This is a genomic window from Caballeronia sp. J97 (assembly GCF_905220305.1).
Taxonomy (GTDB): Bacteria; Pseudomonadota; Gammaproteobacteria; order Burkholderiales; family Burkholderiaceae; genus Caballeronia.
Window position 1 is genome coordinate 223,407 of record NZ_CAJMZL010000004.1, and the last position, 56,884, is coordinate 280,290.

Consider the following 56,884-nt stretch of genomic DNA (forward strand, 5'->3'; position numbering starts at 1 on the left):
GATGCGCAATCGCCAATACTGCTGCGACGACAGATGCGCGGAAATGTCCTTCAGGCCGTTGTGCCCGCCGCTGCCGCCGCCGAGCTTCATCTTGACGGTGCCGGGCGGCAGATCGAGTTCGTCGTGCGCGACGAGAATCTCATCGGGAAGAATCTTGAAGAACTGCCCAAGCGCGACGACCGATTGTCCCGAGCGATTCATGAATGTCTGCGGTTCGAGCAGATGCACTTCGTGACCGTGCAGGCGTCCCTTGCCGTAGAAGCCGTGGAAACGGCGCTCGTCGCGCAGCGTCGCGCCGGCATCGCGCGCGAACTGGTCGACGAACCAGAAGCCCGCGTTATGTCGCGTCGCGGTGTATTCGGCGCCCGGATTGCCCAGGCCGACGATCAGCTTGATCATGTCGAGTCTTGTAGAACGAAAAAAACCCGCCGGGGCTTGCGCGCCGGCGGGTCACGTCGACCGTTCTTGCGAACGGATCGAGAGGATAGCGGTGTTCCGCGTGCTTACTCGGCTGCCGGCTTTTCGCCTTCAGCTTCGCCAGCCTCTTCCGACACGACGGCAGCCGGAATGGTCGCCGAAGCTACCACCGGATTTTCCGCCTCGACGGAAACCGTCAGGCTCACGCCCTTCGGCAGCGGGATGTCCTTCGCGTGCATCGTCTGACCGGCTTCGATCTTCGCCAGATCGATTTCGAGGAACTCAGGCAGGTCTGCCGGCAGGCATTCCACTTCCAGTTCCGTCACGACGTGCGAGATGACCGCGCCCGACAGCTTCACGGCCGGGTTGGTTTCCTGGTTCATGAAGTGCAGCGGCACCTTGGTGTGCAGCTTCTTCTTCGCGTCGACGCGCTGGAAGTCCACGTGCAGCACGAGCTGCTTGAACGGGTGGTATTGCACGTCGCGCAGCAGAACTTGTTGCGACTTGCCGGCCACTTCCAGGTCGAGAATCGACGAGTGGAAAACTTCTTTCTTCAGGGCGTGCCACAGGGCGTTGTGGTCGAGTTCGACCAGTTGAACGTCCGTTTCACCGCCGTACACGATACCCGGGGTCTTGCCCGAGTTGCGCAGGCGGCGGCTCGCACCCGTACCTTGCTTGCTACGCTCGAAAGCGACGACTTTCATCTTTGACTCCTATATTGCCCGCGACCAGGCAGGGAAACCGGGATCATCGAAAATGTGTGATCCCACAACACAATGACGCGAACCTTCGTCCGTTCGCGTCGTACTTCTGCCGCAACGATGCAAAAACGCGAAGCATGTGCTTCGCGTTTCTTGCTCGATTCTGTTTAGCCTTCGGCGAAGAGCGACATCACCGAGTCGCCGCGCCGGATTCGGGAGAAAGTCTCCGCGAGCAGACCCGCGCTCGACAGCGGGCGGATCTTCGCGCAAGCCAGCGACTCGGCCGACAGCGGAATCGTGTCCGTGACGACGAGTTCATCCAGCTCCGACGCCGTGATGCGCGCCGCCGCGCCACCCGACAAAACCGGGTGCGTCGCGTATGCGAAAACCTGCTTCGCGCCACGCTCCTTCAGTACTTGAGCGGCCTTGCACAGCGTGCCGGCGGTGTCGACCATGTCGTCCATGATCACGCAGGTACGGCCTTCCACTTCACCGATGATGTTCATCACCTCGGCGACATTCGCCTTCGGACGGCGCTTGTCGATGATCGCGAGGTCCGTGTTCAACTGCTTGGCGAGCGCACGCGCGCGCACCACGCCGCCGACGTCCGGCGACACGACCAGCAGGTGGTCATGATTCTGCTTGCGCAGATCGCCGAGAAGCACGGGCGTGGCGTAGATGTTGTCGACGGGGATGTCGAAGAAGCCTTGAATCTGGTCGGCGTGAAGGTCCATGGTGATCACGCGATCGACGCCGGCAATTTCCAGCATGTTCGCGACGACCTTCGCCGAGATGGCCACTCGCGCGGAACGCGGACGGCGATCCTGACGCGCATAACCGAAGTAGGGGATGGCTGCGGTGATCCGGCCTGCGGATGCGCGCTTGAGCGCATCGACCATGATCATCAGTTCCATCAGGTTATCGTTCGTGGGCGCGCAGGTGGACTGCAGAACGAACACGTCTTTACCCCGAACATTTTCCTGAATCTCGACCATGATCTCGCCGTCTGAGAAACGGCTGACCATCGCTTTACCGAGAGGAATTCCAAGGATTTTGACGACTTCCTGTGCAAGCGCGGGATTTGCGTTGCCAGTAAAAACCATCAGGCCGTCACTGCTCATCGTGCACCTGTCTGCGGCTGGAAACGAGAGGAAAAACGCGAGAAAAGGAATGGCAGGGGAGGAAGGACTCGAACCCTCGCATGCCGGAATCAAAATCCGGTGCCTTGACCAACTTGGCGACTCCCCTACACAACTCTGAGCCTTGCCGGAATGTGTAGGACATACCCGACAAAACAAAACCTATGACGCGAAAGCGAAGAGAGGATGAGAATCCAGACTTGCCGTTACCACGCTCTTCCAGCTTGCCGGAAGCTTGGCTTGCGCCATTTCTGCTTCGGCCCGGCTGGTGAAAGCGGCAAACACGCTTGCTCCAGATCCAGTCATTCGCGCCGGTGCGAGATTGGAAAACCACTCGAGCACCTTCGCAACTTCCGCGTACTTTCCCGCAACTACAGCTTGCATGTCGTTTCGACCGAAGCTGTCTGGCCAGTTTGTGTCTGACCTTTGCTGTGCAAGAAAGTCCATCATTGTGACGACTTTCGTATCCCGTGTCAAGCTTTTTTCGGAGAAAATCGCCGCGGTGGGGACGTGAGCATCGGGCGTTACCACCAGGATGAAACGTTTCGGCAGATCGACTGCCTGGAGCGCTTCTCCCACACCTTCTGCGAATGCATTTTGCCCGAAGACAAAAAACGGCACGTCCGCGCCGAGTTGCAGGCCGAGATTCTGCAGAATCTCACGCGAAAGATCAACACCCCAGAGGCGATTTAACGCTAAAAGAGTGGTCGCCGCGTCGGAACTGCCTCCGCCGAGACCTGCGCCCATCGGCAGACGCTTGTCGATCTCGATTTCCACGCCGAACTTCGTGCCCGTGTGCTGCTGAAGCAGGCGCGCGGCGCGCACGACGAGATCGCCGGCTTCGGGCACGCCTGGGATATCCGTCTTGCGCGCGATGACCCCGTCGTCGCGACGCCTGAAGTGCAGACGATCGCCCCAGTCGAGCAACTGGAAGACGGTCTGCAACGAGTGATACCCGTCCGGACGGCGGCCCGTGATGTGCAGAAAAAGGTTCAGCTTGGCGGGCGCGAGGCAGTCACGGAGCGAATCGTTCGATGAGGACATGCGTGAGGCGACTACGAAGTTATTGATCGAGCACGAGCTTGATGTCGAGCGGCGGTTCGTTGCGCGAGAGATTCACGCGTTTCACGCCGGTCGCTGGCGCGTCGGCATAGGCCAGATAGTCGATCGTCCAACCGTCCTGCCTGATTTCCTTCGGACGGCCGTTGTTCGCTTCCGGATCGAGCGTCGTCTGCGCGCGCGAGGCCGGCGCGGCCGATGGCTGCAGCCAGTAGCGCAGGCCTTCGACCGGCAATGCGAAGCCGAGCGTGTTCTGCATCAGCTGGGATACGTTGTCGGCGCTCAACGGTTGCTTGTTGGGGAGTTCGAGCGTGGCGAGCGACGGCGAAGAAGTCACGATCGCCATGGTCTGGCCGAGCGGATTGCGCAACTGCAGCGTGACGGTGTCACCCGTTTCCTGCCAGTCGAAATTGCCGTACGCATTGCGCTGGACGCCGTTCTGGTCGTTGTACTGCACGGCGAAGCGTCCGTGATACGCACGGCTCGTTTGCGTCGCGAGGGAAGTGGATGCGTTGGTCGTCGTGGGAACGCGCGGCTGGACCGCGCAACCCGACATCACCAGCGCGGCGGCTACCGCCATGCCGAGCGCGCCGCGTCGAAGCGATGCGCCGGCGAGAAAATCGAATGCGATCAAAGGTCGTTTACCTGGAGTCGTTTTAACGTTTTGACGAGCGTATCGTTGTCAGGTTCGAGCTTTTGCGCCTGCCGCCACGTCGCGCGCGCCTGGTCCTGCTGCCCGGACTTCCACTGGACTTCGCCCAGATGCGCGCCGATTTCGGCATTCGGCTGAAGGTTATAGGCGTTCTTGAGAATTTTCTCCGCCTCAGCCGCGTTGCCCTGACGGAAGCGCGCCCAGCCGAGGCTATCCATGATGAACGCATCGTTTGGCGCGAGCGAAACCGCCTTTTCGATCAGCTTCACCGCTTCGTCGAGCCGCTGGTTCCGGTCGACGAGGGAATAGCCGAGCGCGTTGTAGGCCTGCGGATTGGTGGGTTGCGTGCGCATCAGCGTGCGCAACTGCGCCTCCATGACGTCGTAGTGACCGTTCTTTTCGGCGGCCATCGCGTAGTCATAGACGAGATCGGGATCGTCCGGGAACGCGGCCACCGCCTTCGCGAGATTCGCTTCGGCTTCCTTGTAGCGATGCGCCTCGAAGAGAATGGCCGAGTCGGTGCGCGCGAGCAGCGCGAGATCGCGCGGATCGGAGCTTTGCAGGCTGCCGATGAGCGCACGCGCGTCGTCGACCTTGCCTTGCTTCGCCAGCAATTGCGCGCGCGTGATCTGCGCGGGCAAATACTGCTGGCTCGTGCGCGGAATCTTGTCGAGCCACTGGCTCGCGGCAGCGTCGTTCTTTTGCTCGAGCGCCAGTTGCGCGAGATAGATGTACGCCTGGCCGGGGTCCGCGCCGGGCGTGCTTTCCGCCGTTTTCGCGTACAGATTCAGAAAGTCCTGCGCCTTGTCGAACTGCTTCTTCTGGATGTTGATGAGCGCGAGCGCCATCAGCGGCGTCAGGTCTTTGGGATCGTTCTTGCGCATGATCTCGAACTGCTTCTGCGCGTCGTCGAGCCTGTCGGCCGACAGGTACAACTGCGCGAGCGCGAGCCGTGCGTCATGCGATTTCGGATTCTTGTCGAGATATTTCTCGAACGACGCGATGCCTTCCTTGCGTTCTTCCGGGCCCATGCGCGCGAGCGTCAGCGCGGCGGGCAGATAGTCCGGCTTCAGTTGCAACGCCTTTTCGAGCGAGGCTTTCGCGCCCGGCGGATCGTCGGCGATCAGTTGCTGGCGCGCGAGCGCGAGTTGCGTCTCGGGCCGGTCCCGATCGTTTTGCGTCAGATCTTTGAGCACGTTCAGCCCGCCGACGCGATTCGGTCCGCGCGCGAGCAAGGTCTGCAGGGAAATAATGGCGTCGCCGCGCTGCTCGGGCGACACCTTCGCGAGTTCACGTTCGAGCGTCGGCTTCGCGTCTTCCGGCTTTCCGCTGACGATCAGCAGCGATGCGCTCAATTGCGCCGCGCGATCCGAATGCGGTGCGAACTGTTGCCAGAGTTGCGCCGACGTGAGCGCGTCGTTCGGGCTTTGCGCCGCGATTGCGATTTCGGTCGCACGCTGCGCGAAACGCGGATCGTGCGTGTCGCGGGCGAGCGCGAGATACGTTTGAAATGCGGGCGCCGGCTGGCCGCGCTGCAGCGCGACTTCGGCTGCCAGAACCTGAAACACGATCTGGCTGGACATTGCCACGTTCGGCAAATCCTGCGTTTCGGCGCCGCTGACCGGCGCGGTCAACAGGTCCGCGGCGTTTTGCGCGTCGGCCTGATCGTCGGCGCTCGGAACGGGCGTCGCGTTCGGCTCCTGAGCGTGCGCGGGTGCGAACGCGAGCGCGGCCATCGCGAGCGCAACGGCGCCGGCGATTCGCGACATTGGCATGGCGAACGAATGCGTCGAGCTGGCCTGACGCTTCGGAAACAGCTTCATGACGAACGAGTTCATGGAATTCCAGACGATGTTTCAGTCGATTGTAACGCGGTCGCTAAAATACCGGCACACTCGCCCCAGCAAGTCTCTTTACAGAAAAATGCCCGAACTGCCGGAAGTCGAAGTCACCCGCCGGGGAATCGAACCCTACGTCGCCGGACGACGCGTCGAGCACGTCGACGTGCGCACGCCCATGCTCCGCTGGCCTGTCCCGAAGCATCTTCCGAAGACGCTGGACCATCTGAAAATCGAGAAGGTGGAGCGGCGCGGCAAATATCTGCTGTTCGAAACCGCGCAGGGCTGGCTGATCGTCCATCTCGGCATGACGGGCACGCTGCGTGTGCTGCGGCACGTGCCGAAACCGCCCGAGGCGGCGAAGCACGATCACGTCGATATCGTGTTCGACGATTTCATCCTCCGTTTTCGCGATCCGCGCCGCTTCGGTGCGATCCTCTGGCATCCGCGCTCGGAAGGCGACGTGCTCGATCATCCTTTGCTCGCGAGCCTCGGCGTCGAGCCGTTTTCGCCGGAATTCTCGGGCGCGCTGCTGTTTCGCGAAACGCGCGGGCGCAAGGTGTCGGTGAAGCAGGCGTTGCTCGCGGGCGGCATCGTGGTGGGCGTGGGCAATATCTATGCATCGGAGAGCCTCTTTCGCGCCGGGATCCGGCCGACGACGGCAGCGGGGCGCATCTCGCTCGTGCGCTATGACCTGCTCGCGGACGCCGTGCGCGTGACGCTCGCGGCCGCCATCGACAAGGGCGGCAGCACGCTGCGCGATTTCGTCGGCAGCAATGGCGAGTCGGGCTACTTCCAGCTCGACTATTTCGTCTATGATCGCGCGGGCCTGCCGTGCCACGTTTGCGGCACGGCGATCCGGCAAATCGTCCAGGGACAGCGCTCGACTTACTTTTGTCCGCGCTGCCAACGCTAAATTCCGATGCTCGCTCTCACCGATTTTTCGTCGCGCCTCATCGCGTGGCAACGCATTCACGGCCGTCACGACCTGCCCTGGCAAAACACGCGCGACGCGTATCGCATCTGGCTGTCGGAAATCATGCTGCAGCAGACGCAGGTTTCCACCGTCATTCCGTACTACGCGCGATTCCTCGAACGCTTTCCGACGGTGACCGCGCTCGCCGATGCGCCCATCGACGACGTCATGGCGCTCTGGGCCGGACTCGGCTATTACTCGCGCGCGCGCAATTTGCATCGCTGCGCGCAGGTCGTCGCGCATGAGCATGGCGGAGCGTTTCCGCAAACGGTCGAAGAACTCGCGATGCTGCCGGGCATCGGCCGTTCGACGGCGGCGGCGATCGCGTCATTTGCGTTCGCCGCGCGCGCGACGATTCTCGACGGCAACGTGAAACGCGTGCTCGCGCGCGTGTTCGGCGTCGAAGGTTTTCCGGGCGAAAAGAAAGTCGAAAACGCGATGTGGACGCTCGCGGAATCGTTGTTGCCGGACGCCGCGAACAAGGACGAAGTGACCGCGTATACGCAAGGGCTGATGGACCTCGGCGCGACGCTGTGCGTGCGCGGCAAGCCCGATTGCGCACGCTGTCCGTTCGCATCGGATTGCGTGGCGAAGGTCGAAGGACGTCAGCGCGAGTTGCCCGCCGCGCGCCCGAAGAAATCCGTGCCGACGCGCAAAACGTGGATGCTGGTCCTGAGAGACGGCGATTCGGTGCTGTTGCAAAAGCGTCCGTCGAGCGGTATATGGGGCGGGCTATGGAGCCTGCCCGAAGCCGTGGACGAAGCCGCGCTGACGGAGCTGGCGCGCGATCTCGGCGCCGATGCGCATCTTCAGCGTCTTGCGCCGCTATCCCATGCCTTCACGCATTTCAAACTGGATATCGAGCCGCGACTGGGCGCCGCGCGCAACGCACCGTCCGAACTGACGGACGCCGATACCGTCTGGGCGTCGCTCGCGAAACTCGACGCCTACGGCGTGCCCGCGCCGGTGCGCAAGCTGCTCGACGCGCTGACCGGCTCGCTCATCTAAAGCAGCTGATGGTGCTGCATGTAGTGGTGCACCACATCGATGCGCGCGCCGGCGTCCATCAGCTCCATGAGCTTCTGGCGGGCGCGCATCGGGATCGGCAGGATTTCGGCGAGGCGATTGGAGACCCAGGTGGGGTCCTCGAATAGAAAGGGCTCGACGAACGGCAGATTCTGCGGCTCGCGCTCCTTGATCGTGTCGATGATGCGCTCCAGCACCTCCGCGCACGCGCCGAACTTCGCGAGCGTTTCGGCGCCCTGCAGCGGCTGATCCTCGCCCAGCAACTCCGCGGTGCCGACGAGCAGATTGCTCGGCTCTACGCGATGATCCGTCAGTCTGAAGCGATCGGTTCCGCGCGCCTGCACGAGCAGGAGGCCGAAGGTATCGACATCGCATTCGGAAATCTCGGCAAGGCAACCGATGCTCTCGGGCACCGACGGATCGCCCGGGGACGCGATCTCGTGCCCGCTCTTCAACAGGCATACGCCGAACGGCGCTTTCTCACGCAGACACTCCCGCGCCATGTCCAGATAACGTGCTTCGAAAATCTTGAGCGGCAGCAGGCCGCCGGGGAACAGCACGGTGTGGAGCGGGAACAGCGGCAAGTCGGCCAGAACAGGATTCGCGGACATCGCGTCCCTCCAGGATGGACCGCCGGCGCGGCGATCAGGTTCGCGTGTGAAGCGCGCTCTCATCCACCGGGATGGGCGCATCACGGTGCCGCACGATCACGTTTGCCTTCTCGCGAAAGCGCGCGGCGAGCGCCTCCGCGATGAACACCGAGCGATGCTGGCCGCCCGTGCAGCCGATCGCGACAGTGAGATAGCTGCGGTTGTCGTCACGAAAACGCGGCAACCATTTGTCGACGAACGTGCCGATGTCGTCGATCATCTCGCCGACCAGCGGCTGCGCCGTGAGGAAATCGATGATCGGTTTGTCCAGCCCAGTGAACGGGCGCAACTCGCGGTCGTAATACGGGTTGGGCAGCGTGCGCACGTCGAAAACGAGATCGGCGTCGAGCGGCACACCGCGCTTGAAGCCGAACGACTCGAACATCAGCGTGAGATCGGCGGCGTCCGTTTCGACGAAGCGCTTCACCCAGGCGCGCAGAACGTTCGCGCGCAAATTGCTCGTGTCGATCTGATGACCGTACTCCGCGAGGCCCGCGACCAGCTCGCGCTCACGCTCGATTGCTTCGGCGAGCGAGTTCAGCACGCCGACATCGGCTTCGCGCATCGGCGGGCCGGACAGCGGATGGCGCCGGCGCGTCTCCGAGAAGCGTTGGATGAGCGACTGCGTGCTCGCGTTGAGAAACAGCACGCGCAGATCGTAGTCCTTCGAGAGCGTGTCGATGATGGACGGCACTTCGTCGAGCGAGAGGCTCGAGCGTGCGTCGATCGCGACGGCGAGACGCGTCTGGCCTTCTTTCGCGAGATGGTCGGCGAGTTCGGGGAGAAAGCGCGGCGGCAAGTTGTCGACGCAGTAGTAGCCGCCGTCTTCCAGCGCGTTCAGCGCGACGGATTTGCCGGAACCGGAGATGCCGGTGATCAGGATGATACGCATGGGTCTGAAGGGGTTCGCTTTCTCCAAGCTTAGCACCTGCGCCCGATTCGTTTCGGCGCGCGCGACGGTTCGCGAAGCGCGCGTCAGATCAGCTTGCCGGGAAACTGGCTATCGGGATCCTGCATGGCAAGGCGCTGCCGGTCCATGAAATCGCGCAGGGTATCGATGCCGCGCAGTTGCAGAATGGTGTTGCGCACCGCAGCCTCGACCAGCACGGCAAGGTTGCGGCCGGCCGCGACCTGAATCGTCACCTTGCTGATCGGCAGGCCGAGCACGTCGACGCTCTGACTTTCGAGCGGCAGACGCTGGAATTCGCCGTCCGGCCTACGCACGAGTTGCACGATCAGCTTGAGTTTCATCTTCCGGCGTACGGCGGTTTCACCGAAGATCGTCTTGATGTCGAGCAGACCCAGGCCGCGCACTTCGAGCAAATTTTGAAGAAGCGGCGGACAGCGGCCTTCGACGAAATCGGGGCCGAGGCGCACGAAATCGACGGCGTCATCCGCGACGAGTCCATGGCCGCGGCTGATCAGCTCCAGCCCGAGCTCGCTCTTGCCGAGACCGGAATCGCCGGTGAGCAGCACGCCCATGCCGAGAATATCGATGAACACGCCGTGCAGCGTCGCGCGCGGCGCAAGAATGCGCGACATGTACGCGCGCAGGCTGTCGATCACGGCCGCTGCGGACATGCGCGTCGTGAAGAGCGGCGTCGACGAGCGCGTGCAACGGAGAACGAGTTCCGGCGGCGCGCCCACTTCGCCCGCGACGACCAGAAACGGCGGCTCTAGCGCGATCAGCTCGGCCATGTGGCGGGAGCGGTCTTCGTCGGACTGGCGCTGGTAATAGTTGATCTCGGCGTCGCCGAGAACCTGGATACGGTTCGGGTGAATCAGGTTCAGGTGCCCGACGAGGTCGGCGCTCGACGTCGCGTTGGCGACCGTCTCGCTCGAGAAGCCGCGTTCCCAGCCTTCGTGCCCGGTCAGCCAGCTAAGCTTCAGAGCGGCGGCGTTGTCGTCAAAAATGCTTTGGGCGTTGATGCTGGACGTATCCATGAGACCGGAACTCCGTTGGAAGCCGGAAGCAGCCTTTGCGTGACGACGAAGCGGGTCGCTTCGATACGCCGCATGGCGCTGCGTTTGACCGATTGTGCCCCAGAAGCTTCACGTAAGCGAGGCGCGTCCGGCGCGAAAGCAGCACGGACGCGCCTCGGGCGCGTAACGCTATGTTCGTGTGGCTATTACGGTTGCCATTGCGTGAGCACTTGATAAAGTGCGTCACGATCTTCTTCCTTGTGCAGGCGCTCGCGCGCCTCGCTGTCGGAGAGCAGTTGGGCGATCTCCGAGAGAATTTCAAGATGCTGCTGCGTCGCCTGCTCGGGCACGAGCAGAAAAATGAGCAGCGAGACCGGCTGGCCGTCGGGAGACTCGAACGCAACCGGTTCGGCGAGGCGCACGAAGGCGGCGAGCGGTTGCTTCAGCCCCTTGATGCGACCGTGCGGAATAGCGACTCCTTCACCGAGGCCGGTCGAGCCGAGACGCTCACGCGCGAAAAGATTGTCGGTGACGGTGCTGCGGGCGATGCCGTTCTGATTCTCGAAAATCAGGCCCGCTTGCTCGAATACGCGTTTCTTGCTGGTGACGGACAGTCCGAGAACGACGTTCTCGATGGGAAGAAATTTGGCTAAACGATTCATGTTGGCAGGCTGATGCGTGGCCTGATAGCTCCTCATCGTGGCAGCTGGCTGATAGCGCTCACGGCGATGGTGAAACGGAAAGTGCGCTGGCGGCGTTCTCTTCAGCGTGCCTGTCGTGCGACCCCGAAAATTACCGGATCATTATAGAACAGGGCACTGCCCGATGGTGCGCCGCGCAATGGCACCGTTTGCGATCCAATGTGCAGGACAAAGCCCTGAAAATCAATGGCTTGTGCCTCCCTACGGCGAAAATCCAACAAAAAAGCCGCCAGTCGGGGCGGCTTCGGTTGCCTGCATGCCCGGATCGATCCGTTCCGGATATTCGAGGATTTCCTCGAATCATGCCCGCCGTCCTATGGCGGCGGGTTTTGCTGTTATCCGCTGATCAGTCCAATGAGCATGCGCAGTACACGTTCAAGGCGACGGCGCTTCCACTTCGTGCGGCTCGCCGCGGTACTTCACGGACTCGTGGGCGTGACCCTGAATCTTGTCCTTGTGCTTGATGACCTGGCGGTCCAGCTTGTCGACCATCAAATCGATGGCCGCGTACATATCAGCGTCACAACTCTCGATAAAAATGTCCTTGCCCTTCAGGTGCAGGTTGATTTCTGCCTTCTGCCTCTTTTCCTTTTCCCTATGATTGTCGACCGAGAGGACAACGTTGCCGTCGATCACTTGATCGAAATGACGGAGCACCCTGTCCAGTTTCGTGATCACATACTCGCGCAACGCAGGCGTCAATTCGAGGTGGTGTCCACTGATCTTCAGATTCATAGTTGCTCTCCAAGCTAATGGCCGCTAGGCCACGTCGGCTCGTCCGATACCGGTCGGCAATGTGTCCCGTCGGCGCGTCATCCTGGCGCGCTTGATGAACGGGGCGCATCGGCCGGCACGTCCGCGCTTTCGCGTTGCGGCCGGTAAACGCCCATCGCAACACGCGATGGACTACAGAGACGGGTCATAGAGACTTGCGCAGATTCACTGCCGGGATCTTGAGGGCTTCGCGGTACTTGGCTACGGTGCGCCGCGCGACCACGAATCCTTGTTCCGCCAGCAGTTCGGCGATGCGGCTGTCTGAAAGAGGAGTTTTAGGGTCTTCCGCTCCTATCAGTTGCTTGATGAGGGCCCGGATCGCCGTTGACGATGCCGCGCCTCCTGTGTCGGTCGAAACGTGCGATCCAAAGAAGTACTTGAATTCAAGCGTCCCGAACGGGGTGAGCATGTACTTGCCTGTGGTCACACGAGAAACCGTCGATTCGTGTAATCCCAGCGTATCAGCAATCTCCCGCAAAACCAAGGGGCGCATGGCGATTTCGCCATGTGCAAAAAAGTTCTTCTGACGCTCCACGATCGCCTGTGCGACACGCAGGATCGTCTCAAACCTCTGCTGAATATTCTTGATCAGCCAGCGCGCTTCCTGGAGCTGTTGTCGCAGTGAGCCGCTGCCCGGATCGCCGCGGTTGTTGCGCAGGATGTTCGCGTACAAATGGTTGATCCGCAGCTTCGGCACGATCTCCGGATTCAACTCCGCCGTCCAGCCGCCCGACGTCTTGCGCACGAGAATGTCCGGCACGACGTAATCGGCTTCGCTCTTGCCGTACGCCGCGCCCGGAAAAGGCTCCAGCGACTTGATCAGCAAATGCGCGTCCCGGAGGGCATCGTCGCTCGCCTTCAGTTGCTTGCGCAGACGCGTGAAATCGCGCGCCGCGAGCAGTTCCAGATGGTTCGTGACGATTTCGAGCGCCAGCGTGCGCGTGGGCGAGCCATCGAGCCGCAGCAACTGCAGCTTCAGGCATTCAGAAGCCGAACGGCCGCCCACGCCGGGCGGGTCGAAGCTTTGCAGCAGCGCGAGCGCCGCGCTCAGTTCGTCGATCTCGACTTCGAGCTCCTCAGGGAGATCGGTCTGGACTTCATCGAGCGATGAAGTGAGATATCCGTCCTCGTCCAGCGACTCGATGAGAAAGGTGACGAGCGCGCGATCGCGCTGATTTGCCGCGGTCATGCGCAACTGCGCGGTCAGATGGTCGCGCAGCGTCGTGGTCGATTCGTGGATTTGCAGCGGCGGCAGATCGTCGTCGTCGGACGCGTTGTTCGAGCGGCCGTAGTCTTCGAGGTTCCACGAGCTGGAATCCTGCCCGCTGTCCGAACCCAGACCGTTGTATTCGTCGACGCCTTGCGGCTCGCTGCTTTCCGAGCGTTCGGAACTCGAGGTGCCGGACGTCGAGCCGTTGCTCATCATCGGCTCGGACGGAGTGCTCGGCGCCGCGGGCGCTGCGATCAGCGAGCCGTCCGCGGCGACGCGCAGCGGGCTTGCGATCCAGTCGTCGTCGTTCTCGAGCAGCGGGTTCTGAGCGATGGCCATCGCGACTTCCTGCTGCAGTTCGAGCGTCGACAACTGCAGCAGCCGGATCGACTGCTGAAGTTGCGGGGTCAGCGCAAGATGCTGCGAGAGGCGGAGTTGGAGGCTGGCTTTCATGGCAAAGTTTTATTCATTGTAGAGAGTTTGCCACGCGCGCGAAACCTCGCGGGGATTCCAAAAAAACGCATGCCGCCCAGAGGGCGGCACGTAAGTTTTGCTGCTTCCGGATGATGCGGCGCACGATGCACACCGCTTTTGCGACGGTGCGCTCACATGCGGAAATGCTCGCCGAGATAGACGCGGCGCACGCTTTCGTTCTCGATGATCTCGCTCGGCGCGCCCGCCGCGAGCACGGTGCCGTCGCTGATGATGTACGCGTGATCGCAGATGCCGAGCGTCTCGCGCACGTTGTGATCGGTGATCAGCACGCCAATGTTGCGCTGCTTCAGAAACTTGACGATCTTCTGGATTTCCAGCACCGCGATCGGATCGACGCCCGCGAACGGCTCGTCGAGCAGGATGAAGCTCGGATTGGTCGCGAGCGCCCGCGCGATCTCGACGCGGCGGCGCTCTCCGCCCGACAGCGACAGCGCGGGATTCTCGCGAAGGTGCGCGATCTGCAATTCGTCGAGCAAGGCTTCGGCGCGCTGGGTAATGTCGTCTTTGGACAGGCGTTTGCCCGATTCATTGGTTTGCAGTTCCAGCACCGCGCGGATGTTCTGCTCGACGGTGAGCTTGCGGAACACCGATGCTTCCTGCGGCAGATACGACAAGCCCAGATGCGCGCGCTGATGAATCGGCAGAAGGCTGATCGAATTGCCGTCGAGGTCGATCTCGCCGGCATCGAGCGGCACGAGGCCGACGATCATATAGAACGACGTGGTCTTGCCCGCGCCGTTCGGGCCGAGCAGGCCGACCACCTCGCCGCTTTTCACATCGAGCGACACGTCCTTCACCACGGTGCGCGAGCCGTAACGCTTCTTCAGATTGCGGACGACGAGCGAACTCGACTCGCCTTCCGGCTTACGGTGGGGCATGGCGGGCGAATTCACTGCGGCGGAGTTCCTTGAATGGTGTTCGACGGAGAAAGCGTGGCGGGCGACCCGTTCAGCGGCGCGGCGCCGCCGGAACGCGGCGCGAGCATCGCGCGAACGCGGCCGCTCGGATTGCCGGGGCCGGCCTGGTCCTTGCCCGCGCTCGCCGTGTAGAAGTCCTTCTGGCCGTCATAGGTGATCACGCTGCCGTGCACTTCGTCCTGCACCTTCGTCAGGCCTTGCAGACGGCGCACGACGGCGCGCGTCGTGAGTTTCGTGAAGTCGTTCTTGCCGTCGTAGTCGATGCGCACCGCGTTGCCGTCGATGTACTCGTCCAGGCCGTCACGCTTCTGGCGGAAATAGGAGAGGGTGTTGCCGGTCGACGTGCCGGTCGCGTACTGATAGCCCTGCGGGTCCTGCGTGACCTCGACGCGATCGGCCTTGATCACGATAGAGCCTTTTGTCGCGACCACGTGACCAGTGAAGACGTTCTTCTGGTTGAGATCGTCGTAGGACATGTTGTCCGCTTCGATATTGAGCGGTTTGTCGCGGTCGGCCTTTTCGGCGTGCGCCGGCAGCGCGGTCAGCGCGACAGCGATGGTCAGGGCGGCAGCGAGCCCGGCCCGCACGGCGTGCGTGGCGCGGCGCGCGAGCGTTGCGCGCGCATGGCCGCCATCGGGACGAGGGAACCTATCGTTCATGCAGTCACAGTATGGATGGGAGTGCCGGGATTACTTGGACGAGCCGCCGTTGATATCCGAGGCGGCGATCGCACCGCGCACGTTACCGAAGAGCTTCATTACCCGGGTCACGTTGTTGTAGTTCATGCCGTCGGCCGTCATCACGGACGGACCGCGCTGAAGTCTAACTGGTTTTTCCGTTTCGATGACATCGTCGTTCACCAGCACGCGAAAATGCTGGGAATCAGCCTGCATCTGCGGATCTCCATAACCCGCCACGCGCAAGATGCGCGCGTCGTCATAGAGATCGACGATCGAGACGTCGCCGTTGACCGTGCCGCGCAGGGCCGTCGCCGTGACGGTCGGCTTCATCGGCTGGAACATGCGCATCGCGGGGAGGGTGAGGTCGCTGATCTCGTCGTCTTCGTAATGCACCATCGACTTGGCCGTCAGTCGATATTGCGTCGTACCGGTGGCGTCGAGCTCGGAAACGGAGAAATCGTTGGCGAAGTAATCTGGCGTGTGGCGTTTTTCCGGCGCCGGCGCCTGCTGTGCCGGAGGCAGCGTGGCCTGCAACAGCCAGTAAGTGATGCCGGCCAGCGCAGCCATCGCGAGGAGCGGCAGGAGCGAGGCGAGCTTTCCGGGGCGCGGCATGGGCTTCAGCCTCCGAGCGCCGCGGCGAGCAGTTCGTCGTAGCGGTGTTGCGCGCGCAGGATCGCGTCGCAGACTTCGCGCACCGCGCCGTGGCCGCCACGCGCTTCCGCGACCCAGTGCACGCGCTGGATCACTTCGGGATGCGCGTTCGCGGGCGCCGCCGCGAAGCCGCAGCGGCGCATTACCGCGAGGTCGGGCCAGTCGTCGCCCATGTAGCCGCATTCGTCGGCTGCGATGCCGGTGGCCTGGAGAAGTTCGGCGAGCGCGACGGTTTTATCGCCGACGCCCTGATAGAGATGCGTGATGCCCAGTTCGCGCGCACGCGCCGCAACGATGCCCGATTGCCGCCCCGTGATGATCGCCGTCTGCACGCCGACGGATTGCAGCATCTTGACGCCGTGGCCGTCGAGCGAATTGAACGACTTCATTGCGTCGCCGTCGGCGGTGAAGAAGAGGCTGCCGTCGGTGAAAACGCCGTCGACGTCGAATACCATCAGCTTGAGCCGGCTTGCGCGTTCGGCGGCGGTGAGAGGCTTCTGCGCCATCAGATTACCTTCTTGGAGAAGAGGTCGTGCATGTTCAGTGCGCCGATCAGCGTCGCATCGGCGTCCACGACCAGCATCTGATTGATGCGATAGCGCTCCATCAGTTCCACGGCTTCGACCGCGAGATGATCCGGCGCGATCGTGCGCGGATTACGGGTCATGACATCGGCGAGCTTCAGCGCGCGGAAATCGCCGTCGCGCTGCAGGATGCGGCGCAGGTCGCCGTCGGTGAAGATGCCGTGGACATGACGATTCGCGTCGATGACCGCGGTCATGCCCATGCGCTTGTCGGTGATCTGGAAGAGCGCGTCCGCAACGGTCGCGTCGAGCGAGACGACCGGCACTTCCTCGCCCACGCGCATCACGTCGCGCACGTAGGTGAGCAGGCGCCGACCGAGCGCGCCGCCCGGATGCGAGCGCGCGAAGTCGTCGGGTCCGAAGCCGCGCGCGTCGAGCACGGCGACGGCGAGCGCGTCGCCGAGCGCCATCGCGGCGGTCGTGCTGGCCGTGGGCGCGAGATTCATCGGGCACGCTTCTTTATCTACGCGCGCGTTCAGATGCATGTCCGCCAGTTGGGCGAGACTGGATTCAGGACGGCCGGTAATTGCGATCAGCTTCGCCCCGAGCCGCTTGATGAGCGGCAAAATGGCGACGAGCTCCTCGGTTTCGCCCGAGTTGGACAGCGCGATGAAAACGTCGTCGGCGGTGACCATGCCGAGATCGCCGTGGCTCGCTTCGGCCGGATGCACGAAAAACGCGGGCGTGCCGGTGCTCGCGAGCGTCGCGGCGAACTTGCGCGCGACATGGCCCGACTTGCCGATACCCGACACGACCACGCGGCCGCGACAGCCGAGCAGCGTTTCGACCGCGCTCGTGAAGTTGTCGTCGAGAAGTTCGGAGAGCCCGCGAACGGCGTCGGCCTCGATCTGGAGTACGTTGCGAGCCAGCGCCAGCGCCCGGTCGCCATTGATTTTCGCTATCATGCGCGGAGTATAGCAAAGGCGATTCCGGGCCGCCCCGCCGGCAGCTCGCCGCGCCGCCGCCTATCCGCCCCGCCAGCCCTGTCGTCAGGGGCCTTTTTGAGATGCCGGAGCGCCAGCAGCACGCGCCTCGGAACACTGACGAACGAGGACGCCAGACGGATGACCTCTCCGCTCGAAATGACGCTGTTGCTGCTGCTCTGCTCCGTGGCAGGCGTCGTCGTATTTCGCTATTTCAACCTGCCGCCGATGCTCGGCTATCTGACGGTCGGCATCATCGTGGGTCCGCACGCAGCGGGCATCGCGCCGGATACCGACCGCGCGCAGCATCTCGCCGAATTCGGCGTCGTCTTCCTGATGTTTTCCATCGGGCTTGAGTTTTCGCTCTCGAAGCTGCGCTCGATGCGGCGCATCGTGTTCGGCCTCGGCGCGAGCCAGGTCGCCGCGACCATCGCGCTCGCGCTGATCTTCGGCTGGATCGCGAATTTCTGGACCGAGATGTCCTGGCAGGCGAGCTTCGCCCTCGGCGGCGCGATGTCGATGTCCTCGACCGCGATCGTCAGCAAGCTGCTCGCGGAGCGGCTCGAACTCGAGTCCGAGCACGGCCGCAACATTTTCGGCGTGCTGCTGTTCCAGGATCTCGCGGTGGTGCCGCTGCTCATCATCATCGCGGCGTTCGGCAACGGCAATTCGTCGCAACTGGCGATGTGGCTCGGCATCGCGGCGGTGAAGATCGTCGTTGCGTTGACGGTGCTGCTCTTCCTTGGCCAGAAGTTCATGACGCGCTGGTTCGATCTCGTCGCGCGGCGCCGTTCGCAAGAGTTGTTCATGCTGAACCTCCTGCTCGTGACGCTGGGCGCGGCGTTCATCACCGACAAGTTCGGGCTCTCGCTCGCGCTCGGCGCGTTCATCGCGGGGATGCTGATTGCGGAGACGCCGTATCGGCATCAGGTGGAAGAAGACATCAAGCCATTCCGCGACGTGCTGCTCGGCCTGTTCTTCGTGACGACCGGCATGCTGCTGAATCCGCGCGTGATCTGGGAGCATCCGTTTCTCGTGCTCGGCTTCTTTGTCGTGCCGATACTGCTCAAGGCCGTGATGATCACGGGCCTGGCGCGTACGTTCGGCGCGGCGCCCGGCGTCGCGATGCGCACGGGCCTCGGTCTCGCGCAGGCGGGCGAATTCGGCTTCGTATTGCTGAACCTGATTCTGGATTCGCATCTGGTCAACTCGACCATCCTCCAGGCGATTCTGTCGGCGATGCTGCTCTCGATGCTGGCCGCGCCGTTCATCATTCAGAACGCGGACCGCATCGTGCTGCGGCTGTCGTCGACGGAATGGATGCTGCAATCGCTGCAGATGACGAAGATCGCGACTCAAAGCCTCAAGCAAAGCGGCCACGTGATCATCTGCGGCTACGGCCGCGCTGGGCAGAACCTCGCGCGCATGCTGGAGCAGGAAGGCATTTCCTATGTCGCGCTCGATCTGGACCCGGACCGCGTGGCGGCGGCCGCGGCGGCGGGCGAATCGGTCGTGTTCGGCGACGCCGGGCGGCGCGAATCGCTGCTCGCGGCGGGCCTGCATCGCGCGGCGACGATCGCGATCACCTACGCCAATACGCCTTCCGCGATGCGCGTGCTGCACAACATCCACGAACTCGCGCCGACTCTGCCGGTGATCGTGCGCACCGTCGATGACGCCGATCTCGAAAAGCTCACCGCGGCGGGCGCGACGGAAGTGATTCCGGAGATCGTCGAGGGCAGCCTGATGCTCGCGTCGCATACGCTCGTGCTGATGGGCGTGCCGATGCGCCGCGTCGTGCGGCGCGTCGAGGAAATGCGCGACGCGCGCTACAGCCTCCTGCGCGGCTACTTCCACGGCGCCGACGACGTCGATGACGACGATGGCCACGAGCAGGTGCGGCTACAATCCGTACCGATCGACGCAAATTCCGAAGCCGTCGGGCATTCGCTCGACGATCTCGGGCTCGTCGGCAATGGTGTCGAGGTGACCGCGATCCGGCGCCACGGCATCCGGGGCGTCGCACCCGATCCCGAAACCAAGCTGCGCGCGAACGATATCGTCGTGCTGCGCGGCCTGCCCGAAGTGCTCGCGCAAGCCGAGGAAAGGCTCTCGCGCAACCGCCGGGCGGCGTAACTTTCCTCTTTGTCACCAAGGCGAACGCGCGGCCTCACGGCGCGGACTCCGGAGAAGTCATGTCCATTACCCCTTCGAACGCCCGGCTCGACGCCGCGCGTTTCATCAAGGAACGCGTGCGCACCGTCGAAAACTGGCCGCAAGCCGGCGTTCAATTTCGCGACATCACGACGATTCTGCAAGACCGCAAAGCGCTGCGCATGCTGATCGACCTGTTCGTGCAGCGCTACATCGACGCGAACGTCGACGTGATTGCCGGCATGGACGCGCGCGGTTTCATCATCGGGCCGATTCTCGCGTACGAGCTGAGTCTCGGCTTCGTGCCGATCCGCAAGAAGGGCAAGCTGCCGTACAAGACGCTCGAACAGTCGTATGAGCTGGAGTACGGCCGCGCGACCGTCGAGATTCACGAGGACGCGTGCAAGCCGGGCGATCGCGTGGTGATCGTCGACGATCTGGTCGCGACCGGCGGCACGATGATGGCCGGCAAGATCCTGCTGGAGCGGCTCGGCGCGGAAGTGGTCGAGGCGGCGGCGATCATCGATCTGCCGGATCTCGGCGGCTCGAAGCTGCTGCGCGAGAACGGCGTGCCGCTCTATACCGTGTGCGAATTCGGGGGACATTGAGATGCCCAACTTTCTGCTTTTTCTCGCTGCATCGGTCGCGATCACCGTCGCGCCCGGACCGGACAATCTTCAGGTGCTCGCGCGCGGCATTTCGCAAGGGCGGCTCGCGGGCGTGGTCGCGGCGTTCGGCTTTGCGTTCGGCGTGATCTTCCACACGACGCTCGCGGCGCTCGGCATCGCGGCGCTGCTGCGTTCGTCGCCGCTCGCGTTTCAGGCGGTGAAGCTCGCGGGCGCGGCGTATCTCGTGTGGATCGGCATCAAGGCGTTGCGCAGCCACGGTCTCGCGACGGCGCACGCGCGCCCGAGCCAGCCGCTTTCGACCGTATTCCGCCAGAGCGTGATCGGCAACATGCTGAATCCGAAGGTCACGCTGTTCTTCATCGTGTTTCTGCCGCAGTTCGTCGATCCGCATGGCGCGCAAAGCGTCATGCTGCAGATGTTCGAGCTCGGCGGACTTTTCATGCTGCAAACGGTCGTCGTGTTTTCGCTCTTCGGCATCGGCGCGGGGATGATCGGCGTGTGGCTGAAGCGCCGCCCGCGCGTCGGCGTGTGGCTCGACCGGCTCGCCGGCGTGACGTTCATCGCGCTCGGCATTCGCGTCGCGCTGCGCGACTGAGGTTCCCGATGACTCTGCCTGCAATCCTTTCCGCGCGCCGCTTCGAGCCCGCCGCGCACGTGCCGTTTTGTATCGGCGATGAACGTGTCGGCTGGATCCGGCGATTCGACGTCGACGCGCTGCGGCGCTGGCCCGACGTCTTCGAGATCGACGATGCGTCGGTCCGGCTGCACGCATCGCTCACCGATGTGAACACGCGCAGCGCCGCGCTCGGCGCGGTCATCGGCGCGCTCTACGCCGAAGGCCGAATCCCCGGCTGGCGCGACGAAACCTACGCGATTCGCAACGACTTCGACGCGGCGCCGCTCGCGTTCATCGAGCGTGCGGCGTCGCGCTACTTCGGCACGATGACCTACGCGGTGCATCTGAACGGCATCGTAAAATATCGGGATAAAGCGCCGCAGTTATGGATCGCGCGCCGCAGCGACACCAAGGCGACCGATCCCGGCATGCTCGACAACGTCGTGGCGGGCGGCATCGGCTGGGGTCTCGAACTCGTGCCGACGCTCGTGAAGGAATGCTGGGAAGAGGCGGGCATGAGCGCCGAACTCGCCCGGACCGCCGAACGCGGCCGCACCTTCCATGTGCTGCAGTCCTTGCCCGAAGGCACGCAGGCTGAGCAGATCTTCGTCTACGACGTCTGCCTGCCGCCCGATTTCGCCCCGCGCAATCAGGACGGCGAGGTCGGCGAGCACCGCCTCGCGCGCATCGAGGATGTCGCGCGCTGGATCGAGGAGGGCAAGCTCACCGTCGACGCCAGTCTCGCGACGCTCGACTGCCTGCTGCGCCACCAGTGGATCGACGAGGACGCGTGCGAAGGCATCGACGCGTTGTTCGAGCCACCGCCGGTCTGATATCAAGAATCAAACGAACGAGGAAAGGTCATGTCGACCGAACATAGTTTCTACCTGAAGTTGTCGTGCCCGGACCGCCCGGGAATCGTGCATGCCGTGTCGGGCTTCCTGTTCAACCTCGGCGCCAACATCCTCGACTCCGCGCAATTCGGCGACAGCCGCACCGGCGAATTCTTCATGCGCGTGCATTTCCAGCAGGTCGGCGGCGATCCCGGCCTCGACGCGCTGCGCAAGTCGTTCGCCGATCTCGCCGACGAATTCGGCATGCGCTGGGAACTGCACGACGCATCGGTGAAGCCGCGCGTCGTAATCATGGTGTCGAAGATCGGCCATTGCCTGAACGATCTCCTGTTCCGCTATCGCACCGGGCAATTGCAGATCGAGATTCCGGCGATCATTTCCAATCACAAGGATTTTTATCAACTCGCCGCGAGCTACGACATTCCGTTCCATCATCTGCCGCTGCTCAAGGCGACGCCCGAAGCGAAGGCCGCTCAGGAGGCACGTGTAATGGAAATCGTCGATCAGCACGACACCGATCTCGTCGTGCTCGCGCGCTACATGCAGATTCTGTCGCCGGAACTGTGCGCGAAGCTTTCCGGGCGCGCGATCAATATCCATCACTCGTTTCTGCCGAGCTTCAAGGGCGCGAAGCCGTACTACCAGGCGTTCGATCGCGGCGTGAAGCTGATTGGCGCGACCGCGCACTATGTGACGTCCGATCTCGACGAAGGCCCGATCATCGAGCAGGAAGTGGAACGCGTCGATCACAACATGACGCCGGATCAGTTGACGGCGATCGGCCGCGATGTCGAATGCGTGACGCTCGCGCGCGCGGTGAAGTGGCACGCGGAGCATCGCATTCTGCTGAACGGGCACAAGACGGTCGTGTTCCGCTGAGCCGCAGCCCGGAACGATGAAGCCCGCCGGTTAGTCCAGGCGGGCTTTTTTATGCTCAGACGAGCCGCAGATAAACCAGCTCGCGCTTGATATACCCGTAGAAAATCGGCGCGGCGATCACGCCCGGAATGCCGAACGCGGCTTCCATCGCGAGCATCGCAAGCAGCAGTTCCCACGCGCGCGCCTCGATCTGTCCGCCGATGATGCGCGCGTTCAGGAAATATTCGAGCTTGTGGATGAGGATCAGGAACGCGAGCGACGCGACGGCGGTGCCGAACGAGACCGACAGCGAAATTCCGACGATGATCGTGTTCGAGATGAGATTGCCGATCACCGGCAACAGGCCGACGATGAACGTGATCAGCACGAGTGTTTTGGAAAGCGGCAGCCTTTCGTGAAAGAGCGGCAGCGCGACCAGAAGATATAGCGCGGTGAAGACGGCGTTGATCGCCGAAATCTTGATCTGCGCGAACACGATGCGGCGGAAGGCATCGGAAAAACGCGACACGCGCGCGACGAGCGCGGTGGACAGCGGCAGCCGATGATGCGACGTCCGCGGCGCGCTCACCGCGATGATCGCGCCGATGATCATGCCGATGACGATATGACCAAAGCCGCGCGCCATTTCCTTGCCGCCCTGCTGAAGCATCTCGGCGTGCCTGTGCATCAGTTCGGTGGCTTTGTCCTTCATCTGCACGGTGTCCACGGGCAGATAGTTCGCGATCCAGTCCGGCACGGACAGGCGCGCGCTGGACGTGATGCTCATCAGCTGATCGAGCAGTTTTTGCAGACTCGGAAAGTCGCGCTCGAAATGTTCGATGGTGGCGATGGTCGCGCCCGTCAGCCCGCCGACGATGATCGCCGAAATCAGCCCGACCGCGATGAGCCGCGCGCCCCGGCTGACGACGTGGCGCTCGATCACCGGCGCGATCATGTGCGTGAGCTGAAACACGAGCATGCCGGCGAGGAGCCCGCCGAGCAGTTGCAGCCTGAGCGTGAGATACAGCGCGAGCAGAGCGAGGACGTAGCTGCCGATCTCCACCGCCGACAGCTTCGGCAAGCTCATGTCGCTCGTCAGCCTGACGTGGCGCGTGGGCAGGTCCCGCACCCGTCCTTCCTCGTTGGCCGCTTCGTTGCGCTTCGCCATGACTGCGTTCCTTTTCCCCTGCTGCGTACGACGATTATTCGTGCCGCGGCGCGCGCGGCGCATTCCGGCAGTCCGGCTGGCGGCGCCTGGCGTAAGCCGGCGCCATGAATCAGGCCGCTGACCTGGCTCGTTGCAACAAGGGTGCCAGATATCTGCCGGTGAAACTCGCCTTCGACTTCGCCACTTGCTCCGGCGTCCCCTGGGCAATGATCTGCCCGCCGCCGGCGCCGCCTTCCGGACCGAGGTCGATCACCCAGTCGGCGGTTTTGATCACGTCGAGATTATGCTCGATGATTACGACAGTATTACCCTGATCTCGCAATCGATGAATCACTTCGAGCAAAAGCGCGATGTCGTGGAAGTGCAATCCGGTCGTCGGCTCGTCGAGGATATACAGGGTCCGACCGGTATCGCGCTTGCTCAGTTCCAGCGAAAGCTTGACGCGCTGGGCTTCGCCGCCCGATAGCGTCGTCGCGGACTGGCCGAGCCGGATGTAGCCGAGACCGACGTCCAGCAGCGTTTTCAGCTTGCGCGCGACCACCGGCACCGCCTTGAAAAATTCGTGCGCGGCTTCGACCGTCAGGTCCAGCACTTCGCTGATGTTCTTGCCCTTGTACTGGACTTCGAGCGTTTCGCGGTTGTAGCGCTTGCCGTGACACACGTCGCAGGGCACGTAGACGTCCGGCAAAAAGTGCATTTCCACCTTCAGCACGCCGTCGCCCTGACAGGCTTCGCAGCGTCCACCCTTGACGTTGAACGAGAAGCGGCCCGGATCGTAGCCGCGCTCCTTCGCCGCCGGCACGCCCGCGAACAGCTCGCGGATCGGCGTGAAGAGGCCGGTATAGGTGGCCGGATTCGAGCGCGGCGTGCGTCCGATCGGCGACTGATCGACGGCGATCACCTTGTCGAAGTGCTCCAGGCCTTCGATCGATTCATACGGTGCGGGCTCCGTCGCCGAGCCGTACAGATGCTGCGCGACCGCATGCTGCAGCGTGTCGTTGATGAGCGTGGACTTGCCCGAGCCGGACACGCCCGTCACGCAGGTCAAAAGTCCGACGGGAAGATCGAGCGTCACACGCTTCAGATTGTTGCCGTGCGCCTCCGCGATGCGCAGCATGCGCTCGTCCGGCGCGGTGCGCTCGACGGGATAGCTGATCGTGCGCTTGCCGGACAGATATTGTCCGGTGATCGAGTTCGCGTCTTTCTGCACCTGAGCCGGCGTGCCTTGCGCGACGATCACGCCGCCGTGCTCGCCCGCGCCCGGTCCCATGTCGACGACGTAATCCGCCATGCGGATCATGTCCTCGTCGTGCTCGACGACGATCACCGAATTGCCGATGTCGCGCAGATGCTTGAGCGTGTTGATGAGCCGGTCGTTGTCGCGCTGGTGCAGACCGATCGACGGCTCGTCGAGCACGTACATGACGCCGGTGAGACCCGAGCCGATCTGCGATGCGAGCCGGATGCGCTGCGCCTCGCCGCCGGAAAGCGTCTCCGCGCTACGTTCCAGCGACAGATAATCCAGCCCGACGTTGTTCAGGAACGAGAGCCGCGCGACGATTTCCTTGATGACCTTGTCGGCGATTTCGCCCTTCGCGCCTTCCAGGCGCAGCGTCTGGAAATAGCCGAGCGCGTCGCGCAGCGGCCATCCGCTGATTTCGAAAATGCCGCGGGCCTGTTCGTCGGCGCCGACTTTCACGAAGCGCGCCTCGCGCCGCAGACGCGTGCCTTCGCACGCCGGGCACGGTTGATTGTTCTGGTATTTCGCGAGCTCTTCGCGGACGGCGGCCGAATCCGTCTCGCGGTAGCGCCGCTCCAGATTCGGGATGATGCCTTCGAACGCATGCTCGCGAACCGACGCGCGGCCGCGCTCGTTGATGTACGAGAACGGAATCGCCTGCTTGCCCGAGCCGTACAGCAGGATCTTGCGCACTTTCTCGGGCAATTCCTCGAACGGCGCGTCGATCTCGAACTCATAAAAGGCCGCGAGACTCTGCAGCATCTGGAAGTAGAACTGGTTGCGCCGGTCCCATCCCTTCACCGCGCCAGCCGCGAGCGACAGCGACGGATGCGCGACCACGCGCTTCGGATCGAAGAACGTGATCTGGCCGAGGCCGTCACACTCCGGGCACGCGCCCATCGGATTGTTGAACGAGAAAAGTCGCGGCTCCAGTTCCGGCAGCGAATACGAACAGATCGGGCACGCGAATTTCGAGCTGAAGAGTTTTTCCTTTTCAGTGTCCATCTCGAGCGCGATCGCGCGCCCGTCGGCGAGACGCAGCGCGGTTTCGAACGATTCCGCGAGGCGCTGCTTCATGTCCGGCCGCACCTTGAGGCGGTCGATCACGACGTCGATCGTGTGCTTGTCGTTCTTCTTGAGCTTCGGCAGCGAATCGACCTCGTAGATCTTCGCGACGCCCTCGTTCGCGGTGCCGCCGCCCGAGCGAATTCGAAAACGAATAAAACCCTGCGCCTGCATTTGCTCGAACAGTTCGACGTGCTCGCCCTTGCGATCGGCGACGACCGGCGCGAGGATCATCAGCTTGGTTTCTTCGGGCAGCGCGAGTGCGGCATCGACCATTTGCGAGACGCTTTGCGCTTCGAGCGGAATCAGGTGATCCGGGCAATACGGCGTACCGACGCGCGCGTACAAAAGACGCAGATAGTCGTGAATCTCCGTGACCGTGCCGACGGTCGAGCGCGGATTATGCGACGTGGCTTTTTGCTCGATCGAAATGGCAGGCGACAAGCCTTCGATCAGATCGACGTCCGGTTTTTCCATCAGTTGCAGAAACTGCCGCGCGTACGCAGACAGGCTTTCGACATAACGGCGCTGACCTTCCGCATAGAGCGTGTCGAACGCGAGCGACGACTTGCCCGACCCGGACAGCCCCGTGATCACGATCAGCTTATGGCGCGGCAAGTCGAGATTGACGTTCTTCAGATTGTGGGTGCGAGCCCCACGAATGCGAATTTCTTCCACGAGTTTGTTCCGGCGTTTTTCGGGTGCTTTCGGACGTTTTCTGCGGCGCTTTCATCCGCCCGGACAGGCTATGCAGGCATTGCCGGGCGGAAAGAGAGAGGGCCAAACCTGCTACTATAACGACTTTTAAAGGGCGCAGCGCCCGAGCCCGAGGGCCGGATGCGCGCCGATCGGCCGTCGCGGGGACTTGCTGGCCATGTGCGGCGTTAGCGTCGGCGCGACGAGCGGCGGCCCCCGGCCGTGCGTTCCATATAGTGCCGTTTCGAGCAAGAACAAGGCGGCCGCGCCTGGCTGCGCCGCAGGCCAGGCCAGACGCGACCCTCATCCTTTTTCCGTTTCTGATGTCCAATCCGTCTGCCACGTCCACACGTCTCTCCGCGCCGGAGTTGCGCGCGACCGTGTCGCTCGCTGCCATCTTCGCGCTGCGCATGCTCGGTCTCTTCATGATCATGCCGGTGTTTTCCGTCTACGCGAAAACCATCCCCGGCGGCGACAACGTTCTGCTCGTCGGCATCGCGCTCGGCGCGTACGGCGTCACGCAGTCGATGCTCTATATCTTTTATGGCTGGATTTCCGACAAGCTCGGGCGCAAGCCGGTCATCGCGTTCGGATTGCTGGTCTTCGCGGTGGGGAGCTTCGTCGCGGCCGTCGGACATTCGATGGCGTGGATCATCGCGGGGCGCGTGATTCAGGGCATGGGCGCGGTGTCATCGGCGGTGATCGCGTTCATCGCGGATCTCACGCACGAGGAAAACCGCACCAAGGCGATGGCGATGGTCGGCGGCAGCATCGGCGTGTCGTTCGCCGTGGCGATCGTCGGCGCGCCGATCGTGTTTCACTGGGTTGGCATGAGCGGGCTGTTCGCGGTGATCGGCGTGCTGTCGATCCTCGCGGTGGGCGTGGTGTTCTGGATCGTGCCAGATCCGCCGGCGCATCCGGTTCACGTCAAGGCGCCTTTCGCGGAAGTGCTGCACAACGTCGAGCTGCTGCGCCTGAACTTCGGCGTGCTCGTGCTGCACGCCACGCAGACGGCGCTCTTTCTCGTCGTGCCGCGCATTCTGGAGGAAGGCGGCCTGCCGGTCGCATCGCACTGGAAGATTTACCTGCCCGTGATGGCGCTCGCGTTCGTCCTGATGGTGCCGGCCATCATCGCCGCCGAGAAACGTGGAAAAATGAAGAGCGTGATGCTGAGCGCGATCGGGCTTATCCTGATCGGCCAGTTGTTATTGGGCGCCGCACCCCATACGCTGTGGTCCGTGGCAGCCATTCTGTTCGTGTACTTTCTCGGCTTCAATGTGCTGGAAGCGTCGCAGCCGTCGCTGGTGTCGAAGCTCGCGCCGGGCACGAGAAAGGGGGCGGCGGCGGGCGTGTACAACACGACGCAGTCGATCGGCCTCGCGCTCGGCGGGGTGATCGGCGGCTGGCTGCTGAAGCTCGACGGGCCGAGCGCGGTCTTTTTCGCCTGTTCGGCGCTGGTGTTCGCGTGGCTCGTCGTCGCTGCATGGATGAAACCGCCGCCGCGCAAAGCCGAGCGCGCGGCCTGAAAGAAATTTGGATCATCGAATCAAGCCGGCATGGTGTAGCCGAATCCACGTCTGAAGACGAGATCGGTCCGATTGCACCATCCAGCTGACAGTTAGCAAGGAATCTACCGGAGAAATCATGGCATCAGTCAACAAGGTCATTCTCGTGGGCAATCTGGGCGCCGACCCGGAAACCCGCTACCTCCCGAGCGGCGACGCCGTGGCCAATATCCGTCTCGCTACGACGGACCGTTACAAGGACAAGGCCTCCGGCGAATTCAAGGAACTCACGGAGTGGCATCGCGTGGCGTTCTTCGGCCGGCTGGCGGAGATCGTGAACGAATATCTGAAGAAGGGCTCGTCGGTGTATATCGAAGGGCGCATTCGCACGCGCAAATGGACCGATCAATCGGGCCAGGAGCGCTATTCGACCGAGATCGTCGCGGATCAGATGCAGATGCTCGGCGGTCGCGGCGGCGCGGGCGGCGGCGATGACGGCAGCTACAGTCGCAGCGCACCGATGGAGCGTTCCGGCGGCGGTGGCGGCGGTGGGCGTCCGCCCGCGGGCGGGCGGGCGAGCGGCGGTGGCGCGGGCGGCGGTTCCAGCCGTCCGAGCGCGCCGGCGGGCGGCGGTTTCGACGACATGGACGACGATATTCCGTTCTGACCATCCGCGCACGATGCGCACATTCAAAGATGGGCCTCCGGCTTTAATAGTCCGAGGCCCATTTTTTTCGTCATGCCAAGGCGCTTTCTGATTTATGGCGCCCGCACTCGCCTTTTTTCGGCGGGGTACATTAATCTCTCGGGGTCGGTCAATGACTTTGTGCGCTTTGATTTAAAATCAAAGTTCGCAGTCTAATCGGATTTTTCTTATAGTCTGAGAATTTATTGCGTCCTATTTTCGAAGAGATTTTCAATAGGATAAACGAGCTATTTATTTGCTCATTGTCATTGAATTGGGTGTTGTCAGCGTGAGTTTGTTTATCGGAATTCGGTAAACGAAAATTCGAAGGCGTGATTAAGCGTGCGGCTTGGATTTATTCAGCTTGCGCAGTCGACCCATCACAATCAAATTTACCAAGACCAACAATATAGCCGGGGGCCTCGTGAAGCTTCGAATAGTATTGGCTGATGACCATCCCTTCGTAGTCCTTGGGATGAAAGCGCTTTTTGCCGCTGACGACGGGATGGAAGTCGTGGGCGAGGCAAATAGCGCGAGTGCTTTGCTGGCGGAGCTCGACGTCAAGCCGTGCGACGTATTGGTCACAGACTTCGCCATGCCGGAACCGGGTGTCGATGCGAATGACGGATTGCGTCTCATCCGGAAGGTTCGTCAGGATTTTGAGAATATCAGCATCGTCGTGCTTACGAGCGTGAGCAACGTCGCGATTCTGCGTTCCATTCTGAACGCCGGCGCAATGAGTCTGGTCAACAAAGCCGAGCCGATCGAACTTGTGGCGACGGCCGTGCGGCATGCGAGTGTGGGCCGTCGTTTCGTGAGTGCGTCGTTTGTAACAGCGCTCGCGGAGGCCGGCGCGGAGACGGAGTTTTCATCGGAGGAGCCGCGTCTTTCTCCGCGCGAGATCGAGGTCGTCCGATTGTTTGCCAAAGGGCATTCGATTACGGAGATTGCGAGAGAACTCGATCGCGATGTGCGCACGATCAGCCGGCAGAAACGCGATGCGATGAATAAGCTCGGCGTAAGAAATGATCCTGGTCTTTTCGCTTTTGTTCGCGCCCGCGGGTTGAAGTGATTAAGTCGTGATTAAGTGGTTTCGTTGTTTAAATTTCGGATGCATCTTATGTATCTCAATGTTTCGATGCCCGAAGCTTGTGCTTCGTTTATGGATGTGATTCTGGGTTTACCGGGCGAGAAGGGGTTTGAGTCGATGGAGTTCGGGAACGGGAGCCAAGTGCTCTCGCATGCTAAACGGGTAAGGCTGGCGATAGCGGATGACCATCCTCTCGTCATCCTCGCGGTCGAGCGGCTTGCCGGGAATTTTCCAAATGTGGAGGTCGTGAGCCGTAGCACAAATTCGACGCAGCTCGAAGAGTCACTCGCTCGCGGCGAGTGCGACGTCGCTATCATCGACTTCTTCATGCCCGGCGGACGCTACGGCGACGGCATCGAGTTGATCCAGCATATGGCGAATCTGTATCCCGACGTTCGAATCGTAGTCATGTCGCGGAGCAGTGACGCTGCACTGGTCAAACAGGCGCTCGAAGCGGGAGCGCACGCATTCCTAAGCAAGGAGGACCGGCTCGACCTGATCTACGTTGCCATTGTTTCGGTCATTGCCAACGAGACGTACCTCGGACCCGCGATACGCCGCACGCTGGCGCTTGCGGACGCCGAAAGCCACGCGCGCTTCATTCGCCAGAGGCTCACGAGCCGCGAACTTGAAGTGATCGAGCGCTATGCGCGAGGCTCGAACGTTACCGAAATCGCGAAGGAACTCGACCGTAGCGTGAAGACTATCAGCGCACAAAAGTGCGCAGCCATGCGAAAGCTGGATCTGTCGACAGACGCTGATTTGTATCGGTTTATCGCGGACAGTGGCTTGATCTGACGCATCGCGTAGCGCGCGCGGCGCAGACCCAAAAAGCCGGCAAGGAGACAGCGCCCGGTCAATTCGACAACCGTGGCGTGCCAGGCCATGTCTATAGAACACACAAAAAAATGAGAACAAAAACGCCGAAGCGAGTGATTCTTGCGGACGACCACCCGATTGTCATCAAAGGAATTCAGAGCTTTCTTGAGCGAGACGGCGCGGCGCAAGTGGTTGCCACTGCCCGGGACACACTGGAGCTCGCTGAAGCAGTCGATGCCACACCGTGTGATTTCGTTTTTTCGGACATCGGAATGCGGGGCATCGACGGGGAAAGCAATTCGATCGCTTATCTCCGACGTTTGTCGTGGCAGGAAGACCGGCCGAAGATCATCGTGCTCACGATGATCTCGCAGACGCGAATGCTGGCCGGGCTGGTTCAACTCGGCGTCGACGGCGTGCTCGACAAGCGCGACGGGCTTGAGTGCTTGCACGACGCGATAGCCGTGGCCGACGCGGGAGGCTGCTTCCTCTCTCCGTGCGTGGAGGCGGCGGTGCGTCACTTGCCGGCCACATCGCCGGCACGCGCGGGCGTTTTGAGCCGTCGCGAATGGGAAGTGTTTCAGCTCTACGCACGCGGTCTGCTCGTTCATGAGATCGCGGATCACTTCGGGCGAAGCCGAAAGACGATCGCGACACAAAAGCGGAGCGGCATGCGCAAGCTCGGCCTCGAAAGTGAAGAGGAGCTGGTCGGTTATCTTCAGCAGGTCGGATTAATCTGAAGTCACGTGGCGTTCGGCCACCGCCAGTTTCAGAGCAAATTGGGACGGTTCTGATTCGATCCCGATGCGTTGCAAGTCAGACTCAAGTCATCTGCACTTGACGGGCAAGTACGAAGCGCTGGGTCACCCAGCCGTCAAAAGCGGCGAAGTCGTGTCCCCTTGGTCTTGCTCAGCCGGCGAAGCAACTATTGTTGCAAGCGTCGGCCCGCATCCGAGGGGTTCGAATTGAGATTTCTGTTCGCGCGTTGTCTGCTTCTTCTCAGCCTGACTGCGCCATCAATCAGCTATACGGCTGAGCCGCATAGTCACACCATCAACGCTTCACAGCCGCTCGCAGTCGTTCGAAGCGAGACGAACGAAGCGGCATCCCCATTCGAACTCGCTGAACCCGAGCGCGGGTACTTGCGCACGCTGAAGCCGATCGTCGTCGGTGTGATCGAAGCGTCCGGAGACCCCGCCGAGGCGTCGCTCCAGCGGCCAGAAGTGACCTTGGAAGAAATCAGGAAGGTGCTCGGCGTCACCTTTGAGCCGAAGCAATTCAACGACTGGGCCAAGGCTACATTGGCATTTCAACGCGGCGAGATCGATATGATCGTCGCACCGAGCACGCCGGGAACCTTGAATTTCGCCTTGCACACCGAACTGCAGCCGCTCGATTTGCTGATCAGGCGCGCGTTCAGGCAAGCCGAGATGCGGGCGTCCGCCGCTCAGGCAGCCGGATCCGGAGACTGGAACATCACGGCACTGCGCCTGCTGCCGGCGCTTATCGGCATTGCAGCCGTATTGTTCGTGACGCTGCGCGCGTTTCTCCGATTGCAACAGGAGATGGACCGGCGCATGAAAACCGAGCAGCGTCTGGGTACGCAACTCAGTTTCCAGCAGACCATGATGGAGGTGGTGCCGTATCCGCTGGTCGCGAAGGACAGGCAAAACCGCTACATCGCGGTGAATCGCGCCTTCGAGGAGGCCCTCGGCGTGCGCCGCGGGGACATTATCGGGCGCACGAGTCTCGAAGCGACGGCATGGGGCGAGGCGCACAGTCGCGTGCTCCACGAACTGACCGACCTGACGCTGGCCACGGGACAGCGTCAGGAAGTCGAGGCGAATTTCGCCGACAACGAGAATTCTCCGCGCTGCGGCCTTTTCTGGACGGGTGCGTTCACGTCGTCGAACGGGGAGTTGGCGGGCGTCGTCGGCACGATGATCGACATCACCGATATTCGCGACGCCGAAACGCGCGCGCGGCAGACCGAGCGTCGTCTTCACGATGTGACGCGATCGCTGCCTGCGGTCGTGTTCCAGTTGCGTCGCGCGAGCGACGGCGCGTACAGCCTTCCGTATATCGACGGCGATACCCGTCAGTTGCTCGGTCTGGACGTCAGCGCGCTGGCCGACGATCCGATCCACGCGCTGACCCACGTCCACGACGAAGACAGTGCGCGTCTGATCGAGGAAATCGGTAACTCGGCGCGCACGCTCGAGCCGCTGCGCACGGAGTTTCGCTCGACGGTGGGAGGCATCACCCGCTGGATTCGCGCCGACCTCGTCGCGCACCGTGAGGACGACGGCGCGGTGGTGTGGAGCGGCTATTGGGCCGATGCGAGCGTCGAGCATGCTCGCGCCGACGAGCTTGCCCGCGCGCGCGATACCGCCGAAGCCGCATCGCGCGCAAAGGACGATTTCCTCGCGATGATGAGTCACGAAATCCGCACACCGATGAACGGTGTCCTGGGTCTCGTCGAGGTGCTCGAGAACACGCCGCTGAATCCTGACCAGTCGCAGATGCTCGGCATGATTCAGGACTCCGCGAGCGCGCTCTTGCAGATCCTGGACGATCTCCTCGACTATTCGAAGATCGAGGCAGGCCGGTTGTCGATCGAGTCGACGCCGATCGATTTGCGTGAACTCGTGGATAGCGCAGTCGGCCTGCTTGCCGGACGGGCGCACGAAAAGGGCTTGCGCGTACGTGTCGACGTGGCGCCGCAAGTCGCGGCGACCCTCAGAGGCGACAGCGTGCGGCTCAGGCAGGTACTCTTCAACCTGATGAGCAACGCCATCAAGTTCACGATCAAGGGCGATGTCGCGCTTCACGTGTGCGCGGTCGAGCAGCGCGACTCGGAACAAGTGATCGAACTGCGGGTAAAGGATACGGGCATCGGGATTGCCCCGGAAGCTCAGCAGAGCCTGTTCGAGCCGTTCGTGCAGGCGGAGACTTCCACCACGCGCCGGTTCGGCGGCACCGGACTCGGATTGACGATCTGCAACCGCCTCGTCGAATTGATGGGCGGTGCGATGAGCCTGGAAAGCGCGATCGGCGTCGGAACGACGATGATCGTCCGTCTCACTATGCCCATCGAGACCCTGCATTACCAGATCGACGGATTACATGGCCGGCGGGGCATCGTGGCAATCGATGACGACCGCGTGGCTGCTGCGCTCATGCACTACGGCGAGGCGCTCGGTCTGACATTGCAGCGCTACTCGCCCAATGAGCTCGCGCGATCGGAGCCGGAGTCCCTTGAAGACATCGAGATTGTTTTTCTGAGCGAGGTGCACAAGCGAGCGTCGCCGCTCGGTTCGCGTGTGATTCACGTGACCGAGAAGCCGAAGCCCACCGGGTACCGCATTCTCGAAGACGACATCCGCGTAAGCGTCAATCCGATTTCGTGGCACGGACTCGGCGCCGCGTGCGTTGCCGCATTGACGGGAATGCCGCAGGTCGCGTCGGCCGCCACGCTCGGCTACGACACGAAGATGGCGGCGCCGGACCGGGAGGACGCACTTCGCAGCGGCAAGCTCGTGCTCGTGGCGGAGGATCACCCGGTGAACCAGGAGCTGATCCGCCATCAGCTTTCGCTGCTGGGTTTCGCGTGCGACGTGGTACATGACGGGGCCGAGGCGTTCGCGGCGTTGGCTGACACGCGCTATGGCTTTCTGATCACGGATTGCCACATGCCGAACATGACCGGCTACGAACTCGCGCGCCGCATCCGGGCCGACGAGGCCGGCACAGCGCGTCGTCTGCCGATTCTCGGCATCACGGCGAGCACCGCGCCCGACGAATTGCGCAAGTGTCGCGAGTCGGGCATGGACGATTGCCTCGTGAAGCCAACCCGGCTTGCTACCTTGCGCGAACATCTGAATCGTTGGGGCGGCAAAGATAACCCGGTGCCCGTTCCCGAGACGCACTCCGTGCAAGTTGCCGTCGTGCCAATTCATGGCGACGACGAGCTCGATCTGAGCGCAATGGCGCAACTGTGGGGCAGCGACGCGACAGTGAAGGCGCTGCTGGATGCGTTCGTGGCGTCCTTCCGCGAGGATCTCGTCGCGTTTCGGCGATTGCTCGATCGTGGCACGGTCGATGATCTGCGGGACTGGCATCACCGCGTGGTCGGGGCGGCAAGCGTGTTGCAGTATCGGCCGCTGCTCGGCGCGCTGGAGGATTTCCGCCGCGATTTGCATGTGAAATCGCGCGACGTGCGGCGTAGCGAAGGAATGGCGCTGATCGCGCGATGCGAACAGCTCGTCGAGCGCATCCAGGCGCAAGGCGCGACGATTCTCTGATCCGGCGGTCCGTTCGCAATCCTTGCTATTCGGGGAGCGCTTCGGGGTTCGCATTCGCGAGGCCGCGGTCGCGAAAGTAGGCCAGCGCGAAATCCACGAAGGAGCGTGTCTTGGCCGATACGTGCCTGCGCCCGGGATAGACGATCGACACTTCCTTGTCCGCGTCCTGGAGTGTGTATCCCGGCAGCAGCCGCACGAGTGATCCCGCGTCGATGTCCTGCGCCACATAGTTTTCCGGCAGCACCGCGATTCCCATTCCGGAAAGCGCCGCTTGCCGCAACATGTGCGAACTGTTCACGCTGTATGCCGGATCGAGTGCGACGTTCTCGACCGCGCCCGACGGTCCGACGAAGGACCACATCGGGCCATGTATGTCCGCGGACGGCGCGAGAAACTCGTGTGCCGGCAGCGCGGCGGGACGGGCGGGCGCGCCGCGCCGCGAAAGGTAGACCGGCGATGCGACGAGCGCTGCCGCGACCCTGACCAGCGGGCGGTTGATCAGCATGCCGCTGTTGACGAGATGAGGCACGACGATACCGACGTCGAAGCCTTCCGCGACGAGATCGACCGGACGATGCAGCAGCGTCAGCCGCAGCTTCACGTTCGAATACTGCTCACGAAACGCACACAGCATCGGCGTGAGTCCGAGCAACGAGAACGATGCCGACGCCACGAGCTTGAGCGTGCCTGACGGATCGATCGAACTGTTCGCCATCGACGCTTCGATGGCCTCGACTTGCTCGATCACTGCACGGCAGCCGTCGGCATACTCGCGACCGGCCTCGGTCAGCGAGACGCTGCGTGTGGTCCGGTTCAGTAGTCGCGTGTTCAGATGGGCTTCCAGCAGGGAGACGTAACGGGTCACCACGGCATTGGAAAGATCGAGCGCCGCAGCGGCACGGCTGAACGACTCGGTTTCTGCCACCTTCATGAACACGCGCATCGCTTGGAATTGATTCATTGAGAGAGCGATGTGAGAAGCGCTCTTTTGAACGCCTCGTAAGGTAAATCGATGCAGGCGACTGGAGCATCGCCTCGCGTGCGCGATCTTAGAGCGCGCTGGAATGCGCAGGAATCGGAGGGTTCCGATCCAAGGCGGGTGTCTCAATGAGACCACTGTGGCATGGATGCAACTGATGCCCACAAGCACGCCCGGATAGCACGAATCAAACGATCTGTAAGTCCATGCGGCCTAAGCGTTAACTCATCTTGAAATTTGACTTTTCGACTTATTCGAAAAGGCTTTTGTGTTTCTCTCGTCGGCGTCCCAAAAAAATCGGGCAATAAACTTTGTCCTGCCGAATATCGGTGCTGAGCTGAACGAGCAAAGAGGCAATCCAAGCTCGACGTGCGTCGGCCTGAAGCAACCTATCGAGTTTCAAGACTCAAAGGAACACACATGAAAAAGACTCTGATCGTAACGGCTGTCGCCGCTCTGGCCGCATCGTTCGCAACCGCTGCAAGCGCGCAAAGCAGCGTCACCCTGTACGGCGTAGTCGACGCGGGCTTCACGTACGTGAACAACGTCTTCAACGAGAATCCCGGCCGCGACTCGCTGAAAGGCACCTACGTCGGTATGACTGGTGGCAACGTGCAGCAGAGCCGTTGGGGCCTGCGCGGCGCCGAGGATCTGGGCGGCGGCATGAAGGCGATCTTCACGTTGGAAAGCGGCTTCAATCTGGCTAACGGTTCTCTCTCGAACGGTGGCGGGCTCTTCAATCGCCAGGCGTTCGTCGGCCTGTCGTCGTCGCAATTCGGAACCGTTACGCTCGGTCGCCAGTACGACGCTGTCGTCGATTATCTGGCTCCGATCAGCGCGGCGGGCACTTGGGGTGGCAGCTATTTCGGCCACATCTTTGGCAACGATAACCTGAACAGCAACTACAGCATCGCGAACGCGATCAAGTACCAAAGCGCCAACTACGCCGGCTTCTCGATGGCCGCGCTGTACGGCTTCTCGAACCAAGGCGGCAATTTCACGAACAACCGCGCGTATAGCCTCGGCGCAGGTTATGCAAATGGTCCGTTCAAGCTCGGCGTCGCTTATACGCAAGCGAACGGAGTGAATTCCGCGACCAATCAAAACGGTGCGGTCGTTGGCAACCAGTTTGTGACGCTGAACGACCAAGGCGTTTCGGTGCCGGGTCGCCGCCTGCGCACGTACGGTGCCGGTGCAGGTTACTCCTACGACGCGATGACGTTCGGTCTTCTCTGGACTCAGTCGCGCCTGGATAACACCTATGTGGCCAACAATTCGATGTATGTGAACAACTTCGAAGTGAACGGGCGCTACATGCTGACTCCGGCGCTCTCGCTCGGTGCGGCATACACGTACTCGCAGGGCAAGACGCAGGTGGCCGGTGAATCGGGCGAAATCTTCCGCTATCACCAGATCGGCGTTCAGGCGGACTACTCCCTGTCGAAGCGTACCGATGTCTACGTAGAAAGCGTGGCGCAACTCGGCTCGGGTGGTGCTACGGCATGGATCGCTAACAACAACGGGATCAATCCGTCGACGAGCTCGCGTCAGGTTCTCGTGAGCACGGGTCTGCGTCACCGCTTCTAATCACGGTCGAGTTGTAAGGACCGTAGCAAAAGGGCACCGCGAGGTGCCCTTTTTTCATTGGCTCGTGCAGTTGAAGCGACATGCGGCCCAGAGCCGGATGCACTACCATGACATCGCGGCCGGCATTTGCGCGGAGATCGATCCCCGCGTGTCCCGGCCTCTACGGGGAGAGCAGGCATGATCGCGTTGCACAGACTGCATGGTCGCTGGATTGCAGGATTAACCCTCTCGCTCATCGCTTCGGGCGCGGCCCTTGCCGATACCGTCGCGCTCAAAGCCAACCTCCAGCCTTCGAGCGAAGTGCCGCCGCGCGTAAGCAAAGGCCACGGCATGGTCGACGCGACTTTCGACACCGACACCAAAGTGCTGACCTGGACGGCGACCTACGCTGAACTGTCCGGTCCGGTGACGATGGCGCATTTTCACGGTCCCGCGCCGGTCGGTCAGAACGCGAAAGTGCAGGTGCCCGTCGACAAGAACGCGCTCGCGACGCCGATGAAAGGACAAGCGACGCTGACGGATCAGCAGGTGACCGATCTCATGACGGGGCAGTGGTACTTCAACATTCATACGCAGGAGAACCCGACCGGCGAGATACGCGGTCAGGTGATGCCTGCAAATTGATGCAGGCCGACGATGAGTTGGCAACGCGCCCTGGCTTGCTGGTCCTTGCGCGTCAGCATGCGACCGCATTCGGCCAAGCATGCGCTCGACGTCGGTTTCGCCCGAAAGTACGCGTCCCGACGAATCTGGTCGCCGCGTGTTCCGAAAGGCTGGCGACTCGACATCCGCGAGGGGAGCACCGACGCCCCGCTGCGCGGCGAATGGCTGACACCGCCGACAAATCCGCGCGCAACGATTCTCTATCTTCACGGCGGCGGCTATTACTTCTGCTCGCCGCGCAGTCATCGCGCGATTACGTTCGGCTTGGCCGAGAGGTCAAACGCCCGAGTTTTTTCGCTCGATTACCGTCTCGCGCCTGAACATCGCTTTCCCGCGGCGCTTGACGATAGCGTCGCCGCGTATCGGCGCTTGCTTGAAGATGGCGTGTCCGCGCAATCGATCGCGATCGCCGGCGATTCTGCCGGTGGCGGACTCGCGCTCGCGACGCTGCTCGCGCTGCGCGACGCGGGCGATCCGCTCCCCGCGGCGGCCGTCGTGTTTTCTCCGTGGACGGATCTGACATCTGGCGGCGAATCGATGCGAACCAACGAGGGCCGCGATCCGATGTATCACGCGTCGATATTTCCTCGCGTGGCGGCGCAGTATCTCGGCGCCGGCGATGCGCGAAATCCTTACGCGTCACCGATATTCGGCGAGTTCGAAGGCTTGCCGCCGCTTCTGATTCAGGTCGGCGATACGGAACTGCTGCTCGACGATTCGACTCGCGTGGCGGCCAAAGCGCGCGCGGCGGGCGTGCGCGTCGAACTGGAGATCTGGCGCGACGTCCCGCACATCTTCCAGATCTGGTCGCCGTTCATGCCCGAAGCGCGCGACGCGCTCGCGCACGCCGCGTCATTCATCGAAGCGGCGACCTCCGCGCCCCACGCTCATCTTCCGCCCATTACCTCGATCGTCTGATAAGCACGCTCGACGGCCGATGCACCGTATCGGCGCTCGAGCCTGCGCACGGTGAAATGCCCGTGCGCCATCTGCTGAAAATGGTCGATGAACACCGTATTGACCATCGCGCCCAGCACCGCGCCGATCGCCGGAATGGACTTCGCGGCGACTTGCTCGCTCACCTGCACCGAGAATCGCGACGCGATCGTCTGCAGGAACTTGAGCAGCGCCGTCGAGCCATGACTGCCCAATCCCTTGGCGGCGATGTCGTGGGTCGCGCGCGAAACCGACTGCGCGAGCGCGCCGCGCACGATGAAATAGCCGAGGTCGGCGTTGTCGTCGCTGGCTTTGGTGCCGCCCATGCCCAGTACCATCAGGCATTGCAGTTGCGTCTCCACGCGATGCACGTCCTCGCCCTCGCTACGCGCGATATCGCAGATCGAGCGGAACATCAGTGTCGTCGTGACCGGCAGTTCGACCGGCAGCGCGAAGAGGCCGAACGCTCCGCCCGCCGCGCCGGTCGTCGCGACGGCCAGCTTGTGCATCAGGTTATGCGGTCTGTCGGGCGGCGGCGCGAGCAGCGAATCGGACGGCGCGCTCTTGCCGATCGTGCGCAGCGCGAGTTGCAGGCACTTTCGCAGCGCGAGCTGCGTCGCGTCGTCGACTTTTTCCTGCGCGGCCGCCGGCATGCGACCCATCAGCTTTTCGATGGGCGCGCCGACGACGCTCGCGAGCTTCATCGTCAGGGACGGGCTTTCCAGCGCTTCCTTCGCCCGCGCGAGCGCCGCGAAATCTTCGGTTGTCAGTGGCGAGGTGATGATCGGCGTCGGTTCCATGCGATGTTGTCTGTCCGGTGAAGGGAAATTGCCCACGCAGATTAGAGCGCGGCACCGTGCTATGATTCCATTTCATTTGACGCGTCAATTATTGCGCTTACAAAAGATGGCCGTTCACACAGCCGCGCATCATTCCAGCGGACAGGTCCTGCCTTTCCGCGAATCCCTCATGGCGATGCTGGGCGTCTCGTTCGTCACGATGCTCGTCGCGCTCGATCAGACGGTGGTGGGCACCGCGCTGCCGACAATTGTCGCGGAGCTCAAGGGCTTCGATCTCTACGCGTGGGTCGCCACTTCGTATCTTCTGACTTCCGTCATCACCGTGCCGATCTTCGGACGGCTCGGCGACTACTACGGCCGCAAGCCCTTCGTGATCGCGTCGATTGTCGTGTTCACGGTAGCGTCAGCGCTTTGCGGTCTCGCCAACAGCATGATGTTTCTCGTGCTCGCGCGCGGGTTGCAAGGCGTCGGCGGCGGGATGCTGGTCGGCACCGCGTTTGCGTGCATCGCCGATCTCTTTCCCGATAACGTCGTCCGCCTGCGCTGGCAAGTGATGATGAGTTCCGCGTTCGGCATCGCCAACGCGGTCGGACCGTCGCTCGGCGGCTTTCTCACGCAATATTACGGCTGGCGCTCGGTGTTCTACGTGAACCTGCCGGTCGGCGTCGTTTCGCTCTTTTTCGTGTGGCGCTTCCTGCCGCATCTGCGCCATGTTGCGCACGAGGGCAAGATGCGCCTCGACTGGCCCGGCGCCGCGCTGATCGCGGTGGCGCTCGGCGCGCTGCAATTGTTCGTCGAGATGCTGCCGAAACTCGGCTTCGGCGCCGAAACGGCCGCGCTGCTCGGGATGAGCGTCGCCGCCGGCTTCGCGCTGTGGAAATGGGAGATGCGCTGCGATTACGCGATCTTGCCCGTCGACATGTTTCGCAACAAGGCGCTCGCCGCGCTCTTCACGCTCGCGATTCTCGGCGGTTTCACGATGTTCTCGCTGCTCTTCTACGCGCCGTTGCTGTTCCAGGGCGGCTTCGGCATGTCACCGAAAGACGCCGGCATGATGATCACGCCGCTGGTCGTCTTCATCACGATCGGCAGCATTGTGAACGGGCGCATCGTCACGCGGCTGAAGAACGCCAATCTGATGCTGTATGCCGGTTTCGCGTTGCTCGCCGTGTCGTGTCTGGGCATCGTCGTCGCGACGCACAATATGCCGCGCTCGCTGCTGCTCGTGATCATGCTGCTCGGCGGACTCGGCCTCGGCTTCGTGATGCCGAATCTCACGGTCTTCGCGCAGCAGACCGCGGGACGCGCCCATCTGGGCATCGCAACCGCGTTGCTGCAATCGCTGCGCATGATCGGCGGGATGATCGGCACCGCGCTCACCGGCACGCTTGTCGCCCATCTGTATGCGAGCGGCGTGACGCTCGCGCTCGAAAAGGATCATGCGATGCATTGGGCCGGCGATCTTTCCGATCCGCAAATCCTCATCAATCGCGAAGGTCAGCAGACGCTGCTCGCGCAACTGTCGGCCGCGGGCCATAACGGCGCGATACTGCTCGAAGCGGCGCGCGAAGCGCTCGTCGCCGCGATTCACATCGGACTTGCGCTGGCGGCGCTGGTCGCGGTGGTGTCGCTGTGGCAGTCGCGCCGCGTGCCGCCGGTGCGCCTGAAAGGGCCGCAGGAACCGGTCATCGTCGCCGAATGACTACGGAAATCGAAAGCATGAATGAACAGGACCGTATCGCCGTGGTGCAGCAGTTCGGACGAACCTATCGCGCGTTCATGTCGGCGTTCGAGGCGGCCGTCGGCCAGCCGATGCCGCGCTGGCGCATTCTGCTCGCGTTGCACGAGCACGCGGGCGTGCTGTCGCAGAAGCGGCTCGTCGAGCGTCTGAAAGTGGATCCGGGCGCGCTGACGCGTCAGTTGAAGACGCTGGAAGGACTCGGCTGGATCGTGCGCAGCGTCGATGCGCGCGACAACCGTGTATCGAATGTCGCGCTGACGGCGCAAGGGCGCGCCATCGCCGAAGAAGGCCTGCCGCGACGCAATGCGTTCCTGCACGACACGATGGCCTCGTTGCCCGACGAGGCTATCGAAGCCCTGTCGAGCGCGCTTCACATGTTCGAGGGACGCATCCAGGAAGTCGCGGCCGCGAATGCGTCGCAGGCGGCCGCGATGGAAGAGAAGGCTTAGAAGAACGTTTCGATCACTTCGGTGACGCGATATTTCGGATCGACGACGAGAATCTGACGCCACTTGTCGAAGGTCAGGCACGGATGCGAAATGTCGAACGCGATCATGTCGCCGACCTTCACGTCGTCGCCCGGCTTGATGCGCAAGTACGCGTGCTGATCCATCAGGCCGAAAATTTCCCAGCCTTCGTCGGGCGACACATCGCGCGGCGCTTCATTGCCCGGACGATAGTGCTTCGCCGGCTCCGGCATGCCCGCATCGAACGCGGAATCGCGCTTGCCCAGACCGATGATCGCGCGGTCGGGTTCCGGAATCGACTGCACGTACGCCCACAGTTGCAGCGCCGGCTTCAAACCTTGACCCATCTTCTTCGCGATCGGATTGCGCGCGAAAATCTCGTTTTGCGCCTTCTTGTAGATACCGACGTCGTGCGTCAGATAGCACCCCGGACGCAGCACCACCTCGATCGCGTCGCTGTTGGCCTTCGCGAACTCGTCGGCGACGACGTCGTACCATGCCGAGCCCGCGCCCGACAGGATCGCCGGCTTGCGCGCGATCTTGCCTTCGTCGATCAGCTTGCGCGTGATGCCGACCGCGCTCTTCAGAAACTCGCGCACCTTCGTTTCATCCTGCAGCACGCCTTCGTACAGTTCGATGCCCGCAAGCTCGATCGTGCCCTGCCAGCGCGCGATTGCGGCAAGCACCGCATCGCGCTGCGCGTCGTCGCGCACGCCGGTGCGCCCGCCCGGCACGCCCAGTTCGATCAGCACGTTCAGCTTCTTGCGCACCGAGCTGAAGAATTCGCCGAGCTGATCGACGCCATCGGCTGAATCGACCAGACAGAAGAACTCGAAATTGGCGTCCGTCAGCAGTTCGGCGATCATGCCCATGTTGCGCTTGCCGACTAGCTGATTCGCCATCAGGATGCGATGAACGCCGCCACGATACGCCGCGCGCACCTGATGCGCCGTCGCGAGCGTGATGCCCCACGCGCCGGTGTCGAGCTGGCGGCGAAAGAGTTGCGGCGCCATCGTCGTCTTGCCGTGCGGCGCGAGCTTCACGCCGTATTCGCCGACGAACGCCTGCATCCACTTCAGATTGTGTTCGATGCGATCGGAATAGAGCACGGCGGCGGGCAGGCTCACGTCCTCTTCGAGCAGACTCCATTGCAGACGCGACGCGTCGTTCAACTGGATACTCGTGCCCGGCACCATGCCGAGACCCTTGCCGAACGGGTCGATCGTCGCGTTCTGATAGTTTGTAACTTTCATGTGCTGCTACTCCATCGTCCGTTTAAATAAACCTTGTGCGCGATCCGATGCGCGTCAAGGTTGACGGTGCTATGTTAACCAAAGTAGCATCCGGCATGGAAATGTTATTTAGTAACATGCGCTTCTCGTAAACCCGTGGAATCCTCATGAACGGCCACGCCGACACGCTCAGTTTCGACATCGTCGCACGCATCGCGGAGCGCGCGCCCGAGTTGCGCGGTGCCGAGCGCAAGGTCGCCGCGCTGATTCTCGACGACATCGTGAGCGCGTCGCGCGCGAGCATCGGCGCGCTGGCCGACAAGGCGGAAGTCAGCGTCGCGACGGTCACGCGTTTTGCGAAAGCGGTCGGCTGCGAGGACGTGCGCGAGCTGAAGCTGCGGCTTGCGCAGGCGGCGGGCGTCGGCCAGCGCTTTTTCAGGCGCGATCCCGATGCCGTGCCCGATTCGCTCGCCGCGCGCATTTTCGAGGAAGTGCAGGCGACGCTCGCGCAAAATCAGGGCGCGCTTTGCGGCGCGCCGATCGCCGAAGCCGCCGATGCGCTCGCGGCGGCGTCGATGATCTACGTGTTCGGCATGGGCGGCGGATCGACCGCGCTCGCCGACGAAATGCGTTTTCGCCTCGTGCGGCTCGGACGGCCGGTCGCGTCGTACCAGGACGGGTTGTTGCAGCGCATGGTGGCGTCGACCTTGTCGAAGGAACATGTCGTGGTCGCGCTGTCGGTGACGGGACAGACGCCCGAAATCGTCGAAAGCTGCGCGCTCGCGAAACAGTACGGCGCGCGCGTGATCGCGCTGACCGCGCCCGCGTCGCCGCTCGGCGCGCTCGCGGACTGGCTGATTCCGGTCATCGCGATCGAAACGGACTTCATCTACAAGCCGTCGTCGTCGCGCTACGCGATGATGATGGCGCTCGATTTGCTCGTCACCGAACTGGCCGTGAAGCAGGCCGATCACAGCCGCGAACTGCTGCGCCGCATGAAACACGCGCTCGACTCGCATCGCGGCGGCGGCGAGCGTCAACCCTTGGGAGACTGATCATGGAATCGTTGAAGGCCGATACGCTGATCGTCGGCGCGCGCCTGATCGACGGCACGGGCGCGCCCGCCGTCGAGCGCGATGTCGCCGTGCGCGACGGGCGCATCGTCGCGATCGAGGCGCCGGGCGGCCTGTCCGGCTGGAGCGCCGACGAAACCTTCGACGCGCAAGGCAGAGTGCTCGCGCCCGGTTTCATCGACGTTCACACGCACGACGACACCCACGTCATTCGCTCGCCGCAGATGATGCCGAAGATCACGCAGGGCGTGACGACAGTGATCGTCGGCAATTGCGGGATCAGCGCGTCGCCGGTGACGCTCAAGGGCGATCCGCCTGATCCGATGAATCTGCTCGGCAATGCCGCCGCGTTCAAATATCCGACCTTCGCCGCGTATGTCGACGCGGTGAACGAAGCCCGCCCGGCGGTGAACGTCGGCGCGCTGATCGGTCATACGGCGCTGCGCAACAATCATATGGATCGGCTGGACCGCGGCGCTTCGGGCGATGAAGTCGCCGCGATGCGCGCGCAGCTCGAAGAGGCGCTGGACAACGGCGCGCTCGGTCTGTCGAGCGGGCTCGCGTACGGATCGGCCTTCAACGCGCCGCCGGAAGAAGTGCAGGCGCTCGCCGAGCCGCTCGCCCGCGCGGGCGCGCTCTACACGACGCACATGCGCACCGAGTTCGACGCCATCCTCGACGCGATGGACGAGGCGTACCGCGTCGGACGGCATGCGCGCGTGCCGGTGGTGATTTCGCATCTGAAGTGCGCGGGGCCGTCGAACTGGGGGCGCAGCACGGAAGTGCTGAAGTCGATCGAGGCGACGCGCGACGGTCAGCCGGTCGGCTGCGACTGCTATCCGTATAACCGCAGCTCGTCGACGCTGGATCTGAAGCAGGTCACGGGCGATATCGACATCACGATCACATGGTCGACGCCGCATCCGGAAATGGCGGGCAAGCTGATCCGCGAGGTCGCCGACGAATGGAAGGTCACGCAGCAGGAAGCGGCGAAGCGCCTTCAGCCGGCGGGCGCGGTGTATCACAACATGTCGGAAGACGACGTGCGGCGCATCCTCTCGCATCCCGCGACGATGGTCGGCTCGGACGGCTTGCCGAACGATCCGCTTCCGCATCCGCGTTTGTGGGGCGCATTTCCGCGCGTGCTCGGCCACTACGTGCGCGACACGGCGTTGATCTCGCTCGAAGAGGCGGTGCGGAAGATGACGAGCCTGTCGGCGCGTCGCTTCGGCTTGACGGAGCGCGGCGAGCTGAAGGTGGGCTATCACGCGGATCTGGTCGTGTTCGATCCGGACCGCGTGCGCGATGCCGCGACGTTCGCGCAACCGCAACAGGCGGCGGACGGCATCGACGCGGTTTGGGTGAATGGCGTTTTGACGTATCGCGAGCAGGCCGTGACCGGCGCGCGCGCGGGACGTTTCGTGGCGCGCGGTTCGGCATCGAAGCTCGATGCCGCCGGCGCGTTTTGAGAATTTGATTGCGTAAGGAAAAGGAGTCGAAGAGATGAAGCGTTATGGCGTGGAAGGTGGCAAGGGACAGGGCGGCGCGCATATGCCGTTCGCACGCGCGGTCGAAGCCGATGGCTGGCTGTTCGTATCGGGCCAGACGCCGATGGAAAACGGCGAGGTCATCAACGGCGGCATCGTCGAGCAATCGCACAAGGCGATCCAGAACGTGCTCGCGATTCTGAAGGAAGCGGGCTACGGCACCGAGCACGTCGTGCGCTGCGGCGTGTGGCTGGACGATCCGCGCGATTTCGCGTCGTTCAACAAGGTGTTCAAGGAATACTTCGGCGCGAATCCGCCGGCGCGCGCCTGCGTGGTGTCGTCGATGGTGATCGACTGCAAGGTCGAGGTGGATTGCGTGGCTTACAAGAAGGCGTAAGCGCGATTGCGGCTCTGGTTCGTGAGAAGCAGAGCCGCGCCTTCATTCACTGCCGCGCCAGCCTTGCATTGTCCGGCATCGGCAAATTGAAATTGGTGCGGAACGGGTTGATGTCCAGCCCGCCGCGCCGTGTGTATCGCGCATACACAGCGAGCCGTTCCGGCTTGCACTCTCGCATGATGTCCATGAAGATGCGCTCGACGCATTGCTCATGAAACCCGGTATGTTCGCGATAAGAAACGATATATCGCAACAACCCCGCGTGATCGATCTGCCCGCCGTAATAGCGGATCTGCACGCTGCCCCAGTCCGGCTGTCCCGTCACCGGGCAATTCGATTTCAACAGATTCGAAAACAGCGTCTCGTCGACGGGCGCTTCGTCGTGCGCGGCCTTCAACAACGAAGGATCGGGCGAGAACACCTCGCAATCGAGATCGAGCCGGTCGAGCGACAAACCATCGAACTCTTCCATCGTGAGCTTGCCGAAATCGGCCGGCGCCGCGATCTGCACCGAAACCGTCGCGCCGCACACCGCGGAGACATCGCGCTTGATGGCGGCGCGCACGTCGTCGACCGAATCGAACTGCGTCTGCGCGAACGAGCCGAGATACAGCTTGAACGACTTCGACTCCACGATATTCGGCGAATCCGCCGGCACGAAGAACGTCGCGACCGCGATCTGCGGCTTGCCGCGCCGGTTCAGCCACGACAGCTCGTAGGCGTTCCAGATGTCCGTGCCGAAGAACGGCAGGCGCGCGGGCACGGCGATCGCATCGCGCGCGCGCTTGCGGTCGATCGGAAACAGCAGCGACGCATCGTACTGTTCGGTGTAGTGGACGGGCTTGCCGAGCGGAGATTGATCGGGTGTCATGATGCGTTCGCTATGCCGCTGAGAACGTGCCCCGTCGCCGTGACGACGCGAGCGGATTCGCAGTGGCGAATTTGATCGTCGAAGAAAAAGTCGGGCTCGAATTCGCGCAGGAATTCACCCTTGTCGAGTCCGCCGAGAAACATCGCTTCGTCGATTTCGATGTCCCAGGCCATCAGCGTGCGGATCGCGCGCTCGTGCGCGGGCGCGGAGCGCGCGGTGACGAGCGCCGTGCGGATGTGCATCGGCGAGCGGCTTTCGTTGTCGTCGGCGATGCGTTGCAGCTTGTTCAAGGCCGCGAGCAGCGGCTTCAGCGGGCCGCCGGGAAGCGGCGAGTCCTTCTTTTGCGTTTCATGGCCGACGAAGGCGCCGAGTCCCTCGGTCTGAAAGACGCGCTCGGCTTCATCGGAGAAGAGCACGGCGTCGCCATCGAACGCGATGCGGATCTCGTCCGCGTAACGGCTCGCGGCGCGCGGCGTTTCCGGCAGCACGCGCGCGGCGGGGAAACCGGCGGCGAGCGCATCGCGCACATCGTCCGGATTCGCCGAAAGAAACAGCGACGCGCGCAACGGCTTCAGATACGCGAACGGCGAACGGCCGCGCGTGAACACGCCGCGCTCGATCGACAGGCCGTGTTCGCGGCACGAATGAAATGCGCGCAGGCCGCTGATCGGATCGCTGCGCGACAGGATCACGACTTCGACGCGCTGTTCCCCGGCGTTCAGCGCGAGCAGCTTGCGAATCAGTCCGAACGCGACGCCCGGTTTCGCGGGCCGCTCCAGACGCGAGCGTTGCAGCGCTTCGTATTGCGCGAGATCGCCTGTTTCGAAGACGCGGTTCTCTTCCTCGAAGTCGAAGAGCGCGCGCGATGAAATCGCGACGACGAGCTTGTCTTCGAGCGTGAACTTCGGCATGGCTTTTTACGCCAGGAAGAGCTTGTAGACCGGATTCGCGCCTTCGTCCCACCACGGATAGCCGAGCGTCGCGAGGAAGCGTTCGAACTCCGCATTGTCCGACTGCGGCACCTGAATGCCGACGAGAATCGAGCTGTAATCCGCGCCCTGATTCCGGTAATGGAACAGGCTGATGTTCCACTCCGGCGCCATCGACGAAAGGAACTTCATCAGCGCGCCCGGGCGCTCGGGAAACTCGAAGCGCAGCAGACGTTCGTCCTGCGCGAGCGGCGAACGCCCGCCGACCATATAGCGGATGTGCTGCTTCGAGAGTTCGTCGTGGGACAGATCGACGGTCGCAAAACCATGTTCGATGAACGACGACATCATCTGCGCCGTTTCCTTGCGCGACTTGATCTGCACGCCGACGAAGATATGCGCGGCCTTTTCATCGGCGATACGGTAGTTGAACTCGGTCACGCTGCGTGTGCCGACGAGCTCGCAGAAGCGTCTGAAGCTGCCGCGCTCTTCCGGAATCGTCACGGCGAACACGGCCTCGCGCGCCTCGCCGACTTCCGCGCGCTCAGCGACGAAGCGCATGCGGTCGAAGTTCATGTTCGCGCCCGAAGTCACCGCGATCAACGTCTTGCCTTCGATGCCCTCGCGCTCCGCATACAGCTTCGCGCCGGCGACGGCGAGCGAGCCGGCCGGCTCGAGCACCGAACGCGTGTCCTGAAACACGTCTTTGATCGCGGCGCAGAGCGCATCGGTGTCGACGGTGATGACTTCGTCGAGCAACTCGTTGCACAGCCGGAAGGTTTCCTCGCCGACGAGCTTTACCGCCGTGCCGTCCGAAAACAGGCCGACTTCGGAAAGCGTGACGCGCTCGCCAGCCTTGATCGACTGCGCCATCGCGCAGGAATCCTCGGTCTGCACGCCGATCACCTTGATCTCCGGGCGCACGGCCTTGATGTACGCCGCGACGCCCGCGGCGAGTCCGCCGCCGCCGATCGGGCAGAAAATCGCGTGGATCGGGCCCTGATGCTGGCGCAGGATTTCCATCGCGACGGTGCCTTGTCCGGCGATAACGTCCGGATCGTCGAACGGATGCACGAAGGTGAGGCCGCGCTCTTCCTGCAACTGCACGGCGCGCGCGTAGGCGTCGCTGTACGATTCTCCCGCGAGCACCACTTCGACGGTCGGGCCGCCGTGCGCGCGGATCGCGTCGATCTTCACTTGCGGCGTGGTCGTCGGCACGGCGATGACCGCGCGGCAGCCGAGCCGCGCCGCCGACAGCGCCACGCCCTGCGCGTGATTGCCCGCCGACGCCGTGATCACGCCGCGCGCGAGCACGTCGGCGGGGAGATTCGCCATCTTGTTGTAGGCGCCCCGAATCTTGAACGAGAAAACCGGCTGATTGTCCTCGCGCTTGAGGAACACGGCGTTGTGCAGGCGCGCGGACAGGCTGCGCGCGGGTTCGAGCTCGCTTTCGCGCGCGACGTCGTACACGCGCGCGGTCAGCACTTTTTTCAGGTAGTCGGGATGTGTCATGCGAGGGATCGTCACGCGGCAACGGTCCGCGCGGGTTTTCGAGGGCGAAAACATCAATGATAGCGCCAACCGCGCGCATTCCGGGCGTGCCATGCGCTCAGACCGTCCGGACGGTCGTGCAAAAAAGCGTCGAAAATGCCGGAAACGTGTCGCGAATTCACACGCAAATGCCCCTTCTCGCTGCTAGCGCCAGCCGACGCGCGCCACCGCGATGGGTTAGAATTTCTTTTTACGAATCAGCAATCAGGATCGGCAGATGCACCGGCAGCTTCGGATCGATTTTCTTGCGCATGTTTCCCGCGAGTCGCATCCCGCGGCGCAAAGGCATGCGCGCCACGCGCGATCGTGGCGTTGATCCCGGGCACACCGAAGGCGCCGTGACGAGCTCCGGCGGCCTTCGCCAAGAGAAGTCTCATTCGAAAATCTGCGCCCCCACGCGCATCGCCGGCATTTCCGCTTTCATGGCGCGGGCGCCGGCACACCGAACCGTCGAACATGAACGCACCTCAAGCCTTCGATCCGAACGGCGCCCATGCCGCCTTGGCGCTCGATATCGAGCCGCGTCTCCGCGAAATTCCCTATAACTACACGTCGTTCTCCGATCGTGAAATCGTCATGCGGCTGCTCGGCGACGAAGCCTGGGCCGTGCTCGACGAACTGCGCAACGAGCGCCGCACCGGCCGCTCGGCGCGCATGCTGTATGAAGTGCTCGGCGATATCTGGGTCGTGCGCCGCAATCCGTATCTGCAGGACGACCTGCTCGACAATCCGAAGCGCCGCGCGCTTTTGGTCGAAGCGCTGAATCACCGTCTCGCCGAAATCGAGAAGCGCCGCAGCGCCGATCTCACCGCCCACAGCGCCGAAGCGGGCAGCCGCGAGCGCGCCGAGCGCGTGCAACTGCTGATCGCTGCCGCGCGCCGCGCCGTCGATGACTTCGCCGCCGAGTTCGGCCGCATGGCCGACTTGCGCCGGCGCGCGTCGCGCGTGCTGGGGAAAGAGACGCAGAAGGACAACATCAAGTTCGACGGCCTCTCGCGCGTCGCGCACGTGACCGACGCGACCGACTGGCGCGTCGAGTATCCGTTCGTCGTGCTGACGCCGGATTCCGAAGAGGAGATCGCCGGCCTGATCAAGGCCTGCTTCGAACTCGGGCTCACCGTGATTCCGCGCGGCGGCGGCACCGGCTACACCGGCGGCGCGATTCCGCTCACGCCGTTTTCGGCCGTCATCAACACGGAAAAGCTGGAGCAGCTCGGCCCCGTCGAAATGACGGATCTGCCGGGCGTCGATCACAAAGTCGCGACGATTTTCTCGGGCGCGGGCGTGGTCACGCGGCGCGTGACCGAAGCGGCGGAGCAGGCCGGCTTCGTGTTCGCGGTCGATCCGACTTCGCTCGATGCGTCCTGCGTCGGCGGCAATGTCGCGATGAACGCGGGCGGCAAGAAAGCGGTGTTGTGGGGCACGGCGCTCGACAACCTCGCGTGGTGGCGCATGGTCGATCCGGAAGGCAACTGGCTCGAAGTCACGCGTCTGGATCACAACTGCGGCAAGATTCACGACGTCGAAGTGGCGCGCTTCCGGCTCGACTGGTTCGACGGCAATCGTCCGCCGGGCGAGAAGCTGCTGCGCACCGAAAATCTCGATATCGCCGGCCGCACGTTCCGCAAGGAAGGGCTCGGCAAGGACGTCACCGATAAATTCCTCGCCGGTCTCCCCGGCGTGCAGAAGGAAGGCTGCGACGGCCTCATCACGTCGGCGCGCTGGATTCTGCACAAGATGCCCGCGCACACGCGTACCGTCTGCCTCGAATTTTTCGGCCAGGCGCGCGATGCGATTCCGAGCATCGTCGAGATCAAGGACTATCTGTTCGAGACGTCGAAGCAAGGCGGCGCGATCCTCGCCGGCCTGGAGCATCTGGACGAACGCTATCTGCGCGCGGTCGGTTATGCGACCAAGAGCAAGCGCAACGCGTTTCCGAAGATGGTGCTGATCGGCGATATCGTCGGCAACGACGCCGACGCGGTCGCCGCCGCGACCTCCGATGTCGTGCGCATGGCGAACGGCAAGAGCGGCGAAGGTTTCGTCGCGGTGAACGCGGAGGCGCGCAAGCGCTTCTGGCTCGACCGCTCGCGCACGGCCGCGATCGCGAAGCACACGAACGCGTTCAAGATCAACGAAGACGTCGTGATTCCGCTCAATCGCATGGGCGAGTACACCGACGGCATCGAGCGCATCAACATCGAGTTGTCGCTGAAGAACAAGCTGCAACTCGTCGATGCGCTCGAAGCGTTCTTCCGCGCGGGCAAGCTGCCCCTCGGCAAGACCGACGACGCGAACGAAATCCCCAGCGCCGAGCTGCTCGAAGACCGCGTGCAGCAGGCGCTCGATCTGCTGAAGCGCGTGCGCGAGCGCTGGACTTTCGTCGGCGACAAGCTGGACATCCCCTTGCGCGAGGCGCAGCACTATCTCGTCAATCTCGGCTATGAGGCGCTCGCGGAGAAGTTCGCGGATCGCGTCGACATTCAGCCGGACGCCAATGTGTTCCATGTCGCGCAAGACCGCACGGTGCGCATCTCGTGGAAGCAGGAGATTCGCGCGGAGTTGCGCCAGATCTTCAACGGCGGCGAATTCAAGCCGATCCTCGACGAAGCGCAGGCCATCCACAAAAAAGTGCTGCGCGGTCGCGTGTTCGTCGCGCTGCACATGCACGCGGGCGACGGCAACGTGCACACCAACATCCCGGTCAACTCCGACAACTACGAGATGCTGCAGGACGCGCATCACGCGGTCGCGCGCATCATGAAGCTCGCGCGTTCGCTGGATGGCGTGATTTCGGGCGAGCACGGCATCGGCATCACGAAGCTGGAGTTCCTGACCGAAGAGGAGATCGGCGATTTCCGCGCGTACAAGCAGCGCGTCGATCCGCACGGCCGCTTCAACAAGGGCAAGCTCTTCGACGGCGCCGACCTGCGCAACGCGTACACGCCGTCGTTCGGGCTGATGGGTTACGAGTCGATCATCATGCAGCAGTCGGATATCGGCGCGATCTCCGATTCCATCAAGGACTGTCTGCGCTGCGGCAAGTGCAAGCCGGTCTGCGCGACGCACGTGCCGCGCGCGAACCTGCTGTACAGCCCGCGCAACAAGATTCTGGCGACTTCACTGCTCGTCGAGGCGTTCCTGTACGAAGAGCAGACGCGTCGCGGCGTGTCGATCAAGCATTGGGACGAGTTCAACGACGTCGCCGATCACTGCACGGTCTGTCACAAATGCGTGACGCCGTGCCCGGTGAAGATCGATTTCGGCGATGTCACGATGAACATGCGCAACCTCCTGCGCAAAATGGGCAAGAAGAAGTTCAACGCGGGCAATGCGGCCGGCATGTTCTTCCTCAACGCGACGAATCCGCAGACCATCAACCTCGCGCGCCACGTGATGATGGACTTCGGCTATAAGGCGCAGCGCTTCGGCAACGACGTGCTGAAGAAAATCGTCAAGAAGCAGACGGCCCAGCCGCCCGCGACGGTCGGCAAGCCGCCGGCCGTCACGCAGGTGATCCATTTCGTTAACAAGAAGATGCCGGGCAATCTGCCGAAGAAGACGGCGCGCGCGCTGCTGGATATCGAGGACAACAAGATCGTTCCGATCATCCGCAATCCGCGCACGACCACTGTCGATTCGGAAGCGGTGTTCTATTTCCCCGGCTGCGGCTCGGAGCGCCTGTTCTCGCAGGTCGGACTCGCGACGCAGGCCATGCTGTGGGAAGCGGGCGTGCAGACCGTGCTGCCGCCGGGCTATCTGTGCTGCGGCTATCCGCAACGCGGCTCCGGTCAGTACGACAAGGCTGAGAAGATCGTCACGGACAATCGCGTGCTGTTCCATCGCGTCGCGAACACGCTGAACTATCTCGATATCAAGACCGTCGTCGTGTCGTGCGGAACCTGCTACGACCAGCTCGCGGGCTATGAATTCGAGAAGATCTTCCCGGGCTGCCGGATCATCGACATTCACGAATTCCTGCTCGAAAAGAACATGAAGCTCGACGGCGTGACCGGCACGCGCTACATGTATCACGACCCGTGTCACTCGCCGATCAAGACGATGGACCCGGTCAAGCTCGTGAACGACCTGATGGGCTCCGAGCACGACGGCTACAAGATCGAGAAGAACGATCGATGCTGCGGCGAGTCGGGCACGCTCGCGGTCACGCGCCCGGATATCTCCACGCAGGTGCGCTTCCGCAAGGAGGAGGAGATCCGCAAGGGTGCGGCGAAGTTGCGTGGCATTCCGATCGTCGCGCAAGCGGGCGCGGCGGGTGCGCAACCGGGTTCGGTGCTCAAGGCCGGCGACGGTCCTCAGCCGAATGGCCAGGACGTGAAAATCCTGACGAGCTGCCCGTCCTGCCTGCAAGGGCTGTCGCGCTACAACGAGGACGCCAATGTCGAGGCGGACTATATCGTCGTGGAGATGGCGCGCAAGGTGCTCGGCGAAAACTGGATGGAACAGTACGTCGAACGCGCGAATAATGGCGGTATCGAGCGCGTGCTGGTGTAATAGCGAAATCGAGGTTTGATTCGCTAGAGGTATGAGATGGACTGTGTGTTTTGCCGTGAAGACGGCGGCGAAGTGCTGTGGTCGGACGACGCGTTGCGCGTCGTCCTCGCCGATGAGCCCGACTGGCCGGGCTTGTGCCGCGTGATATGGGGCGCGCATGTCGCCGAAATGTCCGATTTGCCGGACAGCGATCGCGCGCGCGTGATGACCGCCGTCAACGGCGTCGAGCGTGCGATGCGCCGCGTGCTCGTGCCGGAGAAGATCAATCTGGCGAGTCTCGGCAATCAGGTGCCGCACGTCCACTGGCACATCATTCCACGTTTCTCCAACGATTCCCGCTACCCTCTGCCGATCTGGGCGCCGCGCCAGCGCACGGTGTCCGAATCGCAATTGTCCAAGCGCCGCGCCCAGGCGACGCTCTTGCGCGAGCAAGTGCGCAACGAGCTGAACCAGGCGTTCGGCCCGCAGGCCGGTCACCAATAAGACGAGATCATGAGCGGACTCACTTCAACCACGCCGATTCCCACCGGCGTCGTCGTGCATTCGAAATCCCGAGTGCTGGAACTGCAATACGGCGACGCGTCGTACCGCGTGCCGTTCGAGTTTCTGCGGGTCTATTCGCCTTCCGCCGAAGTGCAGGGCCACGGGCCGGGGCAGGAAACGCTGCAGACCGGCAAGCGCGAGGTGACGATCGTCGGCATCGATCCGGTCGGGCATTACGCGCTGCAACTGAATTTTTCGGACGGTCACAATACCGGCATCTATTCCTGGGACATCCTGCACGACCTGGCGACGCGTCAGGACGAATTGTGGAGCGAGTATCTGGCGAAACTGGAAGCCGCGGGGGTGGACCGCGACACGCCGATGGCCGCCAAGCCATCCGGTGGCCACTGTCACTGAGCATCAGGGCTGCGGCATAAAGCCGCATGGCCGGCGCGACGATTGCGCAGACATAGAACGAACAACAGGCGAGGAAAAAGCGCGATGAGCAAGACCCACTTCGGATACGAAACGGTCGACGAGCAGGACAAGGCGAAGAAAGTGGCGGGCGTGTTTCACTCCGTCGCGAGCAACTACGACTTGATGAACGACCTGATGTCCGGCGGACTGCATCGGATCTGGAAGCACTTCACGATCGGGCAGGCCAAGGTGCGGCCGGGCTACAAGGTGCTGGACATCGCCGGCGGCACAGGCGATCTGGCGATGGCTTTCGCCAAGCAGGCCGGCGACACGGGGGAAGTCTGGCACACGGACATCAACGAATCGATGCTGCGCGTGGGGCGCGACCGGCTCATCGACAAGGGCGTGTTGACGCCCGCGCTGCTCTGCGATGCCGAGAAGATTCCGTTCCCGGACAATTATTTCAATGTGGTTACGGTCGCCTTTGGTCTTCGTAACATGACGCACAAGGACCGTGCGTTGGCAGAAATGACCCGCGTGCTCAAGCCGAGCGGCAGGTTGCTCGTGCTGGAGTTCTCGAAAGTGTGGGAACCGCTGAAAAAGCCGTACGATATCTACAGTTTCAAGATCTTGCCGTGGCTTGGCGAAAAAGTGGCCAAAGATGCGGATAGCTATCGGTATTTGGCCGAGTCCATTCGCATGCACCCGGACCAGGAAACTTTGAAAACGATGATGGAACAAGCGGGCCTGGATCGAGTCGAATATTACAATTTGTCAGGTGGCGTGGTAGCGTTACACGTCGGGACCAAATTTTGATGTTCCACTCTCTTAAGGATTCGATATGTTCGATTCGCGCAAACCCCAATCCCGGGGTTTCCTGAACATCTTCTTCAGGAAGGCCGGAATCTTGGCGCTGGCTGGCGTTATTGCGGCTGGCGCAATCTTCGCGGAAACGGCGGAAGCCAAGCGCATGGGCGGCGGTCGCAGCATGGGCCGCCAGTCGGCTACGGCGACGCAGCAACATCAGGCGACGCCGCCGTCGCAATCCATGCAGCAAGGCCAGCCGGGTCAGGCCGCACAGGCGCAGCGCGCACAGCCCGCTCCGGCAGCGCCCGCCGCGGCGCAACCCGCGCGCAACCGCTGGCTCGGACCGATCGCCGGTCTCGCGGCCGGTCTGGGCATCGCGGCGCTGCTGTCGCACTTCGGGCTGGGCGAAGCGTTCGCCGGCGCGATGGCGAACATGATCATGATCGCGCTGATCGTGCTCGCGGCCGTCATGCTGTTCCGCTTCATCATGCGCAGGCGTCAGGGCAACAACACGCCCGCCTACGCCGGAATGGGTTCCGCTTCGGGTTCGCCGTACGGCGCGACCGCGCGGCAGAGCCTGAATCAGGATCCGCCGCAAGTGCCGCAGCAGCCGACCGGTTTCGGCGCGAACTACATCGAATCTCCGGCGCCGCAAGCAGCCGTGAATCCGAACGTGCCGGCGGGCTTCGACACCGACGCGTTCGTGCGCAACGCGAAGGTCTACTTCGTGCGTCTGCAGGACGCGTGGGACCGCGGCAACGTCAACGACATCCGCGAGTTCACGACGCCCGAGATGTTCGCGGAAGTGAAACTCGACGTCGACGCCCGCGGCAGCGCGCCGAACCGCACGGACGTCGTGCAGCTCAACGCCGATCTGCTCGGCGTCGAGGATCGCGCGTCCGAGTATCTGGCGAGCGTGCGTTTCCACGGCCTGATCCGCGAGTCGGAAG

At 62.8% G+C, this 56,884-nt stretch carries 52 protein-coding genes and 1 tRNA gene (2 of these 53 only partly in view); 26 read left to right on the forward strand and 27 right to left on the reverse strand.

The window, feature by feature from the left end; genetic code table 11:
• The 7 genes from pth to U4Y90_RS09360 form a co-directional block, all read right to left on the reverse strand.
• Positions 1-399, reverse strand: partial view of an aminoacyl-tRNA hydrolase gene (gene pth, locus U4Y90_RS09330; RefSeq protein WP_321794281.1) — the 5' portion only. 204 nt of this gene lie to the left of the window's left edge; 399 of the gene's 603 nt are visible here — the first part of the coding sequence; it begins with the start codon at positions 397-399; its stop codon lies beyond the left edge, outside the window.
• 104 nt (positions 400-503) lie between these two features.
• The gene (locus tag U4Y90_RS09335; protein ID WP_321794282.1) at positions 504-1,121 is read right to left on the reverse strand and encodes a 50S ribosomal protein L25/general stress protein Ctc; all 618 of its coding nucleotides are present in this window, start codon (positions 1,119-1,121) and stop codon (positions 504-506) included.
• Between the two features lie 164 nt (positions 1,122-1,285).
• Entirely contained in the window at positions 1,286-2,239 is a 954-nt protein-coding gene (locus U4Y90_RS09340; RefSeq protein ID WP_061165556.1) for a ribose-phosphate pyrophosphokinase, read from the reverse strand.
• Between the two features lie 50 nt (positions 2,240-2,289).
• Positions 2,290-2,366: transfer RNA gene (locus tag U4Y90_RS09345), tRNA-Gln, on the reverse strand.
• Between the two features lie 53 nt (positions 2,367-2,419).
• Positions 2,420-3,301, reverse strand: a complete 882-nt coding sequence (gene ispE, locus U4Y90_RS09350; RefSeq protein WP_321794283.1) for a 4-(cytidine 5'-diphospho)-2-C-methyl-D-erythritol kinase — start codon at positions 3,299-3,301, stop codon at positions 2,420-2,422.
• A 19-nt stretch (positions 3,302-3,320) separates the two neighbouring features.
• On the reverse strand, positions 3,321-3,896 hold the full coding sequence (lolB, locus tag U4Y90_RS09355) for a lipoprotein insertase outer membrane protein LolB (protein WP_321794347.1): 576 nt from the start codon (positions 3,894-3,896) through the stop codon (positions 3,321-3,323).
• A gap of 50 nt (positions 3,897-3,946) precedes the next feature.
• Positions 3,947-5,806 carry a tetratricopeptide repeat protein gene (locus U4Y90_RS09360; protein ID WP_321794284.1) on the reverse strand — a complete coding sequence of 620 codons (1,860 nt, stop codon included), beginning with the start codon at positions 5,804-5,806 and terminating at the stop codon, positions 3,947-3,949.
• A gap of 85 nt (positions 5,807-5,891) precedes the next feature.
• Here U4Y90_RS09360 and mutM point away from each other — a divergent pair, with 85 nt between their 5' ends.
• Positions 5,892-6,722, forward strand: a complete 831-nt coding sequence (mutM, locus tag U4Y90_RS09365; RefSeq protein ID WP_321794285.1) for a bifunctional DNA-formamidopyrimidine glycosylase/DNA-(apurinic or apyrimidinic site) lyase — start codon at positions 5,892-5,894, stop codon at positions 6,720-6,722.
• A gap of 6 nt (positions 6,723-6,728) precedes the next feature.
• On the forward strand, positions 6,729-7,790 hold the full coding sequence (mutY, locus tag U4Y90_RS09370) for an A/G-specific adenine glycosylase (protein WP_321794286.1): 1,062 nt from the start codon (positions 6,729-6,731) through the stop codon (positions 7,788-7,790).
• Here mutY and U4Y90_RS09375 read toward each other — a convergent pair.
• The 11 genes from U4Y90_RS09375 to kdsD all read right to left on the reverse strand — a co-directional run bounded on the left by U4Y90_RS09375 (position 7,787) and on the right by kdsD (position 17,298).
• Positions 7,787-8,419, reverse strand: a complete 633-nt coding sequence (locus U4Y90_RS09375; protein WP_321794287.1) for an LON peptidase substrate-binding domain-containing protein — start codon at positions 8,417-8,419, stop codon at positions 7,787-7,789. The genes mutY and U4Y90_RS09375 overlap by 4 nt on opposite strands.
• A 34-nt stretch (positions 8,420-8,453) precedes the next feature.
• The gene (gene rapZ, locus U4Y90_RS09380; protein WP_321794288.1) at positions 8,454-9,350 is read right to left on the reverse strand and encodes an RNase adapter RapZ; all 897 of its coding nucleotides are present in this window, start codon (positions 9,348-9,350) and stop codon (positions 8,454-8,456) included.
• Between the two features lie 83 nt (positions 9,351-9,433).
• Positions 9,434-10,402: an HPr(Ser) kinase/phosphatase gene (gene hprK, locus U4Y90_RS09385; RefSeq protein ID WP_050453002.1), complete on the reverse strand. Its 969-nt coding sequence runs from the start codon at positions 10,400-10,402 to the stop codon at positions 9,434-9,436.
• Positions 10,403-10,587: 185 nt separating this feature from the next.
• Complete coding sequence (gene ptsN / locus U4Y90_RS09390; RefSeq protein WP_061158932.1) at positions 10,588-11,043, reverse strand: PTS IIA-like nitrogen regulatory protein PtsN; 456 nt, start codon at positions 11,041-11,043, stop codon at positions 10,588-10,590.
• Positions 11,044-11,457: 414 nt separating this feature from the next.
• Positions 11,458-11,817 (reverse strand): ribosome hibernation-promoting factor, HPF/YfiA family, encoded by a 360-nt coding sequence (gene hpf / locus U4Y90_RS09395; RefSeq protein WP_061147280.1) that lies wholly within the window; start codon positions 11,815-11,817, stop codon positions 11,458-11,460.
• 184 nt (positions 11,818-12,001) lie between these two features.
• Positions 12,002-13,519 carry an RNA polymerase factor sigma-54 gene (locus U4Y90_RS09400; RefSeq protein ID WP_321794290.1) on the reverse strand — a complete coding sequence of 506 codons (1,518 nt, stop codon included), beginning with the start codon at positions 13,517-13,519 and terminating at the stop codon, positions 12,002-12,004.
• Between the two features lie 152 nt (positions 13,520-13,671).
• Positions 13,672-14,439, reverse strand: a complete 768-nt coding sequence (gene lptB, locus U4Y90_RS09405; RefSeq protein ID WP_321794291.1) for an LPS export ABC transporter ATP-binding protein — start codon at positions 14,437-14,439, stop codon at positions 13,672-13,674.
• Between the two features lie 11 nt (positions 14,440-14,450).
• The gene (gene lptA / locus U4Y90_RS09410; protein WP_321794292.1) at positions 14,451-15,137 is read right to left on the reverse strand and encodes a lipopolysaccharide transport periplasmic protein LptA; all 687 of its coding nucleotides are present in this window, start codon (positions 15,135-15,137) and stop codon (positions 14,451-14,453) included.
• Positions 15,138-15,167: 30 nt separating this feature from the next.
• A complete protein-coding gene (gene lptC, locus U4Y90_RS09415) occupies positions 15,168-15,770 on the reverse strand; it encodes an LPS export ABC transporter periplasmic protein LptC (RefSeq protein ID WP_321794293.1) in 603 nt (200 codons plus the stop codon).
• Between the two features lie 5 nt (positions 15,771-15,775).
• Positions 15,776-16,315, reverse strand: a complete 540-nt coding sequence (locus U4Y90_RS09420; RefSeq protein ID WP_321794294.1) for an HAD family hydrolase — start codon at positions 16,313-16,315, stop codon at positions 15,776-15,778.
• The gene (kdsD, locus tag U4Y90_RS09425; RefSeq protein ID WP_321794295.1) at positions 16,315-17,298 is read right to left on the reverse strand and encodes an arabinose 5-phosphate isomerase KdsD; all 984 of its coding nucleotides are present in this window, start codon (positions 17,296-17,298) and stop codon (positions 16,315-16,317) included. Before kdsD ends, U4Y90_RS09420 begins: the two co-directional genes overlap by 1 nt.
• 159 nt (positions 17,299-17,457) lie before the next feature.
• On the opposite strand from kdsD, the gene U4Y90_RS09430 reads away from it, so the two are divergent.
• The 5 genes from U4Y90_RS09430 to purU are packed head-to-tail and all read left to right on the forward strand — an operon-like array spanning position 17,458 to position 22,448.
• Complete coding sequence (locus U4Y90_RS09430; RefSeq protein WP_321794296.1) at positions 17,458-19,452, forward strand: cation:proton antiporter; 1,995 nt, start codon at positions 17,458-17,460, stop codon at positions 19,450-19,452.
• Between the two features lie 59 nt (positions 19,453-19,511).
• Positions 19,512-20,078, forward strand: coding sequence for an adenine phosphoribosyltransferase (locus U4Y90_RS09435; protein WP_321794297.1), 567 nt, complete (start codon positions 19,512-19,514; stop codon positions 20,076-20,078).
• A 1-nt stretch (position 20,079) separates the two neighbouring features.
• Positions 20,080-20,694, forward strand: coding sequence for a LysE family translocator (locus U4Y90_RS09440; protein WP_321794298.1), 615 nt, complete (start codon positions 20,080-20,082; stop codon positions 20,692-20,694).
• Positions 20,695-20,702: 8 nt separating this feature from the next.
• Entirely contained in the window at positions 20,703-21,548 is an 846-nt protein-coding gene (locus tag U4Y90_RS09445) for an NUDIX hydrolase (protein ID WP_321794299.1), read from the forward strand.
• Between the two features lie 30 nt (positions 21,549-21,578).
• A complete protein-coding gene (purU, locus tag U4Y90_RS09450) occupies positions 21,579-22,448 on the forward strand; it encodes a formyltetrahydrofolate deformylase (protein WP_321794300.1) in 870 nt (289 codons plus the stop codon).
• Between the two features lie 55 nt (positions 22,449-22,503).
• Here purU and U4Y90_RS09455 read toward each other — a convergent pair whose 3' ends face one another.
• On the reverse strand, positions 22,504-23,595 hold the full coding sequence (locus U4Y90_RS09455) for a hypothetical protein (protein ID WP_321794301.1): 1,092 nt from the start codon (positions 23,593-23,595) through the stop codon (positions 22,504-22,506).
• A gap of 109 nt (positions 23,596-23,704) precedes the next feature.
• Entirely contained in the window at positions 23,705-26,578 is a 2,874-nt protein-coding gene (gene uvrA / locus U4Y90_RS09460; protein WP_321794302.1) for an excinuclease ABC subunit UvrA, read from the reverse strand.
• A gap of 341 nt (positions 26,579-26,919) precedes the next feature.
• On the opposite strand from uvrA, the gene U4Y90_RS09465 reads away from it, so the two are divergent.
• The 5 genes from U4Y90_RS09465 (at position 26,920) to U4Y90_RS09485 (ending at position 31,435) form a co-directional block, all read left to right on the forward strand.
• Positions 26,920-28,122 carry an MFS transporter gene (locus tag U4Y90_RS09465; protein WP_321794303.1) on the forward strand — a complete coding sequence of 401 codons (1,203 nt, stop codon included), beginning with the start codon at positions 26,920-26,922 and terminating at the stop codon, positions 28,120-28,122.
• 118 nt (positions 28,123-28,240) lie between these two features.
• A complete protein-coding gene (locus tag U4Y90_RS09470) occupies positions 28,241-28,768 on the forward strand; it encodes a single-stranded DNA-binding protein (protein WP_321794304.1) in 528 nt (175 codons plus the stop codon).
• Positions 28,769-29,210: 442 nt separating this feature from the next.
• A complete protein-coding gene (locus U4Y90_RS09475; protein WP_321794348.1) occupies positions 29,211-29,858 on the forward strand; it encodes a response regulator transcription factor in 648 nt (215 codons plus the stop codon).
• A 48-nt stretch (positions 29,859-29,906) separates the two neighbouring features.
• Positions 29,907-30,674: a response regulator transcription factor gene (locus tag U4Y90_RS09480; RefSeq protein WP_321794305.1), complete on the forward strand. Its 768-nt coding sequence runs from the start codon at positions 29,907-29,909 to the stop codon at positions 30,672-30,674.
• A 110-nt stretch (positions 30,675-30,784) separates the two neighbouring features.
• Positions 30,785-31,435 carry a response regulator transcription factor gene (locus tag U4Y90_RS09485; protein ID WP_321794306.1) on the forward strand — a complete coding sequence of 217 codons (651 nt, stop codon included), beginning with the start codon at positions 30,785-30,787 and terminating at the stop codon, positions 31,433-31,435.
• Positions 31,436-31,756: 321 nt separating this feature from the next.
• Here U4Y90_RS09485 and U4Y90_RS09490 read toward each other — a convergent pair whose 3' ends face one another.
• Entirely contained in the window at positions 31,757-32,302 is a 546-nt protein-coding gene (locus U4Y90_RS09490) for a hypothetical protein (RefSeq protein ID WP_321794307.1), read from the reverse strand.
• Between U4Y90_RS09490 and U4Y90_RS09495 the strand changes: the two genes are divergently transcribed.
• The gene (locus U4Y90_RS09495; RefSeq protein WP_321794308.1) at positions 32,273-34,999 is read left to right on the forward strand and encodes an ATP-binding protein; all 2,727 of its coding nucleotides are present in this window, start codon (positions 32,273-32,275) and stop codon (positions 34,997-34,999) included. The two genes, U4Y90_RS09490 and U4Y90_RS09495, sit on opposite strands and share 30 nt — an antisense overlap.
• Positions 35,000-35,024: 25 nt before the next feature.
• Here U4Y90_RS09495 and U4Y90_RS09500 read toward each other — a convergent pair whose 3' ends face one another.
• Entirely contained in the window at positions 35,025-35,960 is a 936-nt protein-coding gene (locus U4Y90_RS09500; RefSeq protein WP_321794309.1) for a LysR family transcriptional regulator, read from the reverse strand.
• 438 nt (positions 35,961-36,398) lie between these two features.
• Between U4Y90_RS09500 and U4Y90_RS09505 the strand changes: the two genes are divergently transcribed.
• The 3 genes from U4Y90_RS09505 to U4Y90_RS09515 all read left to right on the forward strand — a co-directional run bounded on the left by U4Y90_RS09505 (position 36,399) and on the right by U4Y90_RS09515 (position 39,146).
• Positions 36,399-37,565: a porin gene (locus tag U4Y90_RS09505; RefSeq protein ID WP_321794349.1), complete on the forward strand. Its 1,167-nt coding sequence runs from the start codon at positions 36,399-36,401 to the stop codon at positions 37,563-37,565.
• A 177-nt stretch (positions 37,566-37,742) separates the two neighbouring features.
• Complete coding sequence (locus tag U4Y90_RS09510) at positions 37,743-38,189, forward strand: CHRD domain-containing protein (RefSeq protein ID WP_321794310.1); 447 nt, start codon at positions 37,743-37,745, stop codon at positions 38,187-38,189.
• Positions 38,190-38,201: 12 nt separating this feature from the next.
• Complete coding sequence (locus tag U4Y90_RS09515; protein ID WP_321794311.1) at positions 38,202-39,146, forward strand: alpha/beta hydrolase; 945 nt, start codon at positions 38,202-38,204, stop codon at positions 39,144-39,146.
• Here the strand turns inward: U4Y90_RS09515 and U4Y90_RS09520 are convergent.
• A complete protein-coding gene (locus U4Y90_RS09520) occupies positions 39,116-39,964 on the reverse strand; it encodes an EcsC family protein (protein WP_321794312.1) in 849 nt (282 codons plus the stop codon). The two genes, U4Y90_RS09515 and U4Y90_RS09520, sit on opposite strands and share 31 nt — an antisense overlap.
• 106 nt (positions 39,965-40,070) lie before the next feature.
• On the opposite strand from U4Y90_RS09520, the gene U4Y90_RS09525 reads away from it, so the two are divergent.
• Positions 40,071-41,666, forward strand: coding sequence for an MFS transporter (locus U4Y90_RS09525; protein ID WP_321794313.1), 1,596 nt, complete (start codon positions 40,071-40,073; stop codon positions 41,664-41,666).
• Between the two features lie 17 nt (positions 41,667-41,683).
• The gene (locus tag U4Y90_RS09530; RefSeq protein ID WP_321794314.1) at positions 41,684-42,154 is read left to right on the forward strand and encodes a MarR family winged helix-turn-helix transcriptional regulator; all 471 of its coding nucleotides are present in this window, start codon (positions 41,684-41,686) and stop codon (positions 42,152-42,154) included.
• On the opposite strand, the gene U4Y90_RS09535 is transcribed toward U4Y90_RS09530, so the two are convergent.
• Complete coding sequence (locus U4Y90_RS09535) at positions 42,151-43,425, reverse strand: amino acid deaminase (protein ID WP_321794315.1); 1,275 nt, start codon at positions 43,423-43,425, stop codon at positions 42,151-42,153. The two genes, U4Y90_RS09530 and U4Y90_RS09535, sit on opposite strands and share 4 nt — an antisense overlap.
• Before the next feature lie 146 nt (positions 43,426-43,571).
• Between U4Y90_RS09535 and U4Y90_RS09540 the strand changes: the two genes are divergently transcribed.
• The 3 genes from U4Y90_RS09540 to U4Y90_RS09550 are packed head-to-tail and all read left to right on the forward strand — an operon-like array spanning position 43,572 to position 46,361.
• Entirely contained in the window at positions 43,572-44,459 is an 888-nt protein-coding gene (locus U4Y90_RS09540; protein ID WP_321794316.1) for a MurR/RpiR family transcriptional regulator, read from the forward strand.
• 2 nt (positions 44,460-44,461) lie between these two features.
• Positions 44,462-45,946 (forward strand): D-aminoacylase, encoded by a 1,485-nt coding sequence (locus tag U4Y90_RS09545; RefSeq protein WP_321794317.1) that lies wholly within the window; start codon positions 44,462-44,464, stop codon positions 45,944-45,946.
• A 34-nt stretch (positions 45,947-45,980) separates the two neighbouring features.
• A complete protein-coding gene (locus tag U4Y90_RS09550; RefSeq protein ID WP_061132889.1) occupies positions 45,981-46,361 on the forward strand; it encodes a RidA family protein in 381 nt (126 codons plus the stop codon).
• Positions 46,362-46,407: 46 nt separating this feature from the next.
• Here the strand turns inward: U4Y90_RS09550 and queF are convergent, their stop codons facing one another.
• From queF to ilvA, 3 genes are read right to left on the reverse strand one after another with little or no spacing between them, the layout of a single operon-like run.
• Positions 46,408-47,232 carry an NADPH-dependent 7-cyano-7-deazaguanine reductase QueF gene (gene queF, locus U4Y90_RS09555; protein WP_321794318.1) on the reverse strand — a complete coding sequence of 275 codons (825 nt, stop codon included), beginning with the start codon at positions 47,230-47,232 and terminating at the stop codon, positions 46,408-46,410.
• Entirely contained in the window at positions 47,229-48,143 is a 915-nt protein-coding gene (locus U4Y90_RS09560) for a 5'-nucleotidase (RefSeq protein WP_321794319.1), read from the reverse strand. Before U4Y90_RS09560 ends, queF begins: the two co-directional genes overlap by 4 nt.
• Positions 48,144-48,149: 6 nt before the next feature.
• Positions 48,150-49,673 (reverse strand): threonine ammonia-lyase, biosynthetic, encoded by a 1,524-nt coding sequence (gene ilvA, locus U4Y90_RS09565; RefSeq protein WP_321794320.1) that lies wholly within the window; start codon positions 49,671-49,673, stop codon positions 48,150-48,152.
• Positions 49,674-50,168: 495 nt separating this feature from the next.
• Between ilvA and U4Y90_RS09570 the strand changes: the two genes are divergently transcribed.
• The 5 genes from U4Y90_RS09570 to U4Y90_RS09590 all read left to right on the forward strand — a co-directional run.
• The gene (locus tag U4Y90_RS09570; protein ID WP_321794321.1) at positions 50,169-54,227 is read left to right on the forward strand and encodes an FAD/FMN-binding oxidoreductase; all 4,059 of its coding nucleotides are present in this window, start codon (positions 50,169-50,171) and stop codon (positions 54,225-54,227) included.
• A gap of 36 nt (positions 54,228-54,263) precedes the next feature.
• The gene (locus U4Y90_RS09575; protein WP_321794322.1) at positions 54,264-54,710 is read left to right on the forward strand and encodes an HIT family protein; all 447 of its coding nucleotides are present in this window, start codon (positions 54,264-54,266) and stop codon (positions 54,708-54,710) included.
• A gap of 9 nt (positions 54,711-54,719) precedes the next feature.
• A complete protein-coding gene (locus tag U4Y90_RS09580; RefSeq protein WP_321794323.1) occupies positions 54,720-55,127 on the forward strand; it encodes a DUF971 domain-containing protein in 408 nt (135 codons plus the stop codon).
• A gap of 84 nt (positions 55,128-55,211) precedes the next feature.
• Positions 55,212-55,943, forward strand: coding sequence for a bifunctional demethylmenaquinone methyltransferase/2-methoxy-6-polyprenyl-1,4-benzoquinol methylase UbiE (gene ubiE / locus U4Y90_RS09585; protein ID WP_321794324.1), 732 nt, complete (start codon positions 55,212-55,214; stop codon positions 55,941-55,943).
• Between the two features lie 25 nt (positions 55,944-55,968).
• A protein-coding gene (locus tag U4Y90_RS09590) for a Tim44-like domain-containing protein (protein WP_321794325.1) crosses the window boundary here: on the forward strand, positions 55,969-56,884 show its 5' portion. The gene runs 98 nt beyond the window's last position; 916 of the gene's 1,014 nt are visible here — the first part of the coding sequence; its start codon is at positions 55,969-55,971; the stop codon falls past the right edge of the window.

Coding starts and splice junctions, on each gene's coding strand:
- U4Y90_RS09335 (WP_321794282.1), bottom strand. CDS start 1,121: ATGAAAGTCGTCGCTTTCGAGCGTAGCAAGCAAGGTACGGGTGCGAGC.
- U4Y90_RS09340 (WP_061165556.1), bottom strand. CDS start 2,239: ATGAGCAGTGACGGCCTGATGGTTTTTACTGGCAACGCAAATCCCGCG.
- ispE (WP_321794283.1), bottom strand. CDS start 3,301: ATGTCCTCATCGAACGATTCGCTCCGTGACTGCCTCGCGCCCGCCAAG.
- lolB (WP_321794347.1), bottom strand. CDS start 3,896: ATGGCGGTAGCCGCCGCGCTGGTGATGTCGGGTTGCGCGGTCCAGCCG.
- U4Y90_RS09360 (WP_321794284.1), bottom strand. CDS start 5,806: ATGAACTCGTTCGTCATGAAGCTGTTTCCGAAGCGTCAGGCCAGCTCG.
- mutM (WP_321794285.1), top strand. CDS start 5,892: ATGCCCGAACTGCCGGAAGTCGAAGTCACCCGCCGGGGAATCGAACCC.
- mutY (WP_321794286.1), top strand. CDS start 6,729: ATGCTCGCTCTCACCGATTTTTCGTCGCGCCTCATCGCGTGGCAACGC.
- U4Y90_RS09375 (WP_321794287.1), bottom strand. CDS start 8,419: ATGTCCGCGAATCCTGTTCTGGCCGACTTGCCGCTGTTCCCGCTCCAC.
- rapZ (WP_321794288.1), bottom strand. CDS start 9,350: ATGCGTATCATCCTGATCACCGGCATCTCCGGTTCCGGCAAATCCGTC.
- hprK (WP_050453002.1), bottom strand. CDS start 10,402: ATGGATACGTCCAGCATCAACGCCCAAAGCATTTTTGACGACAACGCC.
- ptsN (WP_061158932.1), bottom strand. CDS start 11,043: ATGAATCGTTTAGCCAAATTTCTTCCCATCGAGAACGTCGTTCTCGGA.
- hpf (WP_061147280.1), bottom strand. CDS start 11,817: ATGAATCTGAAGATCAGTGGACACCACCTCGAATTGACGCCTGCGTTG.
- U4Y90_RS09400 (WP_321794290.1), bottom strand. CDS start 13,519: ATGAAAGCCAGCCTCCAACTCCGCCTCTCGCAGCATCTTGCGCTGACC.
- lptB (WP_321794291.1), bottom strand. CDS start 14,439: ATGCCCCACCGTAAGCCGGAAGGCGAGTCGAGTTCGCTCGTCGTCCGC.
- lptA (WP_321794292.1), bottom strand. CDS start 15,137: ATGAACGATAGGTTCCCTCGTCCCGATGGCGGCCATGCGCGCGCAACG.
- lptC (WP_321794293.1), bottom strand. CDS start 15,770: ATGCCGCGCCCCGGAAAGCTCGCCTCGCTCCTGCCGCTCCTCGCGATG.
- U4Y90_RS09420 (WP_321794294.1), bottom strand. CDS start 16,315: ATGGCGCAGAAGCCTCTCACCGCCGCCGAACGCGCAAGCCGGCTCAAG.
- kdsD (WP_321794295.1), bottom strand. CDS start 17,298: ATGATAGCGAAAATCAATGGCGACCGGGCGCTGGCGCTGGCTCGCAAC.
- U4Y90_RS09430 (WP_321794296.1), top strand. CDS start 17,458: ATGACCTCTCCGCTCGAAATGACGCTGTTGCTGCTGCTCTGCTCCGTG.
- U4Y90_RS09435 (WP_321794297.1), top strand. CDS start 19,512: ATGTCCATTACCCCTTCGAACGCCCGGCTCGACGCCGCGCGTTTCATC.
- U4Y90_RS09440 (WP_321794298.1), top strand. CDS start 20,080: ATGCCCAACTTTCTGCTTTTTCTCGCTGCATCGGTCGCGATCACCGTC.
- U4Y90_RS09445 (WP_321794299.1), top strand. CDS start 20,703: ATGACTCTGCCTGCAATCCTTTCCGCGCGCCGCTTCGAGCCCGCCGCG.
- purU (WP_321794300.1), top strand. CDS start 21,579: ATGTCGACCGAACATAGTTTCTACCTGAAGTTGTCGTGCCCGGACCGC.
- U4Y90_RS09455 (WP_321794301.1), bottom strand. CDS start 23,595: ATGGCGAAGCGCAACGAAGCGGCCAACGAGGAAGGACGGGTGCGGGAC.
- U4Y90_RS09465 (WP_321794303.1), top strand. CDS start 26,920: ATGTCCAATCCGTCTGCCACGTCCACACGTCTCTCCGCGCCGGAGTTG.
- U4Y90_RS09470 (WP_321794304.1), top strand. CDS start 28,241: ATGGCATCAGTCAACAAGGTCATTCTCGTGGGCAATCTGGGCGCCGAC.
- U4Y90_RS09480 (WP_321794305.1), top strand. CDS start 29,907: ATGTATCTCAATGTTTCGATGCCCGAAGCTTGTGCTTCGTTTATGGAT.
- U4Y90_RS09485 (WP_321794306.1), top strand. CDS start 30,785: ATGAGAACAAAAACGCCGAAGCGAGTGATTCTTGCGGACGACCACCCG.
- U4Y90_RS09495 (WP_321794308.1), top strand. CDS start 32,273: ATGAAAACCGAGCAGCGTCTGGGTACGCAACTCAGTTTCCAGCAGACC.
- U4Y90_RS09500 (WP_321794309.1), bottom strand. CDS start 35,960: ATGAATCAATTCCAAGCGATGCGCGTGTTCATGAAGGTGGCAGAAACC.
- U4Y90_RS09505 (WP_321794349.1), top strand. CDS start 36,399: ATGAAAAAGACTCTGATCGTAACGGCTGTCGCCGCTCTGGCCGCATCG.
- U4Y90_RS09510 (WP_321794310.1), top strand. CDS start 37,743: ATGATCGCGTTGCACAGACTGCATGGTCGCTGGATTGCAGGATTAACC.
- U4Y90_RS09515 (WP_321794311.1), top strand. CDS start 38,202: ATGAGTTGGCAACGCGCCCTGGCTTGCTGGTCCTTGCGCGTCAGCATG.
- U4Y90_RS09520 (WP_321794312.1), bottom strand. CDS start 39,964: ATGGAACCGACGCCGATCATCACCTCGCCACTGACAACCGAAGATTTC.
- U4Y90_RS09525 (WP_321794313.1), top strand. CDS start 40,071: ATGGCCGTTCACACAGCCGCGCATCATTCCAGCGGACAGGTCCTGCCT.
- U4Y90_RS09530 (WP_321794314.1), top strand. CDS start 41,684: ATGAATGAACAGGACCGTATCGCCGTGGTGCAGCAGTTCGGACGAACC.
- U4Y90_RS09535 (WP_321794315.1), bottom strand. CDS start 43,425: ATGAAAGTTACAAACTATCAGAACGCGACGATCGACCCGTTCGGCAAG.
- U4Y90_RS09540 (WP_321794316.1), top strand. CDS start 43,572: ATGAACGGCCACGCCGACACGCTCAGTTTCGACATCGTCGCACGCATC.
- U4Y90_RS09545 (WP_321794317.1), top strand. CDS start 44,462: ATGGAATCGTTGAAGGCCGATACGCTGATCGTCGGCGCGCGCCTGATC.
- U4Y90_RS09550 (WP_061132889.1), top strand. CDS start 45,981: ATGAAGCGTTATGGCGTGGAAGGTGGCAAGGGACAGGGCGGCGCGCAT.
- queF (WP_321794318.1), bottom strand. CDS start 47,232: ATGACACCCGATCAATCTCCGCTCGGCAAGCCCGTCCACTACACCGAA.
- U4Y90_RS09560 (WP_321794319.1), bottom strand. CDS start 48,143: ATGCCGAAGTTCACGCTCGAAGACAAGCTCGTCGTCGCGATTTCATCG.
- ilvA (WP_321794320.1), bottom strand. CDS start 49,673: ATGACACATCCCGACTACCTGAAAAAAGTGCTGACCGCGCGCGTGTAC.
- U4Y90_RS09570 (WP_321794321.1), top strand. CDS start 50,169: ATGAACGCACCTCAAGCCTTCGATCCGAACGGCGCCCATGCCGCCTTG.
- U4Y90_RS09575 (WP_321794322.1), top strand. CDS start 54,264: ATGGACTGTGTGTTTTGCCGTGAAGACGGCGGCGAAGTGCTGTGGTCG.
- U4Y90_RS09580 (WP_321794323.1), top strand. CDS start 54,720: ATGAGCGGACTCACTTCAACCACGCCGATTCCCACCGGCGTCGTCGTG.
- ubiE (WP_321794324.1), top strand. CDS start 55,212: ATGAGCAAGACCCACTTCGGATACGAAACGGTCGACGAGCAGGACAAG.